The sequence below is a fragment of the Sodalis sp. dw_96 genome (assembly GCF_018449575.1).
Classification (GTDB): Bacteria; Pseudomonadota; Gammaproteobacteria; order Enterobacterales; family Enterobacteriaceae; genus Acerihabitans.
On record NZ_JAAVUT010000007.1, the window covers coordinates 1 to 57,671 of the forward strand.

General features: G+C 53.6%; 43 protein-coding genes, 4 tRNA genes, 2 pseudogenes and 1 other annotated feature (1 of these 50 running past the window's edge). Of the genes and pseudogenes, 12 read left to right on the top strand and 37 right to left on the bottom strand.

Annotation, left to right across the window (positions count from 1 at the left end; all coding sequences use genetic code 11):
• Nucleotides 1-219: 219 nt before the first annotated feature.
• The 3 genes from clpB to rluD form a co-directional block, all read right to left on the bottom strand.
• Complete coding sequence (clpB, locus tag HB631_RS12350) at nucleotides 220-2,793, bottom strand: ATP-dependent chaperone ClpB (protein WP_213991471.1); 2,574 nt, start codon at nucleotides 2,791-2,793, stop codon at nucleotides 220-222.
• A 129-nt stretch (nucleotides 2,794-2,922) separates the two neighbouring features.
• The gene (gene yfiH, locus HB631_RS12355) at nucleotides 2,923-3,663 is read right to left on the bottom strand and encodes a purine nucleoside phosphorylase YfiH (RefSeq protein WP_213991472.1); all 741 of its coding nucleotides are present in this window, start codon (nucleotides 3,661-3,663) and stop codon (nucleotides 2,923-2,925) included.
• Between the two features lie 4 nt (nucleotides 3,664-3,667).
• Nucleotides 3,668-4,642, bottom strand: a complete 975-nt coding sequence (gene rluD / locus HB631_RS12360) for a 23S rRNA pseudouridine(1911/1915/1917) synthase RluD (protein ID WP_213991473.1) — start codon at nucleotides 4,640-4,642, stop codon at nucleotides 3,668-3,670.
• A 129-nt stretch (nucleotides 4,643-4,771) separates the two neighbouring features.
• Between rluD and bamD the strand changes: the two genes are divergently transcribed.
• The 4 genes from bamD (at nucleotide 4,772) to pheA (ending at nucleotide 7,557) form a co-directional block, all read left to right on the top strand.
• The gene (gene bamD, locus HB631_RS12365; protein ID WP_213991474.1) at nucleotides 4,772-5,503 is read left to right on the top strand and encodes an outer membrane protein assembly factor BamD; all 732 of its coding nucleotides are present in this window, start codon (nucleotides 4,772-4,774) and stop codon (nucleotides 5,501-5,503) included.
• Nucleotides 5,504-5,774: 271 nt separating this feature from the next.
• Nucleotides 5,775-6,107, top strand: coding sequence for a ribosome-associated translation inhibitor RaiA (gene raiA, locus HB631_RS12370; protein WP_213991475.1), 333 nt, complete (start codon nucleotides 5,775-5,777; stop codon nucleotides 6,105-6,107).
• A 141-nt stretch (nucleotides 6,108-6,248) separates the two neighbouring features.
• Nucleotides 6,249-6,374: a sequence feature (Phe leader region), on the top strand.
• Nucleotides 6,250-6,297, top strand: a complete 48-nt coding sequence (gene pheL, locus HB631_RS12375; protein WP_213991657.1) for a pheA operon leader peptide PheL — start codon at nucleotides 6,250-6,252, stop codon at nucleotides 6,295-6,297. (Overlaps the previous feature by 48 nt.)
• Before the next feature lie 25 nt (nucleotides 6,375-6,399).
• Entirely contained in the window at nucleotides 6,400-7,557 is a 1,158-nt protein-coding gene (gene pheA, locus HB631_RS12380; RefSeq protein ID WP_213991476.1) for a bifunctional chorismate mutase/prephenate dehydratase, read from the top strand.
• 15 nt (nucleotides 7,558-7,572) lie between these two features.
• Here the strand turns inward: pheA and tyrA are convergent, their stop codons facing one another.
• The 7 genes from tyrA to ffh all read right to left on the bottom strand — a co-directional run bounded on the left by tyrA (nucleotide 7,573) and on the right by ffh (nucleotide 13,772).
• Complete coding sequence (gene tyrA, locus HB631_RS12385; RefSeq protein ID WP_213991477.1) at nucleotides 7,573-8,694, bottom strand: bifunctional chorismate mutase/prephenate dehydrogenase; 1,122 nt, start codon at nucleotides 8,692-8,694, stop codon at nucleotides 7,573-7,575.
• Between the two features lie 5 nt (nucleotides 8,695-8,699).
• Complete coding sequence (locus HB631_RS12390) at nucleotides 8,700-9,776, bottom strand: 3-deoxy-7-phosphoheptulonate synthase (protein WP_213991478.1); 1,077 nt, start codon at nucleotides 9,774-9,776, stop codon at nucleotides 8,700-8,702.
• Between the two features lie 502 nt (nucleotides 9,777-10,278).
• Complete coding sequence (gene rplS, locus HB631_RS12395) at nucleotides 10,279-10,626, bottom strand: 50S ribosomal protein L19 (RefSeq protein WP_213991479.1); 348 nt, start codon at nucleotides 10,624-10,626, stop codon at nucleotides 10,279-10,281.
• 65 nt (nucleotides 10,627-10,691) lie between these two features.
• Nucleotides 10,692-11,444, bottom strand: a complete 753-nt coding sequence (trmD, locus tag HB631_RS12400; RefSeq protein WP_213991480.1) for a tRNA (guanosine(37)-N1)-methyltransferase TrmD — start codon at nucleotides 11,442-11,444, stop codon at nucleotides 10,692-10,694.
• A 39-nt stretch (nucleotides 11,445-11,483) separates the two neighbouring features.
• Nucleotides 11,484-12,032 (bottom strand): ribosome maturation factor RimM, encoded by a 549-nt coding sequence (rimM, locus tag HB631_RS12405; protein WP_213991481.1) that lies wholly within the window; start codon nucleotides 12,030-12,032, stop codon nucleotides 11,484-11,486.
• Between the two features lie 18 nt (nucleotides 12,033-12,050).
• The gene (gene rpsP / locus HB631_RS12410; RefSeq protein ID WP_213991482.1) at nucleotides 12,051-12,299 is read right to left on the bottom strand and encodes a 30S ribosomal protein S16; all 249 of its coding nucleotides are present in this window, start codon (nucleotides 12,297-12,299) and stop codon (nucleotides 12,051-12,053) included.
• A 111-nt stretch (nucleotides 12,300-12,410) separates the two neighbouring features.
• Complete coding sequence (ffh, locus tag HB631_RS12415) at nucleotides 12,411-13,772, bottom strand: signal recognition particle protein (RefSeq protein ID WP_213991483.1); 1,362 nt, start codon at nucleotides 13,770-13,772, stop codon at nucleotides 12,411-12,413.
• 278 nt (nucleotides 13,773-14,050) lie between these two features.
• Here ffh and HB631_RS12420 point away from each other — a divergent pair, with 278 nt between their 5' ends.
• Both HB631_RS12420 and HB631_RS12425 read left to right on the top strand, forming a co-directional pair.
• Nucleotides 14,051-14,842 (top strand): inner membrane protein YpjD, encoded by a 792-nt coding sequence (locus tag HB631_RS12420; RefSeq protein WP_213991484.1) that lies wholly within the window; start codon nucleotides 14,051-14,053, stop codon nucleotides 14,840-14,842.
• A gap of 52 nt (nucleotides 14,843-14,894) precedes the next feature.
• The gene (locus tag HB631_RS12425; RefSeq protein WP_213991485.1) at nucleotides 14,895-16,187 is read left to right on the top strand and encodes an HlyC/CorC family transporter; all 1,293 of its coding nucleotides are present in this window, start codon (nucleotides 14,895-14,897) and stop codon (nucleotides 16,185-16,187) included.
• A gap of 74 nt (nucleotides 16,188-16,261) precedes the next feature.
• On the opposite strand, the gene luxS is transcribed toward HB631_RS12425, so the two are convergent.
• The 12 genes from luxS to pncC form a co-directional block, all read right to left on the bottom strand.
• A complete protein-coding gene (gene luxS / locus HB631_RS12430) occupies nucleotides 16,262-16,777 on the bottom strand; it encodes an S-ribosylhomocysteine lyase (protein WP_213991486.1) in 516 nt (171 codons plus the stop codon).
• Between the two features lie 160 nt (nucleotides 16,778-16,937).
• The gene (gene gshA / locus HB631_RS12435) at nucleotides 16,938-18,500 is read right to left on the bottom strand and encodes a glutamate--cysteine ligase (protein WP_213991487.1); all 1,563 of its coding nucleotides are present in this window, start codon (nucleotides 18,498-18,500) and stop codon (nucleotides 16,938-16,940) included.
• 191 nt (nucleotides 18,501-18,691) lie between these two features.
• Nucleotides 18,692-19,258 (bottom strand): fructose-1-phosphate/6-phosphogluconate phosphatase, encoded by a 567-nt coding sequence (gene yqaB, locus HB631_RS12440; RefSeq protein WP_213991658.1) that lies wholly within the window; start codon nucleotides 19,256-19,258, stop codon nucleotides 18,692-18,694.
• Nucleotides 19,259-19,455: 197 nt separating this feature from the next.
• Nucleotides 19,456-19,532 (bottom strand) — tRNA-Arg (locus tag HB631_RS12445).
• Between the two features lie 158 nt (nucleotides 19,533-19,690).
• Nucleotides 19,691-19,767, bottom strand: a tRNA-Arg gene (locus tag HB631_RS12450).
• Between the two features lie 160 nt (nucleotides 19,768-19,927).
• Nucleotides 19,928-20,004, bottom strand: a tRNA-Arg gene (locus tag HB631_RS12455).
• Nucleotides 20,005-20,013: 9 nt separating this feature from the next.
• Nucleotides 20,014-20,106, bottom strand: a tRNA-Ser gene (locus HB631_RS12460).
• A gap of 265 nt (nucleotides 20,107-20,371) precedes the next feature.
• Nucleotides 20,372-20,557, bottom strand: coding sequence for a carbon storage regulator CsrA (csrA, locus tag HB631_RS12465; RefSeq protein ID WP_132926210.1), 186 nt, complete (start codon nucleotides 20,555-20,557; stop codon nucleotides 20,372-20,374).
• Between the two features lie 250 nt (nucleotides 20,558-20,807).
• Complete coding sequence (gene alaS, locus HB631_RS12470; RefSeq protein WP_213991488.1) at nucleotides 20,808-23,435, bottom strand: alanine--tRNA ligase; 2,628 nt, start codon at nucleotides 23,433-23,435, stop codon at nucleotides 20,808-20,810.
• 201 nt (nucleotides 23,436-23,636) lie between these two features.
• Entirely contained in the window at nucleotides 23,637-24,158 is a 522-nt protein-coding gene (locus tag HB631_RS12475) for a regulatory protein RecX (RefSeq protein WP_213991489.1), read from the bottom strand.
• 51 nt (nucleotides 24,159-24,209) lie between these two features.
• Nucleotides 24,210-25,280, bottom strand: a complete 1,071-nt coding sequence (gene recA / locus HB631_RS12480; RefSeq protein WP_213991490.1) for a recombinase RecA — start codon at nucleotides 25,278-25,280, stop codon at nucleotides 24,210-24,212.
• Between the two features lie 232 nt (nucleotides 25,281-25,512).
• A complete protein-coding gene (gene pncC, locus HB631_RS12485; protein WP_213991491.1) occupies nucleotides 25,513-26,001 on the bottom strand; it encodes a nicotinamide-nucleotide amidase in 489 nt (162 codons plus the stop codon).
• A gap of 407 nt (nucleotides 26,002-26,408) precedes the next feature.
• On the opposite strand from pncC, the gene HB631_RS12490 reads away from it, so the two are divergent.
• Both HB631_RS12490 and HB631_RS12495 read left to right on the top strand, forming a co-directional pair.
• A complete protein-coding gene (locus HB631_RS12490; RefSeq protein WP_213991492.1) occupies nucleotides 26,409-27,179 on the top strand; it encodes an amino acid ABC transporter substrate-binding protein in 771 nt (256 codons plus the stop codon).
• A gap of 27 nt (nucleotides 27,180-27,206) precedes the next feature.
• A complete protein-coding gene (locus HB631_RS12495; RefSeq protein WP_213991493.1) occupies nucleotides 27,207-27,866 on the top strand; it encodes an amino acid ABC transporter permease in 660 nt (219 codons plus the stop codon).
• A gap of 33 nt (nucleotides 27,867-27,899) precedes the next feature.
• Here the strand turns inward: HB631_RS12495 and HB631_RS12500 are convergent, their stop codons facing one another.
• The 3 genes from HB631_RS12500 to HB631_RS12510 form a co-directional block, all read right to left on the bottom strand.
• Nucleotides 27,900-28,910 (bottom strand): hypothetical protein, encoded by a 1,011-nt coding sequence (locus HB631_RS12500; RefSeq protein WP_213991494.1) that lies wholly within the window; start codon nucleotides 28,908-28,910, stop codon nucleotides 27,900-27,902.
• A 240-nt stretch (nucleotides 28,911-29,150) separates the two neighbouring features.
• A complete protein-coding gene (locus HB631_RS12505) occupies nucleotides 29,151-30,971 on the bottom strand; it encodes a hypothetical protein (RefSeq protein WP_213991495.1) in 1,821 nt (606 codons plus the stop codon).
• A 421-nt stretch (nucleotides 30,972-31,392) separates the two neighbouring features.
• Entirely contained in the window at nucleotides 31,393-32,115 is a 723-nt protein-coding gene (locus tag HB631_RS12510) for a hypothetical protein (protein ID WP_213991496.1), read from the bottom strand.
• On the opposite strand from HB631_RS12510, the gene HB631_RS12515 reads away from it, so the two are divergent.
• A complete protein-coding gene (locus HB631_RS12515; protein ID WP_213991497.1) occupies nucleotides 32,093-32,515 on the top strand; it encodes a DeoR/GlpR family DNA-binding transcription regulator in 423 nt (140 codons plus the stop codon). The genes HB631_RS12510 and HB631_RS12515 overlap by 23 nt on opposite strands.
• 84 nt (nucleotides 32,516-32,599) lie before the next feature.
• Here HB631_RS12515 and HB631_RS12520 read toward each other — a convergent pair whose 3' ends face one another.
• Nucleotides 32,600-33,388 (bottom strand): SDR family oxidoreductase, encoded by a 789-nt coding sequence (locus HB631_RS12520; RefSeq protein ID WP_213991498.1) that lies wholly within the window; start codon nucleotides 33,386-33,388, stop codon nucleotides 32,600-32,602.
• Between the two features lie 181 nt (nucleotides 33,389-33,569).
• Here HB631_RS12520 and HB631_RS12525 point away from each other — a divergent pair, with 181 nt between their 5' ends.
• Nucleotides 33,570-34,121, top strand: a complete 552-nt coding sequence (locus HB631_RS12525; protein ID WP_213991499.1) for a TetR/AcrR family transcriptional regulator — start codon at nucleotides 33,570-33,572, stop codon at nucleotides 34,119-34,121.
• A gap of 141 nt (nucleotides 34,122-34,262) precedes the next feature.
• On the opposite strand, the gene HB631_RS12530 is transcribed toward HB631_RS12525, so the two are convergent.
• Both HB631_RS12530 and HB631_RS12535 read right to left on the bottom strand, forming a co-directional pair.
• Nucleotides 34,263-34,964 carry a substrate-binding domain-containing protein gene (locus HB631_RS12530; protein WP_213991500.1) on the bottom strand — a complete coding sequence of 234 codons (702 nt, stop codon included), beginning with the start codon at nucleotides 34,962-34,964 and terminating at the stop codon, nucleotides 34,263-34,265.
• A 78-nt stretch (nucleotides 34,965-35,042) separates the two neighbouring features.
• A pseudogene (locus tag HB631_RS12535) lies at nucleotides 35,043-36,017 on the bottom strand (Fic family protein).
• A gap of 241 nt (nucleotides 36,018-36,258) precedes the next feature.
• Between HB631_RS12535 and HB631_RS12540 the strand changes: the two are divergent.
• Together HB631_RS12540 and HB631_RS12545 are read left to right on the top strand one after the other, a co-directional pair.
• A complete protein-coding gene (locus tag HB631_RS12540; RefSeq protein WP_255556962.1) occupies nucleotides 36,259-36,813 on the top strand; it encodes a hypothetical protein in 555 nt (184 codons plus the stop codon).
• Between the two features lie 503 nt (nucleotides 36,814-37,316).
• Nucleotides 37,317-37,862: a hypothetical protein gene (locus HB631_RS12545; protein ID WP_255556963.1), complete on the top strand. Its 546-nt coding sequence runs from the start codon at nucleotides 37,317-37,319 to the stop codon at nucleotides 37,860-37,862.
• A gap of 43 nt (nucleotides 37,863-37,905) precedes the next feature.
• Here HB631_RS12545 and HB631_RS12550 read toward each other — a convergent pair whose 3' ends face one another.
• The 9 genes and pseudogenes from HB631_RS12550 to HB631_RS12590 form a co-directional block, all read right to left on the bottom strand.
• Nucleotides 37,906-38,475: a hypothetical protein gene (locus tag HB631_RS12550; protein ID WP_213991503.1), complete on the bottom strand. Its 570-nt coding sequence runs from the start codon at nucleotides 38,473-38,475 to the stop codon at nucleotides 37,906-37,908.
• Nucleotides 38,476-38,661: 186 nt separating this feature from the next.
• Nucleotides 38,662-39,769: pseudogene (locus HB631_RS12555) on the bottom strand (IS3 family transposase).
• 328 nt (nucleotides 39,770-40,097) lie between these two features.
• On the bottom strand, nucleotides 40,098-40,346 hold the full coding sequence (locus HB631_RS12560) for a hypothetical protein (protein WP_213991504.1): 249 nt from the start codon (nucleotides 40,344-40,346) through the stop codon (nucleotides 40,098-40,100).
• A 53-nt stretch (nucleotides 40,347-40,399) separates the two neighbouring features.
• Nucleotides 40,400-51,736 carry a hemagglutinin repeat-containing protein gene (locus HB631_RS12565; protein ID WP_213991505.1) on the bottom strand — a complete coding sequence of 3,779 codons (11,337 nt, stop codon included), beginning with the start codon at nucleotides 51,734-51,736 and terminating at the stop codon, nucleotides 40,400-40,402.
• A gap of 17 nt (nucleotides 51,737-51,753) precedes the next feature.
• Complete coding sequence (locus tag HB631_RS12570; RefSeq protein WP_213991506.1) at nucleotides 51,754-53,418, bottom strand: ShlB/FhaC/HecB family hemolysin secretion/activation protein; 1,665 nt, start codon at nucleotides 53,416-53,418, stop codon at nucleotides 51,754-51,756.
• A gap of 261 nt (nucleotides 53,419-53,679) precedes the next feature.
• The gene (locus HB631_RS12575) at nucleotides 53,680-54,669 is read right to left on the bottom strand and encodes a Gfo/Idh/MocA family oxidoreductase (RefSeq protein WP_213991507.1); all 990 of its coding nucleotides are present in this window, start codon (nucleotides 54,667-54,669) and stop codon (nucleotides 53,680-53,682) included.
• A gap of 93 nt (nucleotides 54,670-54,762) precedes the next feature.
• On the bottom strand, nucleotides 54,763-55,962 hold the full coding sequence (locus tag HB631_RS12580; protein WP_213991508.1) for a hypothetical protein: 1,200 nt from the start codon (nucleotides 55,960-55,962) through the stop codon (nucleotides 54,763-54,765).
• Nucleotides 55,963-56,269: 307 nt separating this feature from the next.
• Nucleotides 56,270-56,806 carry a carbonic anhydrase gene (locus HB631_RS12585; RefSeq protein ID WP_213991509.1) on the bottom strand — a complete coding sequence of 179 codons (537 nt, stop codon included), beginning with the start codon at nucleotides 56,804-56,806 and terminating at the stop codon, nucleotides 56,270-56,272.
• Between the two features lie 142 nt (nucleotides 56,807-56,948).
• A protein-coding gene (locus tag HB631_RS12590; RefSeq protein WP_213991510.1) for a nitrilase-related carbon-nitrogen hydrolase crosses the window boundary here: on the bottom strand, nucleotides 56,949-57,671 show its 3' portion. It continues 252 nt past the right edge of the window; 723 of the gene's 975 nt are visible here — the last part of the coding sequence; its start codon lies off the right edge, out of view; its stop codon occupies nucleotides 56,949-56,951.

Here is a 57,671-nt window from a genome sequence, read left to right on the forward strand (position 1 = left end):
ACTTCCCGAGGCGTGGCAAGCGCTATTTTTAAAATAAAGTTTGGTTGCTCATTATTAAACCGGATAGCTTCCCCGGCGACGTTAATTTTAACAAGGTTAGGGCCGCGAAAGGAACTGCCCTTACGGGGGTTTTCTCCCAATAAAAAAGCCCCGGGGTGGCAGCCACGGGACTTTTTAAGGTGTTTAACCGACGCCGGGACGATAACACCGGTAAGGGGCTTATTGCACGGCGACGATATGGCCGTCTTTTACATCCATGGTAATGGGCTTCCCTGGTATCAACTTGCCGGATAACATCTGCTGCGCCAGCGGATTTTCAAGTTCCTGCTGGATGGCGCGTTTCAACGGCCGTGCGCCGTAAACCGGATCGAACCCGGTCTGGCCCAGCAATTCCAATGCCGCTGGCGTCAGCGTCATGCTGTAGCCGCGCTCTTCCATGCGTTTGTACAGCCGCTGCAGTTGTATTTGCGCAATGCGGGTAATGTGTTCCCGCGCCAAGGGATGGAACACCACCACTTCGTCAACCCGGTTGATGAACTCGGGCCGGAAATGATGACTGACCACGCCCAGCACCATGTCCTTCATTTCCTGGTAATTCATTTGTCCGAAGCGTTCCTGGATAACATCCGAGCCCAGGTTGGAGGTCATGATGACCACGGTATTGCGAAAATCCACCGTGCGCCCCTGTCCGTCGGTAAGACGTCCATCATCCAGCACCTGCAGCAGGATATTAAACACATCCGGATGGGCTTTTTCAATTTCGTCCAGCAGAATCACTGAATAAGGACGCCGGCGAACGGCTTCCGTCAGGTACCCGCCTTCTTCATAACCGACATATCCCGGAGGCGCGCCCACTAAACGGGACACCGAATGTTTTTCCATAAACTCGGACATGTCGATACGCACCATGGCGTCATCGCTATTAAACAGGAAGGTTGCCAGCGCCTTGCACAACTCCGTCTTACCGACCCCGGTGGGCCCGAGGAACATAAACGACCCGATGGGCCGATTGGGATCCGCCAGCCCGGCACGGCTACGCCTGATGGCATTGGCCACCGCCTCCACCGCTTCGTTCTGGCCGATGACCCGCTGATGAAGTTCTTCTTCCATCCGCACCAGCTTATCCCGTTCGCTTTCCAGCATGCGCGATACCGGGATACCGGTCCAGCGCGCCAGCACTTCGGCTATCTCGGCGTCGGTGACGCGGTTACGCAACAGGCGCATGGTTTTACCCTCGGCCTGAGATGCCGCCGCCAGCTGCTTTTCCAGCTCCGGAATTTTGCCGTATTGCAGTTCGGACATGCGCGCCAAATCCCCCACGCGGCGGGCCTGTTCGATGGATATCTTCGCCTGTTCCAGTTCGGCCTTCAGGTTTTGCGTGCCGGATAACGACGCCTTTTCCGCTTTCCACTCTTCTTCGAGTTCGGAGTAATCCCGCTCTTTTTGCGACAGCTCTTCACTCAGCATTTCAAGGCGTTTGATGCTGGCATCGTCCGATTCTTTCTTCAGCGCCTGCTGTTCCAGCTTTAACTGGATGATGCGCCGTTCCAGCCTGTCCAGCGGCTCCGGCTTCGAGTCTATCTGGATACGGATGCTGGATGCCGCTTCGTCGATAAGGTCAATGGCCTTATCGGGCAGTTGGCGGTCCGAAATATAGCGGTGCGACAGCGTCGCCGCGGCGACGATAGCCGGGTCGGTTATCTGCACGTGATGATGCAGTTCATAACGCTCTTTCAGGCCGCGCAGGATGGCGATGGTATCCTCCACGCTGGGCTCGGCGACGAACACCTTCTGGAATCGCCGTTCCAGCGCGGCATCCTTTTCAATGTACTGGCGATATTCGTTGAGGGTCGTGGCGCCGACGCAGTGCAGCTCACCGCGCGCCAGGGCGGGTTTGAGCATATTGCCTGCATCCATCGCCCCGTCGGCTTTACCGGCGCCCACCATGGTATGCAGCTCGTCGATAAACAGGATAATATGGCCTTCCTGTTTCGACAGGTCATTCAACACCCCTTTCAACCGCTCTTCGAATTCGCCACGGTATTTGGCGCCCGCCACCAGCGAGCCCATATCCAGCGACAGGACCCGGCTGTGCTTCATGCCTTCCGGCACCTCGCCGTTTACGATCCGCTGCGCCAAACCTTCCACGATGGCGGTTTTACCCACACCGGGTTCGCCTATCAATACCGGGTTGTTTTTAGTGCGCCGCTGCAGTACCTGGATGGTACGGCGAATTTCCTCGTCACGGCCGATGACCGGGTCAAGTTTGCCCTGCTCCGCCCGCTCGGTGAGATCGATGGTATATTTCTTCAATGCCTGCCGCTGGTCCTCGGCGCCCTGATCGTTCACGTTGTCTCCACTGCGCATTTGTTCGATGGCCTGGGTGATTTTTTCCGGCGTGGCGCCGGCCGACTTCAGCAAATCCGCCAGCGTGCCGCGCGACTCCAGGGCCGCCGGCACGAACAGTTCGGAGGCGATAAAAGTGTCTGAGCGTTTTTGCGCCAGCTTATCGCAAAGATTCAATACCCTGACCAGGTCGGCGGAAGGCTGAACGTCGCCCCCCGTACCCTCAACCTGGGGCAGCCGTTCAATCGCCTGCTCAATGGCGGTGCGCAGCGGCCCGGGATTGACGCCGGCGGATTGCAGCAACGGACGTACCGTCCCGCCTTCCTGGTTGAGCAGGGCCTGCATGACGTGTAAAGGTTCGATGAATTGATTGTCGCGCCCAAGTGCAAGGGACTGGGCATCGGCGAGGGCAAGCTGGAATTTATTGGTAAGACGATCCAGACGCATAACTCCTCCCATATTGGTCAAAATTGCTACTGGAGATTAAATAAGGTCGTTTATTTAAAATTCAAGGATATTTCGCCAAATAATGGGAAAATCTTTGTTATCCACCCTGGATCGTCTTGGTAAAAGAGATTATATCAGCCAGACCAAACTTGCCATACGTCCGGTGATTCCATCGCGCCGATATGAGAAAAATGTTGATGATTCGGTGACTGTACAACGATCACCGCCGAAAATTTGGCGGATACCGGCGTTTAATAAGCGCAAACGGGCCAGATGATAGATATCGGCAAAGTATTTTTCACCGCGGGGAATAAAGGCCTCGTCGGCTCGCGCATCTAGGGAAACAAACGCCTCCCGGACTTCGGGACCCACTTCGAATGCCTGGGGGCCGATGGCCGGTCCCAGCCAGGCGATGATATCGGCTGGATCCGATTGAAAACGGGCCAGCGTCCGCTCAAGGATGCCGGCGCATAATCCACGCCATCCGGCATGGGCCGCCGCCACTTCGTGACCTGCGCGATCGCAGAACAGCACCGGCAGGCAATCGGCGGTCATGACGGCGCATACATGACCGCTGACGCCGGTATAGGCGGCGTCGGCCCGCGGCGACGTTCCGAGGTTATCATCACTGCCCTGTATGACCACCACATCGGTGCCATGCACCTGTTCCAGCCAATGCGGCGAAGCGGGCAGTCCTCCCAGTACCTCCAGGCGACGGCGGTTATGCTCCACCGCCAGCGGGCTGTCCCCCACATGCATACCGAGGTTCAGCGAGGCATAGGGCGACTGGCTGATGCCGCCCAGGCGCGTGGTGGAATAAGCCCGTACGTTGGCCGGTGCGGGCCAGTGGGGAATCAGCAGGGAATCCATAGGGCTAATCCATCTGATCCGCGAACGTTTCGCTATCCGCCTTCATCACGGCGATTAACTCCACCATATCCTGCGGCAGCGGGGCGAACCATTCCATTTCAATGCCGGTGATGGGATGGTACAGCCGCAGCCTGGTGGCATGCAGCGCCTGGCGATCGAATCCGCGCAGCATATTCACAAACGCTTCCGAGGCGCCTTTGGGAGGACGGGGACGGCCGCCGTAAAGCGGATCCCCCACCAGCGGATGGTTGATAAAGGCCATATGAACGCGTATCTGGTGGGTCCGTCCGGTCTCCAGCCGCAGCCTCAGACGGGTATGAGCGCGAAAATGCTCCATGATCCGGTAATGGGTCACCGCCGGTTTGCCCATGGGATGCACCGCCATGTGGGTACGTTTGGAGGGATGGCGGGAGATGGGTTGCTCCACCGTGCCGCCGGCGGTCATGGTGCCCATGGCCACCGCTTCGTATTCACGGGTAATTTCCCGCGCCTGCAAGGATTCCACCAGCCGGGTTTGCGCCGGTACGGTTTTTGCCACCACCATCAGGCCGGTGGTGTCTTTATCCAGCCGATGCACGATACCGGCCCGCGGCACTTCGGCAATGGCCGGATAATAATGCAGCAGCGCATTCAGGATAGTGCCGTCGGCATTACCCGCCCCGGGGTGCACCACTAAATCGCGGGGTTTATTTATCACCAGGATATCGTCGTCTTCATACACGATATTCAGCGCGATGTCCTGCGCGGCCCAGCGGGTTTCTTCCTCGATAATCGCATCGATTTCAATGGCTTCGCCGCCCAGCACTTTTTCTTTCGGCGTAGCGGTCACGTTTCCGTTAACCCGGACCCGGCTGTCGAGGATCCAGATTTTTATACGTGAACGTGAATAATCAGGGAACAATTCGGCCAAAGCCTGATCTAACCGTTGCCCAAGTTGTGATTCATTCACCATAGCGGTGAGGAGTTGTTGTTGTGCCATATGCAGCTTCTTCGTTATCGTTGGGTTTTCGCGGCAATGCCGTTTAGAATTATGCTATTGTAGCTGGTCTCATTCGGGAGCTTAACGGACAGTCTCCCGGAATAACACTCTGAGGATAAGCAAAACGTCATGATGCGTATGAAATATCTGGTGGCAGCAGCCACATTGAGCCTGATGCTGGTCGGTTGCTCCAGTTCCAAGGATGCCGTTCCCGATAATCCGCCCTCCGAGCTGTACAGTACCGCACAACAAAGATTACAGGACGGCGACTATAAAGGAGCCATTAAGGAACTGGAAGCACTGGATAACCGCTATCCTTTCGGTCCTTACGCGCAGCAGGTTCAGCTTGATTTGATCTATGCCTATTACAAATCGGCGGACCTCACATTGGCCCAGGCCTCCATCGATCGCTTCCTCCGCCTGAACCCAACACATCCGAACGTAGATTACGTCCTGTATATGCGTGGTCTGACGGATATGGCGCTGGATGACAGCATGATACAAGGATTCTTCGGCATCGATCGTTCCGACCGCGATCCGGAACACGCCCGTGCGGCTTTCCGGGACTTCACCCAGCTGATTCGCGGGTATCCTAACAGCCAGTATGCCACGGATGCCAATAAACGTCTGGTTTATCTTAAAGACCGTCTCGCCAATTATGAGCTGGCGGTGGTGCGGTTTTACACCCGTCGCGGCGCCTATGTGGCGGTAGTCAACCGGGTCGAGCAGATGTTGGCCGATTTCCCGGATACCAAGGCAACCCATCAAGCACTGCCGTTAATGCAAAACGCCTATGAAGAGCTGCAACTGCCCGGTCAGGCTGACAAAGTAGCGAAGATTATCCAGGCAAATCCCGCCTGAACCACGCCTTGATGAACGTAAAACGGCAGCCTAGGCTGCCGTTTTCGTTTGTCGCCACGGGCCGGCGACAAGAACCCCTCTGAATCATCCCATCGATAATGACCGATCCGCCGGCAACTCTCAAGAGCCGAGAGCCCTTTTCCAAGGCCGGTTCACAAAACCCCCTGGCCCTGTTTAAAGCTCGGACTAAAAGTGATTTAGATCACACTTTTTACCCTTCGAGAGGGTATGCTAAAATTACGTAGACGGAAAAAGACAGAGAGGCAGTGATATGATTATCAATATTACCAGCAAACAGATGGAAATCACCCCGGCCATTCGTCAACATGTGGAAGAACGTCTGGCTAAGTTGTCCAAGTGGCAGACGCAATTGATAAATCCTCATATAATCCTCTCTAAACAACCGCAGGGATTTGTGGCCGATGCCACATTGAACACGCCAAACGGACCGCTTGTCGCCAGCGCCGGCAACCTGGATATGTATGCCGCCATTAATGAATTGATAACCAAGCTGGAACGGCAATTGAATAAAGTGCAGCATAAAGGCGAAGCCCGCCGTGCGACCGAATGCGTCAAGATTAACAATAACCTGGCTGTTTTGTAACCGATAGCGGGAGCCGGTGGAGACTTTTCCCGCCGCATAACCAGCCAAACCGAGCAACGCGCCATAATGGCGCGTTTTATATTGACAGAATGAAAAGCCAACGGTTACTGTAAACATCCCATAAGACCAGAAAGTTGATACTATGCGTATTATCCCGTTTTTCTTCGCCTTCTTTTTTACCTTCCCCTGAACGGGAGGCCGCTCGTCATGTGAGAAAGAATGCGAAGACGAACAAAAAGCCTCCTGATGACAGGGGGCTTTTTTTATTACGGCGTGAAAGGTAACTAAACATATGAGTGACAACCCATTATTAGCGCTACGGGATCGCATCAGCGCGCTGGATATGAAATTATTGTCGCTGCTGGCGGAAAGACGCGAGCTGGCGCTGGACGTTGCGCGCAATAAATTGACCACCCACCGGCCCATACGCGATAAAAGTCGTGAGAGCGATATACTCGGACATTTGGTGAAAGAGGGTCGAAAACTGGAACTCGACGGATTTTATGTCACCCGCCTGTTCCAGCTGATTATTGAAGACTCGGTATTGACGCAGCAGGCGCTGTTGCAGTCGAACCTGAACCAAACCATTGAACATTCGGCGCGCATCGCTTTTCTCGGACCGAAGGGATCTTATTCCCATCTGGCCGCCCGGCAATACGGCGCGCGTTATTTCGATCAGGTGGTGGAGTGCGGCTGCCTGAAATTCACCGACATTGTGCAAATGGTGGAAACCGGCCAGGCCGACTATGGCGTTTTACCCATTGAGAACAGCAGTTCAGGGTCAATCAACGATGTTTACGACCTGCTGCAGCATACCAATCTCGCATTGGTGGGCGAACTGACCAACCCCATCGATCACTGCATGCTGGTGGCCGGTGAGAGCACGCTGGACCAAATCGAGGTGGTTTACAGCCATCCGCAGCCCTTCCAGCAGTGCAGTCAATTTATCGCCCGCCACCCACAGTGGAAAATTGAATATTGCGAAAGCACCGCCGCCGCCATGGAAAAAGTGGCGGCACTGAATTCACCCAAGGCGGCCGCACTGGGCAGCGGCCCCGGCGGTGCGTTGTACGGTTTGCAGGTGTTGGAACAGAATCTGGCTAATCAGCAACAGAATTTCACGCGGTTTATTATCCTCGCCAGAAAAGCCATAGACGTATCGGAGCAGGTGCCGGCCAAAACCACATTGATTATGGCCACCGGTCAGCAATCCGGCGCGCTGGTGGAAGCGTTGCTGGTGTTGCGCGATCACGGCATCGTCATGACCCGCCTTGAATCCCGCCCCATTAACGGCAATCCCCGTGAAGAAATGTTTTATATTGATGTGCAGGCTAACCTGCGCGATGGGGCGATGCAAAAAGCTCTGACGGAATTACTGGCCATCACCCGCTCCCTTAAAGTCCTGGGCTGCTATCCCAGCGAGAATGTGGTACCGGTGGATCCCAGTTAGCACCTTGAGCCGCCGCTATCGACGGCTATCGTTGGCCTGGCGCAGCAGCAAGCGGCTCTCCTCGAGAAAACTTTGCGCATAACTGCCGAACCAACGTTCGATTTTCTTGAAGCGGTCGATAAAAGCTTGCTTATCACCCTGCTCCAACAGGGTAATGGCTTCCCCGAAGCGCTGGTAATAGCGTTTAATCAACGCCAGGTTGCTTTCGGAAGACATGATGATATCGGCGTACAGCTGAGGATCCTGGGCGAACAGGCGGCCAATCATGGCCAGCTCCAGCCGATAGATGGGAGAAGACAGGGCCAGCAGTTGCTCCAATTGAACATTCTCTTCCGCCAGGTGCATGCCGTAGGCAAAGGTGGCGAAATGACGCAGCGCCTGGATAAAGGCCATATTCTGGTCATGTTCAACCGCGCTGCTGCGGTGCAGACGCGCGCCCCAGACCTGGATTTGCTCCAGCAGCCATTGGTAGGCCTCCGGCTGCCTGCCGTCGCAATACACCACCACCTGCTTGGCCAGACTGCCGCTGTCGGGGCCGAACATCGGATGCAACCCCACTACCGGACCGGGATGAGCCGCCAGCATCGCTTGAAGCGGCGCATTTTTTATCGACGCGACATCCAGCAAAATGCAGTCCTGCGGTAGCGGCGGCAGGCGTTCGATAACCTCAACGGTGAGATGAATCGGCACGCTGACGATAACCATGCCCGCATCCGCCAGCAAAGACTCCGCCCTGGGCCAATCCTCCTGCTCCAGAATCCGGACCTGGTAGCCGGACAACGTCAGCATCTTTTCAAAAAGCCGCCCCATCTGCCCACGGCCGCCGACTATCACCACCGGACGCAACTGGGGACAAAGAGTTTTAAACCCTTTATCGTTTTCGTGGCTGTAAGACTCGCGCATGACCCGTCTTAACACATCCTCAATCAAATCGGGGGGAACACCCTGCGCCACGGCTTCGTCGCGACGTGACGCCAACATGGCGGCTTCGCGATCCGGCGCATAGATAGGCAAACCGAAGCGGCTTTTCACCTCGCCCACTTCGGCCACCAACTCCAGGCGCCTGGCCAATAAAGCCAGCAGCGACCGATCCACTTCATCAATTTGATCGCGTAATGCGTTCAACTCGGCAACCATACGTCTTATTCTCCCGCCAATCGTCCCGCAAGGACATCGCGCAACTCATCGTGCATCTGTCGCAACAGTGTATCGGTACTTTGCCAGTTGATACAGGCATCCGTTACCGAAACACCGTATTGCATCTCGGTGCGAGGCCCATCGGAAGATTGATTGCCTTCGTTGATATGGCTTTCCAGCATCAGGCCGATGATGGAACGGTTCCCCGCCTTGATTTGCGACAGGACCGACTGGGCCACCGCCGTCTGGCGACGATAATCTTTATTGGAATTACCGTGACTGCAATCCACCATCAGGGCCGCGTTCAATCCGGCTTTGGCCATCTGCTGCTCGCAGTCGAGGATATCCTCCGGATGGTAGTTAGGCTGTTTGCCCCCGCGCAGAATCACGTGGCCGTCCGGATTGCCCCGGGTTTGCAACAGACTCACCTGCCCCGCCTGGTTGATGCCTAAAAAACGGTGCGACATGGCGGCCGCGCGCATGGCATTGATGGCGGTGGAAAGGCTGCCGTCGGTGCCATTTTTAAAACCTACCGGCATCGAAAGTCCCGACGCCATTTCCCGATGGGTTTGCGATTCGGTGGTTCGCGCCCCGATGGCCGACCAGCTGAACAAATCGCCAACATATTGCGGGCTGTTGGGATCCAGCGCTTCGGTGGCCAGGGGCAAGCCCAGCCGCACCAATTCCAGCAACAGGCCGCGGGCGATTTTCAGTCCGGCTTCCACTTCAAACGAACCGTCCATGTAGGGGTCGTTGATAAGACCTTTCCAGCCCACGGTGGTACGCGGTTTTTCGAAATAGACTCGCATCACGATAAAGAGCTGATCGCTTAATTCCTCTGACAGCGCTTTAAGACGACGGGCGTAATCCAAGGCAGAATCGGGATCGTGTATGGAACAAGGACCGCAGACCACCAACAGCCGCGGATCGCGGCCATGAATAATATCGGCAATGGTTTGACGCGACGCGGCAATGGATTGCTGCTCTTGGCGGGTCAAGGGTAACTGCCGTTTGAGTTCTTCTGGTGTAATCATCACCTGCTCGTCGATGATATGCACATTATTGAGCGCGTCTTTTTGCATGATCCAGTCCTGACCAAAGTCGTCTTTCTGAAAGTGTCCTGACGGAGAAGGTGCCATGCATCGATAAGCCATTACCCCTCCGCCAGCGTATGACACATAAGATACCACGGCACGTAAAGTTTTCAATCCATAAGTGTAAATATTATAGTACTACCTGTACTCATTTTTGACACGCGGCCTATTTGTGGCAAAAACGGTCCAAAAAAAACACTTTTAGATATAAAATTATTATTTTACAATATGTTAAAATAAAAACAGGCCATAATAGATCTCGTCTTTCTAAAGCCGCCATGAGTGCGGAGACCCTGAATTAACACTATATGTAAATATATATTTACACCATTGAGTAAAAGCCAATTTACGAATACGGGGACGTAGGAAGAATTACCTATCCATCTGCAAAACAGGGCACAGCCGAACTCATGCCGGCATTGAATAAAAAAGGTCGACCCGTGGGCCGACCTGGATATCTTGTGCTTTCGGATGTTGCGAAAGCGTACGCTTAGCCAAGACGCTCTTTGATACGAGCGGACTTACCGGTACGTTCACGCAGGTAATACAGTTTGGCCTGACGAACGGCACCACGGCGTTTAACAGTAATGCTGTCGATAACCGGTGAATGCGTCTGGAATACACGCTCTACACCTTCGCCGTTGGAAATTTTGCGAACAGTGAATGCAGAATGCAGACCGCGGTTACGAATAGCGATAACCACGCCCTCGAATGCCTGCAGACGTTTTTTACTGCCTTCAACAACCCATACCTTCACTTCCACGGAATCACCCGGACGGAATGCAGGTACGTCCTGCTTCATCTGCTCGTCTTCAATCTGTTTGATAATGTTGCTCATAATAGGTCTCTTACCCTAGATAAACTGAGTGTTCGGGTTGCCAGCATAAAGCTGCCACACCCCTATTAGTGTTGTCGCTCAAACTGATATTCCCGTTGGAATTCAGTCAACAACTTTGCTTGCTCGTCAGTCAGAGCTAGGCTTTCCAGAAGTTCAGGTCTTCTAAGCCATGTGCGGCCCAGCGACTGTTTCAGGCGCCAGCGACGAATTTCAGCATGATTGCCCGACAGCAATACCGCCGGAACCTCCATGTCTGCCAACACCTCGGGACGGGTATAGTGGGGACAATCCAGCAGCCCCTCGGCGAAAGAATCCTCCGCCGCCGATGCCTCGTGGCCCAGCACCCCGGGAATAAACCGGGAAACGGCGTCAATCAACGCCATGGCGGCCAATTCACCGCCGCTGAGCACATAGTCGCCGATTGACCATTCTTCATCAATTTCGGTGGCTATAAGGCGCTCGTCTATACCTTCATAACGACCGCATACCAGGATTATCTTCCGGTTCGCGGCCAACTCGCTCACACCTTGCTGATCGAGCTTACGTCCCTGGGGGGAGAGATAAATCACCTTCGCCCCTTCGCCTGCCTTGTTTTTCGCCTCGTGAATCGCATCCCGTAAAGGCTGCACCATCATCAGCATGCCCGGTCCGCCGCCATAAGGGCGTTCGTCCACGGTGCGATGCCGGCCATGGGTGAAATCACGCGGACTCCAGCACTGCATATCCAGCAGGCCGTTTTTTACCGCCCGGCCAGTTACCCCGTAATCAGTAATTGCGCGGAACATTTCGGGAAACAGGCTGATTACCCCAATCCACATAACACCATTCCACCCATTATCACTACATGACATTCGGGGTCAAAAATTCGGATCCCATTCAACCTCAATAAGATGAGCGTTGAGATCAACGTTCTTGATAACCTGCCCGTCGAGGAACGGAATCAATCGTTCCTGCATGCCGTAGGCATCTTTCAGGTTGGCTTTCACCACCATCACATCATTGGAGCCGGTTTCCATCATATCGATGACATTGCCGAGCTGATAACCCTCGGTATTGATTACCTGGCAACCCGTAAGGTCTTTCCAGTAATAATCACCCGCTTCCAGCGGCGGCAATTGCGTTGAATCCACGACGATTTCACAATTCGTCAGCAGGCTCGCGGCTTCCCGATCGTCCATACCTTCGATCTTGATGATCAAATCCTGATTGTGGTGTTTCCAGCCTTGCAGCTCGAGCTGCTGCCACTCGCCGGCCCGTTTTATAAACCAGGGCTGGTAGTCAAAAATGCTTTCGGATTCTTCAGTGGACGAAAACACCCTGAGCCAACCGTGAATACCATACGTCGACCCCAATTTACCCAGAACAACGGGCTTGGTGGGAATTGCGGTAAGGAATTGTTTGCTCATAACGACCACCGCGACAAATTAAGCCGCTTGCCTAGCATCTTTGATCAGAGCGCTAACACGCTCGGAAACCGTTGCGCCCAGGCCGACCCAATGTTGGATGCGATCCAGGTCCAAACGTAGGATTTCTGCCTGACCGGTTGCGATCGGGTTGAAGAAGCCAATACGTTCAATAAAGCGACCGTCACGCGCATTGCGGCTATCGGTCACGACGATTTGATAGAACGGGCGTTTTTTTGCGCCGCCACGTGCCAAACGAATTGTTACCATAACATCCTCTTTAGTGAATAAAACAACCGGGCCCCATCGAGGAACGGGGTCCGGTTGCCGTATAAAAAGCCCCAAAATATTACTCGTTTTGGAGCAAAAAGCAATCTATAGTTAGCGACCGGGGAATCCCGGCGGCATCATACCCTTCATGCCGCGCAGCATTTTCGCCATCCCGCCCTTCTTCATTTTCTTCATCATCCGCTGCATATCGTCAAATTGTTTAAGCATACGGTTCACATCCTGTACCTGCAATCCGCAGCCCCCGGCGATACGGCGTTTACGCGAGCCTTTGATAATCTCCGGCTGCGCGCGTTCTTTCAGGGTCATGGACTGAATAATGGCCTCCATGCGGGTCAGGACGCTGTCGTCCATTTGTGATTTCACATTGGCCGGCAGTTGGCCCACGCCCGGCAGCTTGCTCATCATGCTGGCCATGCCGCCCATACTGCGCATTTGTTTTAGCTGATCGAGGAAATCGGTTAAATCGAAGCCGTCGCCTTTTTTCAGTTTATTGGCCAGTTTTTCCGCCTGGGCGCGGTCTACCTTGCTTTCGATATCCTCAATCAACGAGAGGACATCGCCCATGCCGAGGATGCGTCCGGCGATGCGGTCCGGATAAAACGCTTCCAGGGCTTCGGTTTTTTCGCCGACGCCCATGAATTTAATCGGTTTGCCGGTGATTTGACGGATGGACAACGCCGCACCGCCGCGGGCGTCGCCGTCAACCTTGGTCAGTATCACGCCGGTGAGCGGCAGCGCCTCGTTAAAGGCCTTGGCGGTGTTGGCGGCATCCTGGCCGGTCATGGCATCCACCACAAACAGCGTTTCAACCGGCTTGATGGCCGAGTGGATCTGTTTGATCTCGTCCATCATGGCTTCGTCAACATGCAAACGGCCGGCGGTATCCACCAGCAGCACATCGTAGAATTTCAGCTTTGCATGCTGCAACGCCTGATTAACGATATCCAGGGGCCGCTGTCCGGCGTCAGACGGAAAAAAATCCACCGCGACGGCCTCGGCCAGGGTTTCCAACTGCTTAATCGCCGCCGGGCGATAAACGTCCGCCGATACCACCAGGACTTTCTTTTTGTGCTTCTCGCGCAGGTACTTCCCCAGCTTCGCCACGCTGGTGGTTTTACCGGCGCCCTGCAGGCCCGCCAACAGCACCACCGCCGGCGGCTGGGCCGCCAGGTTGAGTTCGTTGTTCTCGTCGCCCATGGCGGTAACCAGTTCGGTACGGACGATTTTGACGAACTCCTGACCCGGCGTCAGGCTTTTGTTCACTTCCTGCCCGAGTGCGCTTTCTTTCACCCGGTTGATGAAATCACGCACGACGGGCAAAGCCACGTCGGCTTCAAGCAGCGCCATGCGCACTTCACGCAGGGTTTCTTTAATATTGTCTTCTGTCAGACGGCCCCGGCCGCTGATATTGCGCAATGAACGGGATAACCGATCGGATAAATTTTCAAACATCGTTCTCTACTCAACCTGAAGTCGGGCCGCGGACGCGACATTATCGCCTATATACAGCATTTTTGCCTATGCGGTATTATCGCTTGTATCCAGCATCTTTGCCTGTATGCAGCATTATCGCTTATAGGCGGCATTTTTGCTTATAGGCAATATTATTGCCGCTATCATAACACGAAGCGGCGACAGATCTCTGTATTGACGTCGAGAACGGTTGGAGCAAAACGCCGCTAACGTTATACTGCTCGTTTCATTCTCTTTATGTTAAGTCCCAAGCCGATATGTCGTGGATAGCCCTTCTGGCTTTTATTGCCTATGCATTAAGTCTCGGCCTTATTCTGCCAGGCATTTTGCGCAGGAACAGTGCTTACCGCCGCCTGGCGCTGCTGTCGGCCTTTGTGGCGCTGGTCAGCCACGCCTGCGTGCTGTATCTGCGGATTTTTTCGGTTCAGGCCGGGCAAAACCTGAGTCTGCTGAACATCGGCTCATTAGTCAGCCTGATGATTTGCGTCGTGATGACCGTAGTGGCGACCCGTAACCGGGGCTGGTTCCTGCTGCCGGTGGTTTATATCCTGGCGATGATTCATCTGGCGGCCGCCACCATCATGCCGGGAGAGTTTATTACCCATCTGGAGACCACGCCGGGATTATTGGTGCATATCGGCCTGGCGCTGTTTTCCTATGCCGTGCTGATTATCGCCGCGCTGTACGCCGGTCAGTTGGCCTGGCTGGATCATATGCTGAAAATCAAGAAATTGAGTTTCAGCGCCGATATGCCGCCGTTGATGACCATCGAAAGAAAGATGTTCCATATCACCCAGGTAGGGGTGATCCTGTTAACCCTAACGCTTGCCAGCGGCCTGTTGTATATGCAAAACATGTTCAACGGCGAAAATCAGCATAAAGCCGTGCTCTCAATTGCGGCCTGGTTTGTTTATATTGCGCTATTATGGGGTCATTATCATGAAGGCTGGCGGGGCCGCCGCGTGGTGTGGCTCAGCCTGCTGGGGATACTGTTGTTGACACTGGCCTACTTCGGTAGCCGCATTTGGCAAAATGTCATGGCGGGATAAGCCCCTGTCCGCAATCAGCCGTCACGTTTAACGCCCATAAGGAATTCCCACGTTGGAACATGTTTCAACCAGTACACTGATAATAATTTTAGTAATTATGGTGCTGGTGTCTGCCTATTTCTCCGGTTCTGAGACCGGGATGATGACGCTCAATCGTTATCGTTTGCGTCATTTAGCCAAACAGGGCAACCGCGGCGCCAGGCGCGTGGAAAAATTACTGCGCCGCACCGATCGTCTGTTGAGCCTGGTGCTGATCGGCAATAATTTAGTCAATATTCTGGCATCGGCGTTGGCGACCATTATCGGTATGCGGTTATATGGCGATATCGGCGTGGCGATTTCCACCGGTGTACTGACGTTTGTTATTTTGCTGTTTGCCGAAGTGCTGCCGAAAACCGTGGCGGCGCTTTATCCGGAACAGATCGCCTTGCCCAGCAGTCTGTTGCTGGTACCGCTGCAAAAGATCATGCTGCCGCTGGTGTGGCTGCTGAATATCATCACCCGCATCCTGATGCGGATCATGGGCATCAAGGTACCCTCAAATTTGAATGATGCCTTGAGCAAGGATGAATTGCGCTCCATCGTGAATGAATCCCGATCGCTGATTTCCCGCCGCAATCAGGACATGCTGATTTCGGTGCTGGATTTGGAGAAGGTCAGCGTCGGCGACATCATGGTCCCGCGCAATGAAATCGTCGGCATAAACGTCAACGATGAATGGCGCTCCATCATCCGCCAGCTTACCCACTCGCCCCATGGCCGCATCGTGCTCTACCGGGATAATCTCGACGACGCCATCGGTATGCTGCGGGTCCGGGAAGCCTACCGCCTGATGACTGAAAAGCAGGAGTTCACCAAGGAAAACCTGCTGCGCGCCGCCGATGAAATTTACTACATCCCCGAAGGTACCCCGCTAAATATTCAGTTGGTGAAATTCCAGCGTAATAAGGAAAAGGTCGGGCTGATTGTCGATGAATACGGCGATATTCAAGGCCTGGTGACGGTGGAAGATATCCTTGAGGAAATCGTCGGCGATTTCACCACCTCCATGTCGCCGACTCTGGCGGAAGAAGTGATTCCGCAAAGCGACGGTTCGGTCCTGATTGAAGGCGGCGCCAATATTCGCGAGTTGAATAAAGCCTTTAACTGGACGCTGCCGGAGGCGGAGGCGAGGACGGTGAACGGTATGCTGCTGGAGGCGTTGCAGGATATTCCGGCGGTGGGCACCCATACCCAGATAAGCAATTACCAGATCGAGATCCTGGCGGTACAGGACAATATGATCAAACAGGTGCGGATCACGCCCCTTAAGGCGTTTAAAGCGGGCGTGGAGGAAACCGTTTAGCCGGGCCGTAAATGGACATGCCATAAAAAAGCCCCTCGTTAGAAGGGCTGAGCTTACTGACAACGCGCCTTGGCCTAGATATGTAACTCGGCCAGCTTTTCTTTCGGCAGAGCCAGTTCTTCGTTGTGATTTACCCGAACGTCGCTATCGAGAATATGCCGGGCTATCTCCTGCGCTTCCGGTAGGGAGTGCATATGATAGGTTCCGCATTGAAATTCGTTCAGTTCAGGAATTTTTTTCTGATCGGTTACCTTCAGCACATCTTCCATCGCGGCTTTCCATGCTTTGGCTACCCGGAGTTCGTCCGGTGCGCCGATCAGGCTCATATAAAAACCGGTGCGACAACCCATGGGGGAAATATCAACAATTTCCACGCCGTCACCGTTGAGATGATTACGCATAAAACCGGCGAACAAATGCTCCAGAGTGTGAATGCCGCGTTCAGGCATGACCTCCAGATTGGGTCGGCAAAAGCGCAAATCAAAGACGGTGATGGTATCGCCATGGGGGGTTTTCATGGTTTTAGCAACACGAACCGCTGGCGCCGCCATGCGGGTGTGGTCTACGGTAAAGCTATCCAACAGTGGCATATCGTCACCTCCTCTAATAAAAATTAAATTTTTTTAACTGGTAGTGGAAACTTTATTGCTAGCCGCGAGTCATAATTAGTGAAAGACGCGCATTTGTTATCATCATCCCTGTTTTCAGAGATGTTTGTTTGGCCACAGTTTCTGTGGCCTTTTCTTTTTTCTACTCACCGTTCTGTTTAGCCAGATACTCCTCAAAACTTAGGGTATCCGCCATCTCAAGCTCCCGCTGACGTTGCCACGAACGCGCCTGTTCCGCCGCCAAAGTTTCTTCGGTTAAAATTTCCAGCGGCTCGTCGCATAACATCCGGCGATATTCATTAGCCAACTTCAATCCCAGCCCCCCGATACCGTACTCCTGCATACCCTTTAATATACGGGCGGAAAACGTCAAGTCGGCATCGTCGAAGGCCGCCACCAGATTATCGCTGGCCTGGCGATAGAGCCGGTTGTGATTGTTGCTGTCGAGAATATCCGCTACACGGCGTAAGTCCCGAAATAGTGCTTTGCCCACGTCCGCCAACGGCAACTGCGCCGTACCGCAATCGACGCTCAGCATTAAACCGGGTTTACGCCCTTCCAGAATGACGCTATTCCAATTGGTCCTGGTACACAATAGCTCTTCCGCACTCATTTCAGGCGCATCGGCCAACGTACACCATATCAGGAAAAGATCCAGGAAGCGCGACTGCTGCTCATCAATACCAATGGGTGAAAAAGGATTGATGTCCAAAGAACGCACTTCAATATACTCGATGCCGCCGCGCTTTAAAGCATTTGACGGGGTTTCTCCCGGTCGGGTAATACGTTTGGGGCGAATCGGCGCATAAAGTTCATTTTCGATTTGCAGGACGTTGGTATTCAACTGCAAATATTGACCGTTCTTCTTCATACCGATGCGCTGATAATCGGCGGAAGGGGTTTTAATGGCCTGTTTCAGGGCGGCGATATAGTCCGGCAGACGGTTAAAGGTAATACCCAATTGGCTTTGTGACTTACTGGTATACCCCAGGTCGCTTAACCGCAGCGAGGTGGCATAAGGCAGGTAGATCATGCCGGATCCGGCTTTTTCAAACGGCAAATTGGTCTTGCGCCCATCAATGAATGACGAGCAGATTGCCGGCGAGGCGCCAAACAGATAAGGAATGATCCAGCCAAAACGATAATAGTTCCGGATCAAGCGCAGGTAGCCGGCGGAAATTTGATCTTTGCCGTCCATCTCGTTTTTAACGCCGGTGCGCGCCTGCCAGAATGCCAACGGCAGCGAAAAATTGTAATGTACGCCGGAAATGGCCTGCATTAACGCGCCGTAGCGGTTTTTCAGTCCTTCGCGATACAGTGTTTTAAACCGGCCCTGATTGGAGGAGCCATACTGCGCCAGCTCGATGGGCTGGGTACTATCGATGAAACACGGCATACTCAGCGGCCACATACGTTCTTCGCCCAAATGGCGCGCCACATGGCGGTGAATATCCCGCAAAAATGTCAATAGATGATCCACATCCTCATCTACCGGCGTAATAAATTCAAGCAGCGCCTCGGCAAAATCCGTGGTAATCCATTTATGAGTCAACGCCGCGCCAAGGGATTCGGGATGCGGTGTCTGTGCCAAACTTCCATCGGCGGAAATACGCAAGGTTTCGCGTTCGACTCCGCGACGAATACCTTTTAGTGCGTGAGGATTGGCTTCCAGCCATGAAAGCGCTTCTGATACGTCCGGGATCAAATTGACCTCCCGCGGAAAATTTTATATTGGGTTAGCATAATTGAATCTGCCCGTTTATGGCTATCTATCGTTATCATTAACGCATTTAACATCCGGCTCTTATGTGTGCGAACGTGCTATCCCGGGCCGTCGCCGGCGGAATGCCATCGATGCGGTATCTACGCTCCGTCAAGAACATAGGCGGTTAACGATCAACGGCACCTAACATCAACATAGGCCATTGCTGCGGATTTTGCGGCCAAAATTCCAAAATCAGCATCTTCAAAAACGATACATTTTTCGGGGACCACCCCCATCAGCTCGGCGCAGCGTAAAAAGGTCTCCGGATGGGGCTTATGGTGACTCACGTCGTCCGCCCCCACCACCGCATCAAAATAACGCAGCAACCCTAAATGTTCGAGCAGCGCCACCGCTATGGCATGCTCGCTGCCGGTGCCGACCGCCATCGGACGTTTACCGTAATACTCCTTCACCACCGAGACCAGCGGCAATGGCTCTACATAATTCAACAGCATAGCTTTGACCGCGGCGGTTTTCTCAATGGCCAGTGCATAGGGATCCATGGAGGCGTGGTGAGAGTCAATGATCGTTTTAGCAATTAGCCATGTTGGCGATCCATTTAACGATACCATCGCTCTCTCATCGTAATGCATGCCATATTGCTTGAGTACTTGATGCCAGGCTTTGCGGTGGGTGGGCTCGGTATCGAGCAGCGTTCCGTCCATATCAAAGATCAGCCCATCGTATTGGTCGTACATCATCGCTTCCTGATACTCATAATAGGGCTTTACTGTAACGCAAAGTCATAAAGTTGTCGCTTTTTCTGTTACTGGAAACGCGGGGGTAAAGGCTATCGGCGGTATCAGAGGAAATGGGGTATAAAAGAATACATTACAACGTTATAAGCACGACAGGGAAAGGGATGATAATAGGGTAATCGAGATGAGGTAAGATATGGTGCATCCAGGAGGATTCGAACCTCCGACCGCTCGGTTCGTAGCCGAGTACTCTATCCAGCTGAGCTATGGATGCAAAACGTCGTGCGGATTAAACCCCCGGAACTCCTTTTAGTGAGTGACCGTATTTATCTGGCTTGATCCTATATATTTGCTGATAAATAACAATATTTGACTATTAACGTTAAATATTATTACCAACCATTTTCTTACTGAAATTAATCAAGAAGGTAATGGTGCATCCAGGAGGATTCGAACCTCCGACCGCTCGGTTCGTAGCCGAGTACTCTATCCAGCTGAGCTATGGATGCATTGTATTTGATGGATTAGAACTCGAGCATATGCTTTTGTTCGTTGCCGTATGTTATGGACCTAATCCAGTTTGTTGCCTGATAAACAATGATATTGTAACAACCAACATCGATTATCTTATTCGCTACTTACCACTGATGGCGCTATTCCAGCAGTGAATGGTGCATCCAGGAGGATTCGAACCTCCGACCGCTCGGTTCGTAGCCGAGTACTCTATCCAGCTGAGCTATGGATGCATTAATAAATGGCGGTGAGGGAGGGATTCGAACCCTCGATACAGCTTTTGACCGTATACTCCCTTAGCAGGGGAGCGCCTTCAGCCTCTCGGCCACCTCACCTACGCGCCGGTGTAAAAGCTCATCGGCACTGCGTGGCGCACATATTACTTTCCCGGCCTGATAAGTCAAACAATTTTTCCCGTCTGCGAAGCGTTTGCCTAAATCCCATGCAACTTGCACACATTGACAGCGCAATAGCGGTCAATCGCCCATAATCCGCTGAAAGCAGATAAGCACCACGAATGAATGGAAGAATATTTAGAAATGAATTAGAAAACTTCGACACATAATAAGCTGCGCCTCGCTAACGCAAGGCGCATGAAAATCAGAATGGGTTCTGTTGTGACTTTTCAGCCTGGATTCGCTGGTATATTTCTTCACGGTGAACTGAAACTTCTTTAGGCGCATTGACACCGATACGTACCTGGTTGCCCTTGACTCCTAAAACCGTAACCGTTACCTCATCGCCAATCATGAGGGTTTCACCAACTCGACGAGTCAGAATAAGCATTCTTTGCTCCTTGAAAGATTAAAAGAGTCGGGTCTCTCAGTTTCCCGCCATTATCCATCATATACCGTGAAAACGTAAGTCATGTTAGTGACATAAAATGCCAGCAGGCTGACAACTTTCAACATCAGGTATAAGTTTAGTCGATATGACCAGCTTCGCGCCTAACTTTTGACCCCGGAAATAATACGAATCTAAACGCCATAACTTAACAGAAAGCTATGGCGTTGATAATAACGTATTCTTATCGCGCTCAGAATTTCGCTGCCAAAAATGTCTCAACCCCTGACAACGCCGCGGGCAAAGCCTTGACATCGCTGCCACCGGCCTGGGCCATATCGGGCCGTCCGCCACCTTTACCACCGACCTGACCCGCCAGATGGCTGATGAGATCGCCGGCTTTGATACGATCGGTTAAATCTTTCGTTACCCCGGCAATCAAACTGACCTTATCATCCGCCACCGTCGCCAATACTATCACTGCGGAACCCAGCTGGTTTTTCAAATCGTCAACCATGGTACGCAGCATCTTGGGATCCACATTATCCAGTTTACTGACCAGTACTTTGACACCGTTAATTAATTTTACGTTACCGGTAAGAGCGGAACTCTCCTGGGCAGCCTGTTGGCTTTTAAGCTGCTGCAGCTCTTTTTCCAACTGGCGGGTACGTTCCAGCAAGGCCTTTACTTTATCCGGCAGGTTCTGGCTGTCGCCTTTCACCAATTGGGCAAGATCGCGGATAACATCGCTCTGCTGGTGCAATGTCGCCAGCGCGCCCTCGCCGGTCACCGCCTCGATACGACGGATACCCGCAGCGGTGCCGGATTCGGACAGAATACGGAACAAACCGATATCACCGGTGCGGGAAGCATGAATACCGCCGCACAGCTCGGTGGAGAAGTCCCCCATCGTCAATACCCGTACCTTTGCATCGTATTTCTCGCCAAACAGCGCCATGGCGCCTGTGGCGCGTGCTGCTTCCAGATCCATGACATCGGTATGGATGGGAAGGTTGCGGCGGACCTGTTCGTTGACGATATCTTCCACCTCACGGATTTGCCCGGGTTTCATCGCCTCCGGGTGGGAGAAGTCGAAGCGCAGGTACTGATCGTTAACCAGTGAGCCCTTTTGCGCCACATGATCGCCCAACACCTGGCGCAGCGCTGCATGCAGCAAATGCGTGGCGGAGTGGTTCAAACGGATACGGTTACGCCGCGCCAGATCGACACCGGCCTCCACGGGTTCGCCCACCTTCAATTCCCCATAGGCGAGCTGGCCCAGGTGGCCTACGGCCTGGCCATATTTTTGCGTGTCGGTTACCTTAAACAGCCCCAGCCCGGCTTTCAGCTCGCCCTTGTCGCCAACCTGACCGCCGGACTCGCCGTAAAAGGGCGTCTCGTCCAGCACCACCACCGCATCTTCGCCGGACTGTATAGCGGGCACGGACTGACCGTTACGAAACAGCGCGGTCACCTTGCCCTGATGCCGCACCTCTTCGTAACCGAAGAACCTGGTGGCCTCATCCACCCGCAGCATACTGTTGTAATCGGCGCCAAAGCCGCTGGATTCGCGGGCGCGACGGCGCTGTTCATCCATGGCCCGCTCAAAGCCTTCTTCATCCACTTTCAATTGCCGCTCGCGGCAAACATCGGCGGTGAGATCCAGCGGGAAACCGTAGGTATCATACAAACGGAAAGCGGTTTCGCCATCCAGCGTATCCCCTTTCAATTTGGACAGCTCTTCATCCAGCAGGGCCAGGCCGCGTTCAAGGGTACGGGCAAACTGCTCTTCTTCCGTGCGCAACACCTGTTCAACCAAGGCGCGCTGCCGTTTCATGCTCTCGGCGGCAGGACCCATAACGCCGATTAACGGCGCCACCAGCTTGTAAAAGAATGTCTCCCGCGCGCCCACCATATTGCCGTGACGCACCGCGCGGCGGATGATGCGCCGCAGCACATAACCGCGCCCCTCATTGGAAGGCACCACGCCGTCCGCCACCAGGAAAGCACATGAACGGATATGATCGGCAATCACCCGCAGGGATTTACTGGTCAGATCCGTACAACCGGTCACGCTCGCCACTTCGGCAATCAGGGTGCGGAACAGATCGATATCATAATTGGAATTCACATGCTGTAAAACCGCGGTGATGCGCTCCAACCCCATGCCGGTGTCCACAGAGGGTTTCGGCAGGGGCAGCATTGTTCCGTCCGACTGGCGGTTGAACTGCATAAAAACCAGGTTCCAGATTTCAATATAACGATCGCCGTCTTCTTCCGGGCTTCCCGGAGGGCCGCCCCAGATATGATCGCCGTGATCGTAGAAAATTTCCGAGCAGGGGCCGCATGGACCGGTGTCCCCCATTTGCCAGAAATTATCCGAGGCGTAGGCGCTGCCTTTGTTATCGCCTATCCTAATGATTCGCTCGCGGGGCACACCCACTTCCTGCGCCCAAATATTGTAGGCTTCATCATCTGTTTCATACACGGTCACCCACAGCTTTTCCTTCGGCAGGTTGAACCACTGCTCGCCGGTCAATAATTCCCAGGCGAAACTGATGGCGTCATGTTTGAAATAATCGCCGAAGCTGAAATTGCCCAGCATTTCAAAAAAAGTGTGATGACGGGCGGTATAACCGACATTTTCCAGATCGTTGTGCTTACCGCCGGCGCGAACGCACCGCTGTGATGTGGTGGCGCGCTGGTACTGGCGTTTATCCAGACCAAGGAAAACATCCTTGAACTGGTTCATGCCGGCATTGGTAAACAACAATGTCGGATCGTTATCGGGCACCAGGGAGCTACTTGCGACTACCTGGTGTCCTTTGCTATGGAAAAAATCGAGAAACGCTTGACGGATCTCAGCGGTGCTCTTGCTCATAGTTGTCCCGGAATCAAGCTAAACGAACGGATCGAAAACAGAATAGCGCAGTATTAGGGCGCTACAGTAGCGTTCACGAACTCAAAAGTGGGAATAAGATAAATTTTCTTTGGTACGAAGTAAAATGTCATAGCAACCAATTTATAAATTAATTATACCTTCATCTTTCGACTTGCCGCTGAGTTGGCTGCAACTCGAAATCTATTGGGTATAGATTGACTGTATTTCTTCAAAGGAAAAACCGCGGGTGAGAAGATAACGCTGCACTTTGATTTTTACCAGGCGATCTGTGGAAAGAGGTTGCCCGAATTTTTTCCACGCGACTTCCTTGGCCTGTGCGGACCGATCAATGGCCGCCTCGGTAAAGGCGTTATTGATGGTGTCTCGATCTATTCCCTTTTGAATAAGCTCCATGCGAATTTTTTGTTCGCCGTACCCTTTTTTGCTGCGACTGTTTACATACCTCAAGGCAAAGCGGCTATCGTTCAACCAATCATTTTGGCGGCAATATTCGATTGCCGCTTCTAGTTCGGCTTGAGAAATTTCAGCCGCATCATCCTCTACACCATGCTGCAGATCGTTTGAACAAACTTCCACCGCGGGAGGACGTCGGTTCCATCGCCGCCCTTCAGCTGACGGCATCGCCAGTTTGCGTCGCAGCTCGGCTTCGCTATGATCCCGTAATGAAAGTATATGTAATGCACGATCGAGCAATGCTGTCATGGCGTTAACCGCTCATCCGCCGGAACACATCGTTGTTCCGGCATGGAAAGCTTACATTTCCTCGCTACTCTCACTGGCGGTACTTTCATCAAAGCTTTCGCTTTCACTGGCAAAACCAGTGGCAGTGGTATTGTGCAACAGCATATCCCGTAATTTTTTATCCAATTCGGCGAAAATCTCAGGGCGTTCTTTCAGGAAAACACAGGCATTGGACTTGCCTTGGCCGATTTTCTCGCCGTTATAGCTGTACCAGGCGCCGGCTTTTTCGATGAGTTTGTGCTTGACGCCCAAATCCACCAATTCGCCATAGACATTGATGCCTTCCCCATAAAGGATTTGGAACTCAGCCTGTTTAAAGGGCGCGGCCACTTTGTTTTTCACCACTTTCACCCGCGTCTCGCTGCCTATCACCACTTCACCCTCTTTGATAGAACCGATGCGGCGGATATCCAGACGTACGGAAGCGTAGAACTTCAGGGCGTTACCGCCGGTCGTGGTTTCGGGATTTCCGAACATGACACCAATCTTCATACGGATCTGGTTGATAAAGATCAGCAGCGTATTGGCATTTTTAAGGTTACCCGCCAGTTTACGCATGGCCTGGCTCATCATGCGCGCCGCCAGCCCCATATGGGAATCGCCGATTTCACCTTCGATTTCAGCTTTCGGCGTCAGCGCCGCGACGGAGTCGACGATAATGACGTCCACCGCGCCGGAGCGGGTCAACGCGTCGCAAATTTCCAACGCCTGCTCACCGGTATCCGGCTGCGAACACAGCAGGTTATCAATATCCACACCCAATTTTTTAGCATAGATGGGATCGAGGGCATGTTCGGCATCGATAAATGCGCAGGTTTTACCTTCGCGCTGCGCGGAGGCGATAACCATCAGGGTCAGCGTTGTTTTACCCGAGGACTCCGGCCCATAGATTTCAACTATGCGCCCCATGGGCAAACCACCGGCGCCCAGCGCAATATCAAGGGAAAGAGAACCCGTGGAGATCGTCTCGACATCCATTGAACGATCTTCACCGAGACGCATGATGGAGCCTTTGCCAAACTGTTTTTCAATCTGACTTAATGCCGCCGCCAACGCCTTTTGTTTATTCTCATCAATAGCCATTTCAACTCCTATCAAGCGGGGAGCGACATCGCTACCCTCTTTCGCCAAACATCTATGCCCGTCATCTTTCAAGTTGCAACTGTGTTGGCCGCGCCCGCTCACCCCAGTCACTTAGTTATCTAAGCTCCTGGGGACTCACGGACTTGCCGCCTTGCTGCAACTTGAAAGCCATTGGGCATATAACGGTGTTGTTGCCAAGTATACTGTACAATCATACAGTATCAAGTGTTTTTCAGAAAAATGTGTCCAACAGGGTTTTCAGGGCAAAATGCACCGCCTGCCTGCGGACGTCATCCCGGCCGCCGTCGAAATGCATCAGTTGGGAGAACGGACCGCGGTCACGGGCGGCAAACCCGAACCACACGGTGCCCACCGGTTTTTCAATCGTGCCGCCGTCCGGCCCGGCGATGCCGCTGACCGCCACGGCGTAATCGGCCGCCGCCGCCGCCAGCGCCCCTTGCGCCATCTCCAGAACCACCGGATCGCTCACCGCCCCATGCTGCTCCAGCGTACTGGCTTTGACTCCCAGCATATCCGATTTTGCCTGATTTCCGTAAGTCACAAAGCCGCGATCGAACCAACCGGCGCTGCCTGACGTATCGGTAATGGTCTTGGCTATCCAACCGCCGGTACAGGATTCGGCACAGGTAATAAAACTGCCCTTCTCTTTCAATGCCGCTCCGAGGCGGGCACTCAGTTGAAAAAGTTCTTCGTCTTTCATAATACCCCATCCTGATGTGAAATAGGTCAAAGGGGAATGCGCACGCAGACTCTCGTGCCGTTTTTTTAAATTAGTGCAAGGCGCATTCCAATTTTTGGCCTTAGGTTCCGGCATACGGCGAATATCATAGCGTCATCGGCGGCAGTCAGCCATGGCGACATGCAGCGGGAGAAAAACCGGGACGCGCAGAAGTAGTATAGCCGGGTCGGGCGGTGGCTTGGCAAAACCGATTTTTAACTTGTCACCCGCCGGATGATGCTCTATCGTTCTTTCCAATTCATCCGTTATAATTTAATGTGCTTTCTAATGACTTAATGGAATTTATTGCAAAATACAAAGTGGATTAGCATTCTCCGACATATAAGGCGCCTCTTGCGTCTTTTCCACTGTCACTTTCAGGAATAACGATGAAAAAAATCACATTAGCTCTGGTAGCCGGGTCCCTGTTTTTTAGCGCGGTGCAGGCTCAAGCGGAAGACGGACTGGCGGCAATCAAAGCCGCGGGCACCATTAGTTTCGGTACCGAAGGAACTTACGCCCCTTATACCTTTCACGACAGCAATAATAATCTGGTGGGGTTCGACGTTGATTTAGGGCGTGCCGTGGCCGCCAAGCTCGGGGTTAAGGCTAAGTTTGTCGAGGGCCGCTGGGATGGGCTTATTGCCGGGCTGAGCGCAAAGCGTTATGACGCGGTTATCAACGAGGTGGGGATAACGCCGGAGCGCCAGGTTAAATTTGATTTTTCCAAACCCTACATTGATTCAAAAGTGGTTCTGATTACCCGTGACGATAATACCACCATCAAAGATTTTGCTGATTTGAAGGGACAAAAGGCGGCACAAAGTTTAACCAGTAATTTTTCACAACTGGCGACCAAATACGGTGCCGAACTGGTGCCCACCGACGGATTCAACCAATCTTTGGACCTGGTGTTGAGCAAACGCGCCGCGGCAACCCTTAACGATAATTTATCCTATCTCGATTTCAAAAAGCACAAACCTGATGCGCCGCTGAAAGTGGTGGCAACCCAGGCGGCAAACGCGCCGTCAGGAATTCTGATCCGCAAAGATCAACCGGCGCTGGTGAAAGCATTGAATACCGCCTTGGATGAAGTGAAAGCGGACGGCACCTATAAAACTATTTCTATCCGTTATTTCGGACAGGATATCTCTAAGTAATTTTTCACCCTTAAGGGGTTCTTGCCGATGCCATCCTGGCTTCAACTGATGTTGGACTCCTTTTGGCGGTTATTTACAGCCGGAGTGATGTTTACCCTGCCGCTGGCGGTTCTTTCCTTTATCGGAGGATTGGTGCTGGCTTTTGTGGTGGCACTGGTCCGGCTGTATGGCCCAAAACCGTTTAAAGGAATAGCGGACTTTTATGTCTGGGTGATCCGCGGCACTCCGTTGCTGGTGCAGCTGTTTGTTATTTTCTACGGTTTGCCCAGCGCCGGCATCACGTTGGACGCCTTCCCGGCCGCATTGATAGGTTTTATCCTCAACGTGGGCGCCTACAGTTCGGAGATTATCCGCGGCGCCATCGTGTCGGTACCCAAAGTGCAGTGGGAGGCGGCCTACTCCATCGGCATGAGTAGTCCCCAGGCCATGCGTCGGGTCATTTTACCCCAGTCGGTATTCGTATCGCTGCCGCCGTTGGCCAATTCATTCATTTCGCTTATTAAAGATACCTCGCTGGCGGCGGTTATCACGGTGCCGGAGATGTTCCTGGCAGCGCAGCGCATCGTATCCGTAACTTATGAACCTCTCATTTTGTATATCGAAGCGGCGTTCATCTATCTGATGTTTTGTACGGTGCTCAGCAAATTGCAAACTCGGCTGGAAATCTATTTCCGTCGTTACGAATAATCTGCCGCAACCTGAGGACACCTATGGTTTAGGTTAATTATCATCCATAATAAAATTGGAAAAGCGATACTCCGGTGATTTGGCCTCATCTATTTGGCCGATTCGTATGGGCAGTTCGCTGTTTGAGTCACAAAGGGATTTAACATATTGCCAGTACGCCTGTTCAGATTCCATATGATCAATCATCGGATCAAAAGCCCCTTCGGCAATTTCAACTTTTATCTTATTGTCTGCATCCGCCTTCTGGCCTTCATCAAATCTGGGGTTCAGGATTGTTTCTTTATTTTCATCCTCGTTTTTTTCAATCATTTCAGCCATTTCTTTAATCATTTCCATGTCATGGCTGGCGGTTTGCGGCGAAAAATAAAACAAACCGTCATTAAACAGCGCCTCCATGACTTCATTCAAAGAAAAGGAGATCTCGCCTTGTATGTAGGTTGTCTTATTGTTAACCACTACGCCAGTATGCTTATGATTTAAAAGATTATTTTTATCCTGGCCATAGCTTACCAAAACCTGGCGATCGCTTATCACCACCGGCACGTTCTTTACGGTATGTATGTCCCCGCTGATACTGTAATGCTCTTTATCACCTTTTTTATAGCCATTGGCGGTACACGCGGCTTCAATATCGAAGCGCTTGGTGGGAATGCGTTCACGGTTGAAATAGCTGCTCAGGTCTTCACCTTCTTGGATGTTATGGTGCTGATAAGCGCGGTGCACCGACGTCACTTTCTGGATGCCGATCCAGTCGAACACCGCCTCCGCCTGAGAGGGCTTTCTGATTTCATCAATATACGCCATCACATCTATGTCAAGGTACGCAGCCAGGACGTTGGCCCAGGGCTCAATCGCCAGAAACATATCAGACAGCGTCGTATCCTCTTCAATGATGACGTGATGCCGGAAATATTGCAGAAGGAATAACGAATTTTCTTCCTCGAGACATTCCTGGATCGATAAAAGGGGAACCGCCGTCAAATCGTCATAATCTGAACGAAATCTCAATATTGAGTCTTTACAGAAAATCAACGCTCCATCCATGCCGCCCCCGGGTGAATTACACTGTTATAACGTTACTTGAGTTTACCATCTACAGGGTAAACAGCTAATTTTTATACCTAAAACTATCAGTCGGATATGACGGACGCCTGGCCTTTTGCCCCTGGACACCGAGAGTAATACGGCAACCGGGGTTTTGCCCGCCCTTTACAGAAACATGGAATCAAGGCTGCAAGGTTTAAGCAAGATTAATTATTAGCACACGGGCATAAACCCATCGGGCTATGGCATGGTTTTGTCCGTGCTATCCGCTTTTCCCTGCCTTTCCACACCTGTTGGGGCGGGATCAGCACCCCCTTCCGCGTCCGGCGTCAATGCGTCCGGGGAGGGAGGCCCGGTCAAATGAGCACCGACAAAGGCGGGATATCCCACCATGACCAATCCTCCAATCAGCGCACTCAAAATATGGCGTTGATCCGTTTGTTCCAGCCGGGTTTTATGAAGGGCGGTTGACACCGTCACCGCAATAGCCGTTACCGATTCAAATATCGAGGTGCGCATAGCGCAGGTGGTGAGCATATTGTCGGCTAACTGCGCCGATGTCGGCCAGGAGCCGGCGCCGATGCGCGGCGGGTCAAGGCCGATGCGAACGCCTTCCCGGGCTTGATTCGATTGCTCGGGCACAAGGGGCCGGGGGCGACTATTCCCGGTTTGGCCCGGCAGCCCGGACGCGGGGGACCGGGAGCGTTTATCCTCGGACGTGGAGGGATCGTCCGGTATATTTCGGCTGCTGATTTTATCCGACGCTGTCGGGGGGGTTTTAATCGCGGTCATTTCCATTGCGGTCATCGCGGAGTTTAACGGTTCGCTCTCAGGGGAGACTGGGGGTTCCCTTTGGACGACGTCGGGTTCCCTTTGCACTGAAAAGTAACGCATCAGTGCCGTCCTTTGCAATTCGTCGAACATTTCCACAGCGGTATTCATTGCGCTGCGCAGCAGGTCATGGAGAGGGTTCGGCTCAATGAGGGTCATGGCCGCGCTTGCCGCCGCCCAGTCCGCCATCGTATCCGCCATCCGGTCGGCCTCCGAGACCAGATATTCCGCCCCGGATTGGGGGGCAAGAGTCATCATGCCCTGCGCTAACAACACTTGAGCGATGCCATACATAAATGCGGAACACAACGTGCCGGTAACATTGATTCCGCCGTTCTCATGGAGCGGAAAAAGCGTTTGAAGCAGATCCCGGGCCAGGGTATAGGTCGCCATTTGCGGTCCGATGACGGATAGCTTATGTCCGATGACCTCGACCGGATTATAGGCGGCGGCAATCAGCAGACCGCCAAGGCTCAACAGCCCCATCGAAATTCGTGAAATCCTTGATGTCGAGGTGGCGGCGCCGTTTCTTTCATCCCGTACCGCCCCGGCAAGATTGAGTCCCGGTCCGATCAGTAGGGAGGATATACCCGCCACCATACGCGGCGTTAAAGAGGCATTTTGTCCTAAAGAGCACACATTATGCGCCAGGGCAAAACCCACCATTTGACGCAGTAGGGTGGTCAGCGCAACGATGGTGCCGGTCCGCGTCGCCACCGCAATCACATTGCCCGCACGACGCGCCGCGTTGCCGGATAACACCTCAAAATCATTGGACAGCACGCTGCCGATGCAATCCAGCAGCGTCCTGCCGCGTTCCATAAAGTCAGTGCAAGGCCGGCGCTGTAATTGCTGACGCAGACCCGATGCTATGGCATGTTCGTCAGTGCCCGCTTTAGTGGTAAGCGGCGCGTTTTCGCCGTTCTTCAATAAATTCCCGGCACTCTCCACCAGACGTTCCGCATCATCGCGTTCATGGTCATCAAGTTTATCGAGAAGCTCGCCGTTAAGATTGTCAATCTGGCTATTGATGTTTTCCGCGCATGTCCTCAACGCATCAGTGTTTAATTCTGTTTGCCCGAGTGCGGCATTTTCATTGAGATGCCATTCCAATTGCCGGGAAGACATTCCGGAACTGGAAAAGGCACTGGCCGTATTCACGGGATTAGCGTCATCATTCCTCATGGTTCCCAAGGGACTGGCTATCTGAATGTTGGGTAAAGATATCATGCATAAAATTCCTCTTTTTAACGCTTTTTATATGTCATGCCCTGGGGATAATTAAAACCATAGATTTAATCGATATGATTTTCAATAAATCCAATAGCATAAATATATATAATATAGGTTCATATCCACCTATTTCAGACAGATTATCTGATCCAATGTCCCCATACAAAACCTATCATGTCGCGGCGGTAATCATTTGTCATCAACGAGTGGGGTGCAATCTGGAAATAACTTATTCTCATCGTATTAAAATTTTAACATCATGAAAATATTGAAAAATTAAGTATCATAAAGATATTAAATAAAAAATTATAATTATTAATATTACTATCTGAATGCAATATTGATATTACGAAATAATTTATAAAATTCTTTTTAGTATTATCAGAAGGGAATGCATGCCGGCGTACAAATAGCCATATCAGCAGATGAGGGAAAGGAAATGATTGAGAAAAGCACTGGCCTGGGGGTCGGCATCCGCCAATTCCGGCGTCTCAGCTTCTTCCGGGCTCTTGTCCATTTTCAACAGCACCGATGCAACGGCGAAAGCCACCGCCATACCGGCGAAGAAACCTACCAGGTTGCCCAGCATCGCCCCTTTAGGAGTCAATACCAGCATGGCAAAAAAGCTGCCCGGCGACGGCGTGGCGACAGTCCCGCCACCCAACATCAGGAAACAGGTCAGTGACGTGGTTATCCCCGCCATAGTCGCAAATACCAGCACCGGTTTCATCAGTACGAAGGGAAAGTAGACTTCGCCAATGCCGCCGACACCTGCTATCAATGCGGCCGTGGGCGCGGTTTTCTTCGCCATTCCCTTACCGAAGAAGGAGATGGCCAGCAAGGTTTCCACCGACGGACCGCAATTGGCATCGACCAGGAACAGCACGGATTTGCCATGCTCGGCCACCTGTTGCAGCCCCAGCGGGCCCATAATCCCGTGGTTAATGGCGTTATTCAAAAACAGCACCTGGGCCGGGGCGACAAAAATGGAAATCAACGGCAGGACTTCGTGGGCGATGCTCCAATTGACGCCGGCTGAAAGGATATGAATCAATACCGAGATAACCGGACCGATAATCAAATAACCCAATAGCGTGATGACAAGTCCGACGATGCCCATGCTGAAGTTACTGATCAACATTTCAAATGCTATTAATATAGTGCAACCGCTGGCGGGTACCGACAATGATATTTATCTGGTGGGAGGCAAAATCCATTCCAGTAGTTTGGCCATGGTCGGCCTGTGGGGGGTAAACGTTTTCGAATCGCTGAATGCCGATATTGTCTTTCTCGGCACCGACGGACTGCGCGGCAGACACGGTCCCTGCACCGCATCCTATGAAGAAGCGGAAATCAAAAGAGCCATGGTAAAATGTGCCACTATTAAAGTGGTGGTTAGCGACAGTACTAAATTCAGCAGCTCAGGGCTGTTCCAGTTCTGCAATTGGTCCGAAATCGACTATTTTATTACCGACTCCGCCATACCCGAGAATGAATTCAAAGATCTGAAGAGCTTGACGGAAGTGATTATAGTTGACTGAAGGTGCAAACCCACCCAACCCGCTGCGGCAAAACAGAGGGCCAGGCGGCAATTCCCCAGCAAAAATACCGCCAGTGTCTTGGGATCATTTTGTCTGGTAGCGATCCGCGGCATGCTCTTGGGCAAAATGCGGCAGCATGGCCTGGCGGGCCGCATCATAAACCTGCCATAGGCTTTCGTCATGCAGCGGGGGAATAGTCACTGTCTCACGGCGATCGAAACCTGCCAGCGCGGCGTCGACCAATTCCTCTACTTCCATGACCCCTTGCAATGCGTCCACATCACGTCCGGAGCGTTGCCAGATTTCCGTACGGGTCGCCGCCGGCAGCACCGCCTGGACATAAATGCCTTTTTCACCCAGTTCGGCGTTCAGGGCCTGCGACATGGCGATGACAAAGGATTTGGTGGCGCCGTAAATCCCCAAGGGGAACTCGGGGGCCAGACCCACCACCGACGCGATATTGATGATGGCGCCTTGACCACGGGCCAGCATGCCGGTAAGCGCCGCGGCGGTAAGCCGAGTCACCGCCAGCACATTGAGATCAATCAAGGTTTCCATCTGGTCCGGATCGGCATTAATAAACGAGCCGTGATTCGCCGTGCCTGCGTTATTCACCAATAACCCGATGGCAGAATCTTCCCGCAGCCGTTTTTCAACCTGATGCAATTCCTGCGGATGGGTCAGGTCCGCCCGCAGTATATCGACCTGAACACCGAAATCAGACCTCAGCTCTGCCGCCAGCGTTTCAAGGCGATGAATATCCCTTGCCACCAGAACCAGATGATAGCCGCGGCCCGCCAGCTTTTTGGCATACATGGCGCCGATGCCGGTGGATGCGCCGGTGACCAGGGCCGTGGAGTGTAGTGAATTCATAAAGGGTTCCTTACAGTGAAACGGTTAAAAAAACCGTATGGGTGTTCTAATAGTGACGACCATCATCATAAGAGAGGTTTTGGGGTTATGCAATAGTGTTGTCTGTCATCATTGCAAAAAAAGACAATTTATCCGATAATGATTATTATCATTTGCCCTCAACCCTGACGGACCTAAAGAGATGAAAATCAGCCGCGACCATCTTGCCGATAATCGACGCCGGATCCTGGATGCCGCTGCGCAACTGATGCGTGAACAGGGATGTGAAAATGTCAGCATTGCCGACGTGACCAAAGCCGCGGGGCTGACCCACGGAGCGTTTTACAACCACTTCAAATCAAAAGACGACCTTATTGCCAAGGTGTTTGAACATGTGTTGTTTCTTGAAAACGGACAGTCTCCCTACGCCGATCTTGATTTGAAAACCTTTGGGCAAAACTACCTGACTACAAAGCAGCGGGACAATCTCGGTAACGGCTGTATGTTCTCGGCCCTGGGCTGCGAGATTCCCCGCACGTCGCCGGAAACGGTTGCCGTCACCACCCGGGCCATCAAGGCGCAAATCGAACGCTTTAGCCAAACCGCCCCCGGCAACAGCGCGCAAGAACGCCGGCGCGTGGCAATTTCCCGCTGGTCGGCCATGGTGGGGGCCATGATTCTTGCGCGGGCGGTGGATGACGAAGCGCTGTCCGAAGAGCTGCTTACCCAGACGCTGGCCTCTTTTGAACCCTAAAGGTTTATTACCACAGCTCTTTTCTCTTATCCGTTGTCCTAAAGTGTTATCACTGCGTCCCCGGCTGTGCGTTCCTCACAGGCGGCCATAAAACCCGCTTGACCTGTGCATCTTCTCCCGCGATACGCCGGTGCGCGAACCTCAGAGAGGATTAAATCCGCATTGCCTGCGCGTCTCCTCGTGCGATAAACCGGTAAGCAAGGCGGCGTAGTCCCATGCCGCGGGCGAGTCGTCAACGACCCCCAGGGCATATTCAGTGGCGAGGTAATATTCAGCGGGAAGCGGCCCCACCAATATGGCGGAAGGATGCAGCCGTAGTTCCGTCAGTTGGGCAATGGCGAGCACGGATTTTTCCGTGGCCATTATCGCCGCCACCGCCTGCGCGCCGCCGGGAAATTCAACGATATCCGGCGTTGCACGGGAATCGAGGCCAAGGCTTTTCAACAAATAAACCGTATGGCGGCCAATGGTGGACTGGCGCAGATCGCCGGTGAAAATCACCTCGACATCGCTTATAGCACGACGCAGCGCATTAACGGTGGAAATATCAACCGGCTCGACGCCGGGGCGGCAAGCAAGGCAAGTGGGTGTAAAACCGAGAGATCCTGCTGGGGCGATACGTTGGGGAAATTCTTCTCCCAACCGGTGCAACAGATCCGGCGTCAGGGCCACCAGGTCGCAGCGCTCATGTTCCGACATGGCTTGGCGTGCCCGGTCAAAGGTCGTGCCCACCGCCGCAAACTCTTTTACCAGCCTGAACTGACGCCGCGCGGAAAATCCATCACAGGTGGACTCGATCAAGCCACGCGCGGCGCCCGCGCTTTTGATATAAAGGTCTTTCATTGATTTATTTTTCCTGGCATCAGTCTTGATTGCTACTGACCGTGATTATTCAGCTAGAACCCTGATTTTAATCAGCCCTCACCCCACTCGCCAAAGTCCGTTTTTGGTCGGCCCTTGCCTCACCAATAGCCCTTTATCCTGAAGTATCTTCATATTGCGTTCAACGGTACGGCGATTTACCGCCAGATCCACTGCCAGTCGGGTCATGGTAATCGAAGGATGTTTAGCGATGGCCGTCAAGATTTTTTGTGCAGTGGAGCTTAAAGACGGCATTTCTACCGGCATCATTCCGTTTTGTAGCAATACCTTCGGCCAAAGCTGAATTGATTATTTCCAGCATATAAGTCACAAATGCCGAGCAGTCACTAGCGCGGTCACACTCTCCCAGCACTTCTAAGTATTCCTGCTGCCTATGGTGGATTAATGTGTCTACCGGCAGCCATGCCAGCTCCGGACGCCATTCACCCAGTATTAGGGTTTGCCATAAACGACCCATACGGCCGTTGCCATCGGCAAACGGATGAATGAACTCAAATTCATAATGAAAGACAGAACTGGCGATCAAGGGATGAATTTCGGCATGCTGTAACCAATTAAGCAGATCCCCCATTAAACGCGGCAACTGATGAGACGGCGGAGCCATATGGATAAGCCGCTTTTCACGGTAAACCCCGACATTACCCCCACGCAGTTGGCCCGGAGTGTCCACTAACCCCATCATCAACAGCCGGTGGGCGGCCAATAAATCTGACATTTTATCGCTACGCCAGTAAGGCAATTTTTCATAAGCCAGGATGCGTTACGAACTTCCTGAATATCTTTTACGGGCGCCAGCACCCGTTTGCCGTCCATAATAGCGGTAACTTGTTCAGTGGTAAGACTGTTATGTTCAATGGCCAATGAAGCTTGAATGGTGCGGATGCGATTTTCTCTACGTAACAAAGGGGAGGATCGCCCGGCTTGCTCGGACCAGTGCCCCAGTAGCTCGCCGACCTCCACCACCCGATTTAGGATAGCAGGTGTAATACTGTAAGGCGGTTGATAATCTGCCATTGGGCTCCCCCTGCTTGTTCGGTCTTTGTCATAAATTAATCTGTGAAATCAGTCCAATGACCAGTTATTGATATTATACAAGCATGTATTCCCTGTTGATGCGACTGTTTGAAAGCCGCTAATAATTCCCGTCAATATAGCAAATGTTCTTGTTGTCTGGTAGAAAATTCGTATAAAACAGGCACATAATAAGCTTGTAATACAAGTCTATAAATAGATGTGCCATTATTATAAAAAACCGATGATGTTTGTTTTTTCAAAGGATTTTGTCAATCTTCTCATCGCCATGGCAGTCATGTTGCCTATTTATTGGCATATGCTTTGGGCTTCGCATGTTTCGTATAAAACAGTACTGATCAAGACGTTTCCAGAATTCACAATCTACATTAGCATTGGGGTTATATTAGGAATTATCCTTGCAGTGCGAGCAACCTTTCTACGGCCCGTGAGTAAGGCAGCAAAGCAGATTTTCTATATGTTCCTGGCTGGTTTTTGCTTTGGGTTTGTTTCCACACTACATATTTTCGACATTTACGTTTATCTTTTCCCTGATAAAGTAATTAATTACGCCTCCGACTATGATGTTGTGGTCCCCGGTCCACCCAGAGGAAAAAATGGTCATTGTGAAATAGGTTTATGGATTAAAGATGTACATACCGACCGATGGATACAGCTATGCACCAATGAAAGGGCTCTGCAAAAAAAAAGAAAGCAAGGTATGGATGAGGTATGGGTTACGGCGCGAGTAAACAAACTCGGAACTTATATTGTTGATTATCAGTTTAACTATAAGTGAAAAGAGATCTATTGTTTCATGCAAGTTGATTACTGACATTCGCCGCCCTACCCGCTCAGGCCGCCGTATTTCTGGTCATCCCCGGTGCTTGGACTCGATCAACACTTTTAACTTTTTTTCTGATCTGGGCCAATCCCAGCATAAATCATCCGATACCACTGAGCGTCATTGATGCGCCGTCCATTAACGCAACAAATGCATCTAGCAGGGCATTTTGCCGGTATTGGTGAAATGTAGCTAAGGCATTTAAGAATAATTTTTTGCATAATTGGCGGGTAGACATAGGGTTGACCTCATTGCATTGGTTGGACTATCAATAGATCACAAAATTCTTTGCCTGTCTTGTTTTCTGGAGATTCCTCTGCGCCTCTTTAGAGCACCAACGTCAGGAAATAACTTTTGAAAAAAAATATCCAAAAATATATAATCATCGCAGAAAAATCGTACTTCCTTTATTCTAATTAATAAAATTATCTCTTCACAGTATAAAATTAAGGATGGTTATGTTTAAGTATACTTTATTGATAGGGATAGCGGTAATCCTGCTTAATGGTTGTTCGGGTGCCTCTTTCAGCCATAAATTAAAAGATTCCCATGATGAAAAGCGGGTAGGGATCGCTTTTGACAACAGAAATCTCGACCTTATCCGGGTTTACCCGCACACTGGCGATTGCATCAATCTGGACGATCCTGACAATGGATTCACCAATAGTGCTATTGGCTTTCAACTCATGCTGAACAATAAAATTGAAAATTTTCCGGAGATACCGGAAACATCAGTGATGCGCCGTGAATTCTGGGTGGCCGCGGAGAAAAAAATCACCATACGAATGTTTGCCGGGAATGGCTCCTACCGTACGGTAACGTTCAAACCCGTCATTGGCTCTTATTATTATGTTACCGGGCTGATGATCGATCCGCATTTCCCGCGTGTCCTGACAGTTTACGAGGAATTCAAAACTGAAAAAGGATATTATGATAAAAGACTCGTGCATGATCTTGGGTTGAAAAATTGCCAGGATGGTTTTTTTAGAATTCAAAACTTTTGAATATCACATATTAGACAGCCCAACGGGTTGTCTGATGATCATATCAGGTTAACTTCTCGCCTAAAAAACTATTATCCTGCCAAGAATCCAGGATTTTTATCAAGGTTTTCGCTTCTTCATAGGTAAAGCCGTAATAGTGGTCGTTTTTCCCGGCATGAATAACCAGCATAGGAATATCGGCTCTAGTATGTATAAAGTCAAACGTGTATTCGATATGTTTATTTTCATACAAATACCCACCGGTATTTCCTGCCTCGCGTAACATAGAGATATGCTGAAAATTGTTATTACGATTTTGAACCCATAGTAGGAAATCACGAATGGGTTTAGTCTGCTGCTGATAATTCTTCCGCGTAAAACCAAAATAGCTGGTTTCATTTGTTTCATTGATATATTTTGAAATAGCAAGTTTTTCGTTACTGTCGGAAATTTTTACGTCAAAAGACATAGATTCTGCACAATCATTAAACCTTGGTCTAAAGTTGCAGGCTGACAGATTATTAACCGAATAAATCTCAAAATAGCGAGAAGTAGCGTATTTACTAACGGTAGCACAGGCCGTCAGTATCAATAAACTCGAAATTGATAGCGCTTTAACAAAAGATCGTTGCATCAATTGTCTCTTCTTTAGTCATAAAACCTAATGAATGAAATATATATATTAAACAAATAGCATCGTGCTGTCATCCATTACCTATGGGTGTTATATGGTTAGTTTTCTTAATTGAAAAAATTTTACTCTGATATAGGTGAAATAGGAAAAATAATCCCGACATGCCGCGTGCAGTCCCTCCGGTTTTTAGTACCACTGCCAATGAGGATCTCCGATCAGTTTTTGCCTTGCGTAAATAACTGGCGGCATATCGCCAAGTGAGCTGTGTGGACGTTCCTCGTTATATCCTGTCCGCCAGCTCTCTATTAAAAACCGCACTTCGGATAGCGTCCGGAACAGATACATATCAAGTATTTTTGTTCGCAGGGTTTTGTTGAACCGCTCGATAAATCCGTTTTGCATTGGCCTGCCAGGCCGAATAAAATCCAGCATGACACCGTTTTCCTCTGCCCATTCAGCCAAGGCAACGGCGTTAAGTTCGGGTCCATTGTCACTTCGAATATTAGTCGGATAACCTCTCTCGCTGCTGAGTCGGTCCAGGATACGGACGACACGATGAGCCGGTAGATTTAAATCAACTTCGATTGCCAGTGCCTCCCGATTAAAATCATCGACCAAATTGAACAGGCGGAACCTTCGCCCATCTACCAAGGCATCACTCATAAAATCATCTGACCAGCAGTGGCTCATTTTTTGGGGAATAACCAAAGGCAGGGGATGCGGGTTGGGCAATCGATTTTTCCCCTACGCCTGAGATTTAACTTTAACAATCGGTAAATTCGGCAAACCCTTTTTACATTCCAGATCTGTCCGAACTGACGTAACGTATTAAACATCAGACCAAAGCCATAGTCTGGATACTGTTGCGCCATTTTTTGTAATGCCTCAATCACCGGCAGGTCCCGCGCGGTGTTATGGCGATAATGCAAAAGACTTCGGTTGATGCCGATAATCCGACACCCGCGACGCTGACTGGCGTGATGTTCCGTCATGACATAACGAACCAACTCGCGTTTTTCAGGTGTCGTTAAAGTTTTTTTGCTACGACATCCTTAAGGAATTCATGATCCAAGCTCAGGGAGGCATACATCTGCTTCAGTCGGCGGTTGTCTTCTTCAAGCACATTCATCCGCTTGATATCATAGGATTCCATCCCCTAGTATTTTGATTTCCAGTTATAGTAGCTGGCTTCTGAAACACCGTTTACGCGACAGACATCATTCACATGCCGGCCATCTACAACTTCTTTCAGGACTCGCAAGATCTGAGTTTCAGTGAAACGCGCTTTCTTCATGATGAGACTCTCGTTGCTTGCATTTTAACCAGAGAACTCCATCAAGCGGTAAGACTAAATTCAAGGGGACTATAAAATAACGCCGCCAGTGGGTGCTGGTGTGGTAAATTCTGAAACTACCGCTACCAAAGTTGACCGCGCTTTGTTCGGTAGCGAGGTATTATGATCGTTCAAGCATTGCTAACTAATATGTTTTTTCACAATATAACAACAGGCGCGCTGGCTGATGGCTAAAAAAACTGGGTTTTGAATTGGCCAGCGACAGCTGTCAATTAATGTTGATTCATCAATATATAAGTAAAGATCCCGCATCTAATATATTGTTAAATTAATAAAATTCTAATAATTTTTTCAAATTACCTATTGATTCATTAATGCCAATACTATACTTACTAATAGGCTCATTTCTGTCTAACGCTACAGCATACATTTGCTCTAGCTCAAACCAGTTTTCATGAAAATTTTCTTTCCATTCATCGCTGAGATCTTGTAAACAATTGAGCAATCCTCCTAAGCGATTGATAAGTAAATTTAGCGATACTTTATTCTCCTCATAATCTGTCAACGCTTCTTTCATCAGCTTAAGCTGCCTGATATCGTACTCTGTCAGTGATAGGTTCTTCAACTTTTTCATTGTTTGATAATTCCAAAATCTACAGTAATCACACGCCCCGATTTCTCATCAGTAATTACGGTGAGGTTATTTATATTATCATGATAAGCTATCGTGCCAGGATTTTTCCCCTGCACCGCATTCTCTGGATTGATCGCGTTTTCAACCACAGTAGGGGTAATCCCCTGTTTTTGCATGCGATCTAAGGAATGACCGGAATATTCAAGCCCGTCTATTACGGCAGATTTATTTGTTCCAGCAGGAACATCTAGCGGATTACCTTTAGAACCTGTTGGCGTTGCAGGCGATACTTGTTGATTAATTTCAGTTGCATTATTAACATCCGGTTGCAGAAGCTGTAGAGCTGGTTCCTCGCTAAGCGTTAACCCGTCATCAGCCACTTCCCCCAAACCAATACCTGCGATACCACCGATAGCGTACATAGCGCCGAGCTGATACCCAACCGCCGACTCTGCGCTTTCCTCACTCATCCCGGCGCCCATATACGCCACGACCATACTGTTAAAGAGTTCCTGGGTTTGTTTCGCCTCCTCGCTCGTGCCCGTCAGCAACGCCTGGATTTGTTGATAACCCGCCTGTGTTTCCTTTTGGTCTTGGTAACCCAGATTCTGATAAGTATCCTGAACATTTAGTGCGTCCTGGCGGGCAGCAGCGCAAGCTGAAGCACTGCCATTCATACATGCATCCACCAACGCTTTGCTGGTTTCAGCGTCCTTGAGGTTCAGGGCATCGAGCTCAGTTTGTTCCTGCGGAGTCAAGTTCTGTTTGTAGTCGAGTTCCGTCTGGCGACTTTTATCAGTCGCACTCAGATAATTATTATCGACCGCATTCTTGCCCGCATCCGCCCCGGTCACCGCACCCGCCGCGCTATTGCCGGCCACCGTGCCCGCCAGTCCCGCCGCCAGGGTGCTTAATGTCGAGATAGTCTGCTTTTGTTCTTCCGTCAGGTCTCTGGTCGCGACGCCGGGGTAAAGCTCGGCCGTTATTGCTTCGGCGGCCAGTTCGCCACCGGCGCCTCCCGCCGCTCCCCCCGCCGCGGAATTCCCTTGCAAATACGCCACCAGCCCGCCCACCAGGGCGTGGCCGAGGGCATTTTCGGGGACATTTACCTGCTTTGTATCCGGATCGGTGGTGGCTATTTTGACCACCTGGGACAGATAGGGCGCCAGTGCTCCCGCCGCCGCCTGGGTGAGGTCGCCGCCCGCCAGACCCGTCAGCGCCCCGCTGATGGCATCCCCCAGGATGGCGTAGGTGCCGCCGATGCCGTATTCCGACTGGGCCGTTTTGTAGACCGCGGTTTGCTCTATCTCCTGTTGCTGCGCCTCCGGCGACAGGCTGTTGAAGTTCGGGTCGCTTTGCTGCAAGCCGGCCCGGGCGGCGTCCGCGGCGCTGCTCAACTGATATTGCATCACATCCTGCACCACACCCATGCTGACCTGGCCCACTTCCTGGGTGAACGCCAGGTTTTGCTCTACCTGCTCCTTATCGAAGATTTCATCGATATGGCCGTTGGCGTCCGCCGTATCGTGGCTGAGGGTGGCGACATCCTGCTGCTGGGCGCCCGGGTCGCGGATAGTCAGCGTGCCGTCGGCGATGGCCGACGAACTGGTGCCGCTGGCGCTGCCGCTCTGGCTGTCGCTCAGCGCAGGCAGGGCGAACGGCGATGCGCCGCCGCCCGCGCCGGCGGAAAAGCCGTAGCCGGTGGCGCTGTAGTCGGCGGCATTTTGGATAGCGTCCCAGCCCAGGGTGCCGGTGGACAGCTGGTTGTCCGCCGCCGCGGCGGTGGAGGCAATCACCGCGCCGTTAAGCTGCGTGTGGTCCCCCACATGGATGTCATAACCCTGGTCGCCGGCGAACAGGCCGCTTTGCGCGCCGACGCTGGCGTATTGGCTGTTGATGTTTGAGCCACTGATACTGAGCGACCCGGAAACCGGCATGGTGCCGAAGGAAATGCTCAATCCGCCGGACACCGATTTTTGCGACTCCTGATAGTCATCGGTGTCTTGTAGGCTGGTGATGGTCAGGTCGCCGCCCACGTTGGCGATAATACTGTTGCCCAGCGCCTGCGCGCCTTCCAGCACCGTATCGCCCCCGCTGCTCAGGCTGAGCTGGTTTTGGGCGTTGACGCGGGTATTGAGGTAATCGGTGGTGCTGCCGTCGGCGTTATCGCTGGCCATATAGCCGTTGGCGAAGACCCCGATACCGGTGGAGGCTCCAAGGGAAACGCTGACCCCGACATTCCAGCCGCTGCTGTCGCTGGAACTGTGCTGGTCGCTGGTGCTGGCGGCGGCGTCCAGTATCAGGTCGTGATTGGCCGCCAGCGTGACATTGTCGCCGGTAATGCCGCTGCCGGTAATCAGCAAGTCACCGCTTTGATTATTGCCGCCGGTGGCCACCAGCGTGACATCGCCGCCGGCGCTGAGGGTGCTGCCCGCCGCTTGCTGTTCCGCCAGGGTGCTCAGCGAGCTGCTCTGGCTGGCGCCGACGCTGATTTGCAGTTTGACGCTGGCGTCATAATCGCCCTTGGCGATTTGTGATGCCTGGGTGGCGACGCCGCCGTTCTGGGACGCCGCCCAGCCATCATGCAGCGCTTCCACCCCATACAGCGCGTCCATGCGGGCGTCGCTGGTCTGGCCGGCCTTATCCGCCAGATTGTCCATGGTGGTCAGCGCGTCGGTTATCGGACTGGAAATGGCGATGGTCAGTCCGCTTTGCTGCTGCTCGTAGCTTTCCCGGCGATTGAGCAAGTCGTCGCCCTGATCGATGGTGATCGCCCCGGCCACCACATTGAGGTTGTCGCCGGCTATCACCTGCGCCTCGCTGAGATGGGCAGTGCCGCCGGCAATGATATTGACGTTGCCGTCGGTGGCGCCGATGGTGCTGACGCTCTGGCTTTGCGTGGTGCCGTTCTGGTCGATTTCATCACGCATGGAAGTGGAACCGAAGGTCACGCCGAACCCGCCGCCGCTGAACATGCCGCTGGTTTCGGTTTCCTTCAGCTGATAGCTGGATTGTTCTTCGGTGGCGGCGGCGATAGTGATGTCATTGCCCGCCTGCAGGGTGACATGGTCGTCGCCGATCACCGACGATCCGGTAATGCCGATATCGTTGCCCGCCGACAGATTAACGCTGTCGCCGCTCAGCAGGCTGCCCAGTTGATGGGTGTCGTAATCCTCATCCACCGTATGGGTGCTGGTTGAGGAGAACAGGCCGCTGCTGGTGTGGGTAGCTTCATCATAGTGATAATCGCTTTCCTGCGCGGTATCGAGGGTGATGTCGCCGCCTGCGTCAAGGCCGATGGCGCCCCCCGCCTGCGCCTGGGTGGCGGCCAGGGTGATATCCTGTCCGGCGGTGAGCTGGATGCCGCTGCCGGCGGTGATGGCGGTGCCCTGCTGGCCGATGGTTTCGTCGATGTTCTCGCTGTTATCGCCGTGACTTTCGCTGTAGGTGTCGCTTTGCAAGGCATCCAAGGTGATATCGCCGCCAGCGCTGAGGGCGACGCTTTCGGCGGCGTTCAGGGATGCTCCCTGACTGGTGATATCCTGTCCGGCCGTCAGGCTGAGGTTGCCGACGCTGTCCAGGCTGCTGACTACGCCGCCAAGGGTATGATCCTGGCTTTCCTGGCCGGATCGGTCCGATTGGCTGTTGTTTTGCGTGCCGGTCGCGGTGGCCTCTAGGTTAAGGTCGTTGCCCGCCGCCAGCTGCATGTCGGCGCCGGACGTCAATCCGCTGCCGTTCAGGGTGAGATCATTGCCGGCCAGGATGCTCAATGCGCCGCCGGCGGTGATAGTGCCGGACTGTGCGGTGGTTTGCCGGCTGTCGTTGGTTTGCCGGCCGGTCAGGGTGCTGTCGGTAGCGGTTTGGCTCAGAGCGGTTATGGTAATATCGTTGCCCGCCGCCAGGACGGTATCGCCGCCGGATGCCACGCTGGCGCCGACCACGGAAATATCCTTGGCGGCGGACAATACCAGGTCGCCGGTGGCGCTGATGCTCGCCATATCGCCGGTTTCGGTGGCGGTCAGCGCGGCCTGGATAGAACCCCCTACGGCGGGCGACGTCAGGCTGCCCACCGACCAGGTATCGCTTGCGGTCTGGTTGACGATACTGCCGTTCAGGCTGGTAAGGCTTATATTGCCGCCCGAAATGGCGGAACTGAGATTACTGATAGTGTTTAACGCGGTGAGATCCAGACTGCCGTCGGATTTCAGCAGTCCGCCGTTCTGATTGATTATCTGGTCCTGGCTGGTCATATCCAGTAATGACACCGCGGTGACCGCGCCGCTGTTGGTAATGGAACCGGCGCTGGCCAGCCCAACCTGCGAAGCGGTGATCACGCTGCCCTGCAGGTTGGTTTCATCCGCCTGGGCCAGATACAGCTGCGGCGCCAGCACCGTTTGTCCGTCGACGGTGATCGGCACATACCAGACAATACTTTGCGTCAGACCGGCCACCTGATCCGGCGTCAGGCTGACGCCGAACTGCAGGTTCAAGGCTTGTTGTTCCGACGCCGCGTTGTCCAGCAGGGTTTGCATCTGCTGTAAATCGGAACCGACGCCGTTGATATATCGCTGGCCGGCCTGGCTTATTACCGCGTTGTCGACATATTGGGTGTCAAACTCCGCGTCGCCGAGGAACTGGTAGTCGGTATCGGCATTCAGGTTGAGTTTATTCAACAGATAAGCCGAACCGTCAAATTGCTGTTCGTTGGTCAACTGGCTGCTGGTTTCCACCGTGGGGCTGGTGATGGGGGGCTGTCCCAGCAGGCTGTTCAAGTCGTTGAATACCGAGCCATTCACCTGGCCCAGCTGCGTCAATTTGGGATTGGCGGTAATCAGGTAGTGACTGCCGGGCTGGCTGTTGATAACAAACAGGCCGTCATTACCGGCGGGCAACGGGTAATCCGCCAGCGGATTCTCGGTCAAGGGTTTCAGACCGGTGGCAATGGCGGCGCTCAGTTGCGCCGGAGTCAGGGTGGACAGCGGCGCGTCCGGCCCGGGGGCGGACGCCAGGGATTTGGCTCCGCCATCGGCGGCGCTCAGGCCCTGAGCGCTGTTGGCTGCGCTGCCCTGGTTAAGGGCCAGATTGCCGTTCTGCCCGCCGTTCACCGTCTGGGGATCCAGCACGCTGCCCGCCAGGGTAAAACCGTCGTCGGTGGCGGCCAGTTGGCGGCTGCTTTGCTGTGACTGGCCGGCCAGCGCATTAATGGCGGTCAGTGAAGGCGCGGTAAGCTGGTGGGTAATGCCGCCGATATCCGGCGCCACCGTGGTGTTGCTGATATCCTGCGAGAAACTGGCGCTGATATAGCCGCCGGCCTGGATCAGCGCGTTGTAGTTTTGGCCGCCGCCGGTGTAGGTATAGGTCGGCGCGCCGACGGCGGTATACGCGATACTGTCCGAGGTGTAGCGATCCGCGAAGCGATCATCGCTGGTGAAGTAGGCCGGGGCTTCATCCAGGGTCAGCATGGGCGGATCGATCTCATCGCCGGGGGTGGTATCCAGCACCGCGTAGTGGTACTGCTGATACTCGGTGGTGGTGCCTTCCTGATAGGAAAGGTTGTTGAGGCTATTGCCGGACAGGGTGATGTTGCCCCCGGCCAGGATGTTGGAGGCAATGTTGTTCAAACTGCCGGCATAGCCGACGATATTTCCGCCGGCCACCAGCCGTCCGGCATTGCCGCCGGAAGTTACGCTGAAGGTGGTTTCGGCGACGGCGATGTCCTGCACATAAGCACTGGCATAAGGAACATACCAATAGGTGGTGACATAGGAACCGCCGCCGCCGTGGCCGGGGCTGCCGCCGCCGATGGTGTCGCCGTAATCGCTGACGCCGATGTCTCCCGGCTGGAACCAGTCGGCGGGGATCAGGATCGACGCACCGTTGGCCCAGGCGGGCACCGCCAGCGTAGTGTCGGTCTGGGTGACGCTGAATCCTTGCCGCTGGTTAAGCAACAGGCCGGTGTTGAGGGTGATATCGCCATTTTGGGTTTCGATATCGCCGGAACTGTTGACTATCTGGCTATTGGCGTCGCCGGCGGCGTCCCGTTGCATCCACAGGCCGTTGCCCGCCAGGATATCGCCGCTGATGTTTTGAATGCTGTCCGCCAGCAGTTGCATATTGCCGCCGGAATACAACAGCCCGGTGTTGGTTAAGGTGGCGGCGGTCTGCAACAGTAAATTGCCCAGGGTGCCGATAAAACCCTGGTTGGTGATATTGTTGTTACTGGTGAGGGTGACGGCGGCGCCGGATTGCAGGCTGCCGCCCGATGGTTGATTGATTGTCGCGGCGGTCACCGACAGGCCGCCGTTGCCGGTCACCACCTGCCCGCTGTTGGTGAAGGTGCCGCCGGCGGTTAACTGCACGGCGTTGCCCTGTAAGGTGCCCTGCTGGCTGAAATCGCCGTCGGCATTCAGGGTCAGGGTTTGGCCCGCCGCCAGCAGGCTGGTGAAATCCAGCGCGCCGGTAATATGGCCATTTAGGTTGCCCAACGCCAGGAATTGACCGTTTTGTTGCAGGCTGGCGCTGGTGAAGCTCAAATCCTTGGCGCTGTAGATGCGCCCGCCGCTCTGATTGTTGATGGCCCCCGACTGTAATGCCAGAGAGGTTATCCCCAGCAAGGTGCCGTCGTTGTTCAGCATCGTGCTGTCAATGGTGGCGCGACCGCCCTGGAGGGTGCCTTGGTTGGTGAAGGTCGGTACGGTGAGTTGCAGCAGATCCCCCGCCAACAGGGTGCCGTTATTGCTGAACTGGCTGCCGCTATAGGTAAGCTGTTGCGACTGGAGCCAGCCATCGTTGTTCAACTGGTCCGCCAGCAGGCTGGTTTGCCCGCCGGATAATATCTGGCCCCCCGCCAGGTTGTTTAATTGCCCGGTCAGGGTCAAGCCCAGCGTCTGGTTGCCCTGCATTGTGCCGCTGTTGTCGAGAGCCGTACCATTAACGCTGACATCCCCGCCTTGCACAATGCCCTGGTTGGTGATGTGCGCCGCCCGCAGTTGCAGCTGGTCCGCCCCCAGCAGGCTGGCGCCGGCGGAATTGGCGAGATCCCCCGTCAGTTGTAAATCCAGCAGTCCGGTGCCTTGCAGGGTGCCGCTGTTGGTCAGGCTGCCGGCGGATAAGTGCAGTTGTTGGGCTTGCAAGGTGCCGGCGTTGCTGAAGGTGGCGGCGCTGAGCACGGCCTGTTCGCCGGTGGCCAGCATGCTGCCCAGGGCGCCGGAATAGCCATTAAGCAGGGTGAGCACCACCTGCCCGGTGCCTTGCAGTGTTCCCTGGTTGGCGGCGCTGTTGGCGTTGAGCAACAATGATGCGGCTTGCCAGAGACCGCTGTTGGTAAAATCGGCGGCCTGGATTTGACTGGCGCCGTTACTCAGCAGCTGTCCTTGCGACTGATTTTGCGCCGAGTTGGTCAGGGAGAGCCATAAGCCGCCAATCCCCGCCAGTATGCCGCTATTATCCAGGCTGGCGGCGGTAATATTCCATTGTTGCGCCTGGGCGAAGCCGCTATGGGTAAATTGACCGGCGGTCAGCGTTCCGGTGCCATTGGTCAGCAGTTTGCCGCTGCTTGATAGGGCGCCGTCCAGGGTAAGCGCGAGCTGGTCCAGCCCGGTCAGACTACCTTCATTGTCCAGCGTGCCGCCGTTCAGGGTCAGGGTTTCGCCCTGTATCTGACCATTATTGGCGATTTGCCCCCCTTGCAGGGTGATATCGCCGTTGGACAATAGCTGTCCCGTCAGCAGATTGTTCAGTTGACCGCTACTGTGGATAGTCAAGCTGGTCAGCCCGACCATGGCGCCGCTGTTATCCAGGCGATCGGCGGTGATGTTCAGCTCGTCCGCCTGCCACAGGCCCGCAGTGGTGATGTCCTGCGCGCTCAGCGCGGCGGTGCCGTTGCTTAACAACCGGCTGTCCGCGCCGTAGGTCTGCGCGCCGTCGGTATTGAAGGTCAATCCCTGAGTGCCTTGCAATTGTCCCTGATTATCCAGGCTTGCCGCCGTGGCAGTCAGTGTACCGCCCTGCATTAAACCCTGATTGCTCACCGAACCGGCGGCGATATTCAACAGAGCGTCGGTCAGCACCTGTCCGGACGCCAGATTGCTCAACGCGCCGGTCAGGGTGACATCCAGATCACCGGGACTGATCAGGGTACCGCTGTTTTGCAGTTGATTCCCTTGTACGACCAGAGTTTGCCCCTGGACACTGCCCTGGTTGTTCAACTGCGCTAACTGCAATGATGCGGCGCCGTCTGAGATGATCCCGCCCTGATTGTTCAATACGCCGATGGCGACGGGAGCGGCGGCCGATGCCCATACGGCGCTGTCTTCCTGTTGACCCAACCGCAGGCTGAGCTGGTTGTCGCCCTGGATATGACCGCTATTGTCAAGCTCGCCGGCGGTAAGCCGTAGCGATTCGGCCTGCAGGGCGCCGGCATTGGTTATCGCCGCCGCCGTCAGCCTGGCCGGACCGGCGCTCAGGATCTGGCCCTCGTTCTGGTTTTGCAGCGTATCAAGCAGCGCCAGCGTCAGGCCGTCTTGTCCAAGCAGGGTGCCGCTGTTATCCAGCGTACCGGCCGCAATCTGTAGTTGGCCGGCCTGCAGCTGTCCGCTGTTGACCACGCTGGCGCCGGTGATATTTCCCGCACCGCCGGCAAGGATATTCCCCTGATTTTGCAGCGACACCATGCTCAGGGTAAGATTGGTCGCCCCCGACAGGGTGCCCGAGTTGATCAAAACGCGGGCGGTCAGGGACAAAGGGCCGTTGGTGGCCAGCACGCCGCTGTTGTTTACCCCTGCGTCAAACCCCAATACCAGTTGGTCGCTCCCGGTTAATTCTCCGCTGTTAAACAGACTCTGTCCGGCGGCGGAAACCTGGCCGGCCCGAAAAGTGCCGTTGTTTTGCCACTGCGACGCCTGGATATCCGCTCCCTGGGCGATATCCATCGTCCCGCCGTTGGTAAGGACCTGGCCGGAGAAAGACAGGCTGTCCGACGTCAACGCGCCGCCGTTGGTCAGCTGATCGACGTTTATAGCCAAACTGCCGCCGGAAACGATGTTGCCGGTGTTGTTCAAGGTATGGCCGCCGAACAGGGTTTGACCCGCGCTGATATCGCCGCTGTTGGCCGCATCGCCGCCGTTGAATGCCAGCGCGCCGGCGACGTTTAGGGTACCGCTGTTGCTGAGGCTGGCGCCGGTGGCCTGTAGGGCCGCGGCGGTGATGGTGCCGCCGTTGGTCAACCGGACGGCGGAGAATTGGCTTAATCCACCACTTAATAGCGCTCCGCTGTTGGACAGCGAGTCCAGACCGTCGAGGGTCAAGCTGTCAACAGCGCGCAATGTGCCGCTATTGGCGAAGGTACCGCCCCCCTGGGATGTGGTTTGGCCGCCACCGCTAACAGCGATTTGTTGACCTTGCAGCAGGCCCAGGTTGGTAAACTGCGGCGCCGTCAGCGCCAATTGGTCTGCCGCCAGCAGATTACCGCTGTTTTGCCCGACACCGTTCAGGGTGATGTCCATATTGGCCAGGGAATTGATGCTGCCGGCGTTGTGCCAATCGCCACCCTGATAATCAAGAGACTGGCTCTGCCAGATGCCGTCGGTATCGGCATTAGCCGCCTGCACCTTCAGTTGTCCCCCTGCCGTCAAACTTGCCGTCGCCTGCTGAATCAGCGATCCTGCGGCGAGGGTGACGCTGTTTTGCGCCTGTAATCGGCCGGCATTGTTCAGCGAGCCGCCGGTAAAGGAGAGATCGGCGGCCTGGATCAGACCGTTATTATTCAGTGCCGTGCCGTTAACGCTCAGGTCGTTCACTGCCAGCAATTGTCCGCCGTTGGTCAGAACGCCGCCCTGGAAATGCAGCCCGGTTCCCGCCAGCATCTGGCCGTTCCACAGGCTGACGCCGCCGAGATTCAGGTTGATATTCTGCTGACTGCTGATGGCGGCGCCGGTACCCCCGGTCAGGCTGGTGCCGGTGATCGTCAGGTCCTGGTTGGATGCCAACTGGCCATCCAATTGCAGTTGTTGGCCGCTGAGAGACAACTGACGCGCCTGTAACAGGCTGGCGACATCCATCATCATGGCGCCTCCGGCCGTGACGCTGGCCATGGCCGCCGCCCCGTGGCTGCCGGTGAGGCTGACCGTCGCCCCGGTGAGTGACAGATTGCCCTGTTCGCCTATATTCCCGGCGCTGTCTGTACCGGCGTCGAGTCTGGAATTATTGATGCCGAGATGACCGGCGGCATTCAACTGCAGGTTGCCGCCGGCGGCCAGGGTAGCATTATCGGTTTCAAGATCGCCTTGGCTGCCAAGGACCATGTTGCCCTGCGCCGCCACGTTGCCCCCCAGTTGCAGACCGCTACCGGAAGCGCTGAGAGAACCTTGAGCCGAGGCATTATTCACCGTCAGCTTGCCGGACGCCGACAGGTTGATATCGCCTGCGGCGGCGCCGTTGTTCGCTACCGCGTTGGTCACCGTCAATGCCCCGGACGCCGACAGCGCAATGCCGCCGGCGGCGGCGCTGAGATTGCCCAGGTTAACGCCCACGCCTTTGTCGCTGGAGACCAGCCGGATGCTATTGGCGTACATGCCCCCCAGGGCGCCGGTATCCACCGCGATGGTCGGCATATTGTCCGGGGTGCCCAGCGGGGTGGCATTGCCCGCGGCATCAATATGATTGGCCCCCACGGCGACGGTCAGACTTTTGGCATACAGGCCGGCATTGATTTGCGCCGCGCGGGCCAGCAATGAGAAAGCATCACTCTGGCTGGCATCCAGCCCTTTACCTTCAATGGTGATGGCGCCCTGGGTGACCTCCAGGGACTGCAGATTGCCATCGGCGCCGATAACCGGGCTGCCGGTGGTCAGTGTGGCGTTCGGCGTATTGATGAAACCACAGCCGTTGCAGGTAATACCGTAGGGATTGGCCACCATGACGCTGGCGGCCTTGCCCGCCACTTCCATATAGCCCTGCAACTGTGAAGGATTGGCTCCCACCACTTCGTTGATGATGGCTTTGGCTTCCTGGCCGGCCTGGAGGTTGGGATTGTTAAGGATCAATCCGCCCAATTGGGTTTGGGTCAGTTTGCCGGTGGCGTTGTTCAGGATCAGACCTTCTCCGCCAACGTTGAACTGCTGGTATTTATTATGGGAAAGACCGGCCTGGTTGGGAGTAGCGATATTCACCACCGGCACGCCGTTGCCGGCCGATAGGGTCTGGGTGGAACCGTTGGCCGGGGTGATAACGGCCGCCAGCACTGGTAATAGCGGTTGCCAGGCCAGCAGGACGACCAGCAGATAACTCAATATAAGACGCCATATGGAAACCATGCCGGTCACTGGATTTTTCATCCCTGACATCCTCATTTTCACAGCACCACGCCAAGGCGGTAATAAACCGACACCCGGTCGGGCGCCAGCGAGCGGGGATACCCCAGCGGCCAGCCCAGGGTGAATTGACTGACAAAATAGCGATTACTGCTGCTCAACCCCACGGCGGCGCCCCACAGGGTGCCGGCTGAATTGATATCCTGGCGATCGTGGCGAAGATAACCGGCGTCCAGCGCCGCCAATGCGCCGATATCCCCCAGTAACGGTAATACCGCCATGGGCCGATCGATTTCGTTACGCCAATAACCGCCGTTATCGCCGGACAGGTACTGCTCTTTAAAACCACGTACCGAGCTTTCGCCGCCGAGAGTCATGCGTTCGGCGCCGTATAACCGATCGGCGGTCCATTGCCCGGACAGGCTGGTGAGATAAGTGAAATTGCTGGCCAGCGGCAGATAATAGCTGGCGGTGGCGCCCCACTTGGTAAAGTCGATGGTGGGCTGCCCGTCGGCCTGGTAATCGCTGCCCGCGCCCAGCCAGGGCATACCTCGGCTGACGAAGGGCGATAAGGTCGCGTATCCGCCCCACAGTTTCTGACTGTGATTAACTCCCGCCGTCAGGCTGGTGAGTTCGTAGCTGCTGCTGTCGAGGCGGGTATCGTTAAGATCGTTGCGGCTGATGCGGTGCGTCAACGCAAGCATCAGCCCGGTTTTCATGTTGCCGTTGCGAAACACCACACGGGACAACGATAGCCGGTGCGCCTGGCTGTCGCCGGCGGAGCGCCAGTCGTAACCTTGCTCGCTGATGGTGTTGAGATAATCGCTATAGCTATAGCTGTAGTCCAACAGCCAGTAGCCGTAAGGCAGGCTAAACCCGGCTTGCACGCTGCGCGCATCGCGATCGCTGACAAACTCGCTGCTGCGGGAAGCGTTCATATACCATTGGTCAGCCAGTCCCAGGGGGTTATTCACCGTGAGCGCCGTGTTCAACTGACCGACGCCGGTGCTTTTCTGGCCGCTGTTATCGAACCCCGCGTTGAGACCTAAAGGCTGTTCGTGAGCGGCGGTCAGGTTAACCACCGAGTATCCCGGTCGGCTGCCCGGCTGGATGTCGATTTGTACCGGATTGCGGCGCAACCGGTTAATCTGCTCCATGCCTTGCTCAATATCCCGCAGGTTGAGAATTTTGCCCTTCAGGCCGGGAAACGCCATATGCAATAAGCGGGCATCATGGTTTTCCAGGCGGATATCTTGCAACCGGCCTTCCATTACCGTCAGCCGCAGCGTGCCGCCGGACAGATCCTGGCCGGTGAGGAACGCCCGGCTGGTGATATAGCCCCGGGCGATATACCAGTCCGAGACCTGTTTCACCAGTAAATTGATTTGGCTTAACCCCACGCATTGATGCAGATAAGGCGCGGTCAGGCGCTGGCGGACGGACTCGGGCATAGTATCCGCCCCCGGCAGGAGAATAGTCTTGAGATGAAAACAGGGACCGCCCGGGGCGGCGGCTTGCGCCGGCGACGTCGATAACGGTGTCGCCCGCTGCAAGGCTTGCCGCTGCTGGCTGTCCTGATTCAATTGTTCCGTTTGCTGTTGTTGAATAACATCCCGATCGGCCGGGCTGATGGCTACCGCCCGTCCGCAGACACAAAGCAGACCAACCCATATCAGGCCGATATTGACCGGCAAACGACTTCTCATGGACCATCCCTGAATGTCGCCAACGCCCAGGCCGGCGGCAAATATGCTTACGCAAAATTGCGTTGTTTTATTTGTTGTTTTATAGGAATTTCTATCGGCAGGGTTGAGGTGAACTTTATGATGATGTGTAAATATTCTCGAACTTTAGCCTAACGTATCAATGGGTAACCGGATGGGCTGTTCAAGCACATGGAAAGGGGGGGAAAACGAAAAAACAGTAGCCGACCGGCTTTCGCACATACCGGCGGGGCCGGCCGACATTTACTCTGACTTCCGGCGAAACGAATCCAGAATCCTGTCGGTGACGGCACTGGTATCCGCCGCGGATTGAGTATCGCCCGGACAAATGCCTAATCCATTGAGATCGTCGACAATACTCTGGATAAACGGCTGCTGAACATGGATCGGATTGGGGATATTGACCTCCTTCACCCCTGCCGAGGTGACCAGGCGTACGGGTGAATCAGCAAAAAATTCGAATGCGATGCGGCCGCGCGTGCCGGTAATTTCGACTTGATCGGCATCATCCTGGCCCACATAACACCAGTTACCCACACCAGTCACACCATTAGCATGGCGCCAGGTCGCAGTGACGGTGTCTTCAACATCGTAAAGACCGCCACGATTGCCGGCCTGACCCCGTACTTCGCCGATGGGGCCGAACCAGAACGCGAGAATATCGAGCACATGCACGCCCATATCCAAAAATTTACCGCCCCCGGCCACATCGGCATGCAAACGCCAGGGCAACGTTTCTGACGATAGGTCTTCGGGTGACGGTTTCTGACGCTGCAGAATGCTCACGGTACACAGGGTGCCGATGGCACCCTGGTCGATCCAGTCTTTCACCTGCAGGAAACGCGGCATGGCGCGACGGTAGAACGCCACATAGAGCCGTACGCCGGCAGATTGGCAAGCGGCGATCATTTCCTTGCACTCGTCGTGGTTCATCGCCATCGGTTTTTCTACATAGACATGTTTGCCGGCAGCAGCAGCCTGCAAGGTCAGCGCCTTGTGTTCGCAAGGCGGCGTAGCGATATACACCGCATCAATCCCGGGATCGGCCAGCAGCGCAGCCACATCCGGATAGACCCTGGGCACACCATGACGCGATGCGTATGACTCGGCCTTGGCTAACGTTCTGTTGGTCACGCCCAACAGGGTGGAATGCGCAGCCTTGTAAAGCCCGGGCCCGCTTTTTACCTCGGTAACATCCCCGCAGCCAATCATGCCCCAGCGAATCGTTTTCATGCATTACCTCTAAAAATTTTGACTTATCCAATCCAAGAAAAGAAGGTGTGCCAACGTGGATTACCACGATTGAGGCGAAACGTGCCGTGAGGCCTAAAAAAAATCCCCCCTCTGCCATTCGAAATCAAGTGCGGCGCGCCGAGGGGCCAAATAGATTTTCAGCGCCGCCAACGAACGTAATTGTTCACGCTCCTGAACCTGCTGTTCAAGCAATTGATGTAATTTCTCATTATGTTTTCTGAATTTGTTATCAATGGCTTTTGTTGTTTTAGCGCCGAATTTTTCCCAGATCATGCCTGACAACGAAGAAGGATTTTCCGTCTCGGCCAGTTCGGCAGTGAGCGTATCAATGCGGCGTTGCATCAGGGCATTGATGGCGGGTATTTCAGCCTGGCCAAAACGAAAATCCGGGTCCGAATACCGATGGTACAATTCCAGTATCGTCCAGACATCGTGATTTTTTTTAGCTTTGGACAGTTGCACCATCAACAGGTGTTTCTCATTTTTTTTCTCTGGGTCTTGTTCACGATCGGGGTGCAGGATGTTAGCAAGTTTTTTGTACATCTTCTTCACTTCCGGCGATCTTAACAAGCCGTCCAAGGTGTGCTGCGCATTGTCTATTGTCCGATCGGTGCCGCCGCCACTCGCTTTCTCATCATCAGCATCATCATCATGGTCGGTATCGTTGGCGTGATCATGGTCAGCATCATTATCCTCATCGTCATCGTCATCGTCATCGTCATCGAAGATGCTTTCAGCATCTGGGAACAAACGCTCAAGCGTAGTGAACATCTTTTCAGGATCGACCATCATTTCAGCCAATTCCGCATCGCTCAATTTCCCGTCTGAACCATACTGTTCCTTGACGTACTGGCGAAACCGATCAATTTCATCCGGAGTCGGCTCGTCGTCCGGCATCTCATTCAGGGCAGAAAACTGCTGACGCAGCGCCTCCAGATCCAATTGTTCATTAAAGGGATGATGAAACAGCTCATCCAATTCTTCATCAATCCATGAAAACAGCGCTTCGCGATTATATTTTCCCAGGGTCTTTTTATCGGCAAATGAGATTAACCGGAGGATTTTGTCATAAAGCGCCTGAACATATTGGTGCTCAACGGGCAACACTTCCTGGCGGAATCGGGCCAATACAACCTCTTGCCGTTGCTGTTTTATTACCATCTCACGCTGCAATCGGTCAATGGTTGCCCAGTGCGCCTGAAATTGCTGTTGCGGATCGCTGAGATGGGGTTTAGTGACGGGCCTGGTTTTTGCCAATTTGCGTTGTGCCACCGAATTATCCTTACGAGAAGATCACCTGTTGCGGGCATTTTATCATTTTTTCCGCTTTTATCGGTAGAGGCGTCCTTCTTGTTTTCCTGCCATACAGGCTCCGTTATCATGGGCGCTAAGCTATAAGTGATAACCCTTGAGAATAATCATCATCACATCATCATGATAAAAGCTGGCAGCGCCGCTGGTTAGAAAACGTCTATGAGTGGGCAGGAAAAGAAAGGACGGTGAAGGGAAGGGAAGAAATACTATTTGATAAATGCATTTTTATGCCGCTGATTAAAACCCGCATCCTTGCGGCTCGATCTCATGGCCGCAGCGGCGCGGAAGGAACGACGGTCTGAACTTTGCCGGTATCCACGTCGTAGACCAGGCCGGTCACCAGGAAGTCGCCTGGCAATTGCGGATTTGCCTTTAGCGCCGCGACATCAATTCGTACGGACGCATAAGGATCGTTGATTGCCAGCTTGTCGAGCTCGTTAGGCGGGACATCAAAGTATTTGGCGAGCAGCCCGGGGGCATGCGTCAGGCATGGTTTGATACCACAGTCCGTATGGTGCAGGACGATGAGATTCCAACCGGTGCCGGGAACCCCGCCGCTGGCTTTGGTCACGGTGCCGAGGATTGACATGATATGCAGGGTAGACGGCTCTATACGCCCACCGACGTTACGGATTACCACCGCTTCGCCGGGCTGCAAACCTAAAATATCCGCGGGGTCTACCCGGCTGTCCACGCAGCCGATGATCATGGTTTTCATGGACGGCACGATGTTCAATGCGGCGTTGAAATCGGTGGCAGCAAAGGTCTTGTTGCGTTTTAGCAAGGTGTCGATGACATTCATAAATAGCCCCTGTCGTCAGAAGTTATAATATTGGCCGAACCAAAGTGTTATACGCACTGCGGGTAGCGTGAATGACGCTGTTACACGAAAACGCTCATCACGGTTGGCTCACCCACCACGTTTTAAACAGGCCGTTTCAGCATCACTGAAGGTCTCCAGCCAGTTTTTCGAGTTCCGCCACTTTCGGATGGGCGCTACGCTCGTGAACATGACGATGAGGAGTACGGTCGATGACCAGGCTCAATAATTCAGGACGGCTGTAATGACCGCGAGAATCCATCTGGCGTTTACGCTTTTCTATCTCCCATAAATCGAGATCGGCAATCACCTCTCCCTCCCCTTCGGTCAGGGCGCCGATAACTTCACCCTGGGGGTCGATGATGGCGGTATAGCATCCCCCCGAGATTGGGCCGATGTCGCAACCCGTGTCCGCCATGATGAGCGCCTGCTGCTCCGGATACAGCCAGGCGGTTGAGTTAACCACAAAGCAGGCGGCTTCCAGGGCGTGCATGCGGATGCTGACCTCCATTTGCCGGGTGAATAAATCACCGGCAAAGGAACCCGGATACATCGCCGCGTGAATTTGCTCGCCGTCTTCAATCAGGGCGTAACGCGCAAGCGAGTTGTAGTGTTCCCAGCAGGCCAACTGGCCGATACGGCCGACGGCGCTATCCACCGCTTTAAGACCCGAACCATCGCCAACGCCCCAGATCATGCGCTCGTGATACGTCGGCGAAATTTTGCGCCTGGCCTGGAGCAGGGTACCGTCGGCATCAAACAGCAGTTGCGTGTTGTACAGCGTGTAGCCATCGCGTTCGTTAACGCCGATGGACACCACCATATGGGCTTCCTTGGCCGCTTTCCC

Bases quoted from the DNA above. Each gene is read 5' to 3' on its own strand.
- clpB (WP_213991471.1), bottom strand. From the start codon at position 2,793: ATGCGTCTGGATCGTCTTACCAATAAATTCCAGCTTGCCCTCGCCGAT.
- yfiH (WP_213991472.1), bottom strand. From the start codon at position 3,663: ATGGATTCCCTGCTGATTCCCCACTGGCCCGCACCGGCCAACGTACGG.
- rluD (WP_213991473.1), bottom strand. From the start codon at position 4,642: ATGGCACAACAACAACTCCTCACCGCTATGGTGAATGAATCACAACTT.
- bamD (WP_213991474.1), top strand. From the start codon at position 4,772: ATGATGCGTATGAAATATCTGGTGGCAGCAGCCACATTGAGCCTGATG.
- raiA (WP_213991475.1), top strand. From the start codon at position 5,775: ATGATTATCAATATTACCAGCAAACAGATGGAAATCACCCCGGCCATT.
- pheA (WP_213991476.1), top strand. From the start codon at position 6,400: ATGAGTGACAACCCATTATTAGCGCTACGGGATCGCATCAGCGCGCTG.
- tyrA (WP_213991477.1), bottom strand. From the start codon at position 8,694: ATGGTTGCCGAGTTGAACGCATTACGCGATCAAATTGATGAAGTGGAT.
- HB631_RS12390 (WP_213991478.1), bottom strand. From the start codon at position 9,776: ATGCAAAAAGACGCGCTCAATAATGTGCATATCATCGACGAGCAGGTG.
- rplS (WP_213991479.1), bottom strand. From the start codon at position 10,626: ATGAGCAACATTATCAAACAGATTGAAGACGAGCAGATGAAGCAGGAC.
- trmD (WP_213991480.1), bottom strand. From the start codon at position 11,444: ATGTGGATTGGGGTAATCAGCCTGTTTCCCGAAATGTTCCGCGCAATT.
- rimM (WP_213991481.1), bottom strand. From the start codon at position 12,032: ATGAGCAAACAATTCCTTACCGCAATTCCCACCAAGCCCGTTGTTCTG.
- rpsP (WP_213991482.1), bottom strand. From the start codon at position 12,299: ATGGTAACAATTCGTTTGGCACGTGGCGGCGCAAAAAAACGCCCGTTC.
- ffh (WP_213991483.1), bottom strand. From the start codon at position 13,772: ATGTTTGAAAATTTATCCGATCGGTTATCCCGTTCATTGCGCAATATC.
- HB631_RS12420 (WP_213991484.1), top strand. From the start codon at position 14,051: ATGTCGTGGATAGCCCTTCTGGCTTTTATTGCCTATGCATTAAGTCTC.
- luxS (WP_213991486.1), bottom strand. From the start codon at position 16,777: ATGCCACTGTTGGATAGCTTTACCGTAGACCACACCCGCATGGCGGCG.
- yqaB (WP_213991658.1), bottom strand. From the start codon at position 19,258: ATGTACGACCAATACGATGGGCTGATCTTTGATATGGACGGAACGCTG.
- csrA (WP_132926210.1), bottom strand. From the start codon at position 20,557: ATGCTTATTCTGACTCGTCGAGTTGGTGAAACCCTCATGATTGGCGAT.
- alaS (WP_213991488.1), bottom strand. From the start codon at position 23,435: ATGAGCAAGAGCACCGCTGAGATCCGTCAAGCGTTTCTCGATTTTTTC.
- HB631_RS12475 (WP_213991489.1), bottom strand. From the start codon at position 24,158: ATGACAGCATTGCTCGATCGTGCATTACATATACTTTCATTACGGGAT.
- recA (WP_213991490.1), bottom strand. From the start codon at position 25,280: ATGGCTATTGATGAGAATAAACAAAAGGCGTTGGCGGCGGCATTAAGT.
- pncC (WP_213991491.1), bottom strand. From the start codon at position 26,001: ATGAAAGACGAAGAACTTTTTCAACTGAGTGCCCGCCTCGGAGCGGCA.
- HB631_RS12490 (WP_213991492.1), top strand. From the start codon at position 26,409: ATGAAAAAAATCACATTAGCTCTGGTAGCCGGGTCCCTGTTTTTTAGC.
- HB631_RS12495 (WP_213991493.1), top strand. From the start codon at position 27,207: ATGCCATCCTGGCTTCAACTGATGTTGGACTCCTTTTGGCGGTTATTT.
- HB631_RS12500 (WP_213991494.1), bottom strand. From the start codon at position 28,910: ATGGATGGAGCGTTGATTTTCTGTAAAGACTCAATATTGAGATTTCGT.
- HB631_RS12505 (WP_213991495.1), bottom strand. From the start codon at position 30,971: ATGATATCTTTACCCAACATTCAGATAGCCAGTCCCTTGGGAACCATG.
- HB631_RS12515 (WP_213991497.1), top strand. From the start codon at position 32,093: ATGCTGAAGTTACTGATCAACATTTCAAATGCTATTAATATAGTGCAA.
- HB631_RS12510 (WP_213991496.1), bottom strand. From the start codon at position 32,115: ATGTTGATCAGTAACTTCAGCATGGGCATCGTCGGACTTGTCATCACG.
- HB631_RS12520 (WP_213991498.1), bottom strand. From the start codon at position 33,388: ATGAATTCACTACACTCCACGGCCCTGGTCACCGGCGCATCCACCGGC.
- HB631_RS12525 (WP_213991499.1), top strand. From the start codon at position 33,570: ATGAAAATCAGCCGCGACCATCTTGCCGATAATCGACGCCGGATCCTG.
- HB631_RS12530 (WP_213991500.1), bottom strand. From the start codon at position 34,964: ATGAAAGACCTTTATATCAAAAGCGCGGGCGCCGCGCGTGGCTTGATC.
- HB631_RS12540 (WP_255556962.1), top strand. From the start codon at position 36,259: ATGATGTTTGTTTTTTCAAAGGATTTTGTCAATCTTCTCATCGCCATG.
- HB631_RS12545 (WP_255556963.1), top strand. From the start codon at position 37,317: ATGTTTAAGTATACTTTATTGATAGGGATAGCGGTAATCCTGCTTAAT.
- HB631_RS12550 (WP_213991503.1), bottom strand. From the start codon at position 38,475: ATGCAACGATCTTTTGTTAAAGCGCTATCAATTTCGAGTTTATTGATA.
- HB631_RS12560 (WP_213991504.1), bottom strand. From the start codon at position 40,346: ATGAAAGAAGCGTTGACAGATTATGAGGAGAATAAAGTATCGCTAAAT.
- HB631_RS12565 (WP_213991505.1), bottom strand. From the start codon at position 51,736: ATGAAAAATCCAGTGACCGGCATGGTTTCCATATGGCGTCTTATATTG.
- HB631_RS12570 (WP_213991506.1), bottom strand. From the start codon at position 53,418: ATGAGAAGTCGTTTGCCGGTCAATATCGGCCTGATATGGGTTGGTCTG.
- HB631_RS12575 (WP_213991507.1), bottom strand. From the start codon at position 54,669: ATGAAAACGATTCGCTGGGGCATGATTGGCTGCGGGGATGTTACCGAG.
- HB631_RS12585 (WP_213991509.1), bottom strand. From the start codon at position 56,806: ATGAATGTCATCGACACCTTGCTAAAACGCAACAAGACCTTTGCTGCC.